This is a genomic window from Arthrobacter sp. HMSC08H08 (genome assembly GCF_001807575.1).
Lineage (GTDB): Bacteria > Actinomycetota > Actinomycetes > Actinomycetales > Micrococcaceae > Pseudoglutamicibacter > Pseudoglutamicibacter albus.
In genome coordinates this window covers 222458-280128 of record NZ_KV789376.1, presented here as the reverse complement: position 1 = coordinate 280128, position 57671 = coordinate 222458, and the positions used below count along the sequence as shown (strand labels likewise).

The 57671-nt window shown below is 59.4% G+C and carries 44 protein-coding genes and 1 pseudogene (1 of these 45 cut by a window edge); 33 read left to right on the top strand and 12 right to left on the bottom strand.

Features of this window, described 5'->3' with window-relative positions; genetic code table 11:
- Positions 1–172 carry the final stretch of an ABC transporter ATP-binding protein/permease gene (locus HMPREF3175_RS02510; protein WP_070490531.1) on the top strand. 1742 nt of this gene lie to the left of the window's left edge, so only the last 172 of its 1914 coding nucleotides appear in the window; the start codon falls outside the window, past its left edge; its stop codon occupies positions 170–172.
- 21 nt (positions 173–193) lie between these two features.
- Here HMPREF3175_RS02510 and HMPREF3175_RS02505 read toward each other — a convergent pair whose 3' ends face one another.
- The gene (locus HMPREF3175_RS02505) at positions 194–4042 is read right to left on the bottom strand and encodes a YPDG domain-containing protein (RefSeq protein WP_070490530.1); all 3849 of its coding nucleotides are present in this window, start codon (positions 4040–4042) and stop codon (positions 194–196) included.
- A gap of 508 nt (positions 4043–4550) precedes the next feature.
- Here HMPREF3175_RS02505 and mraZ point away from each other — a divergent pair.
- From mraZ to nrdR, 23 genes and pseudogenes are all read left to right on the top strand, one after another.
- Positions 4551–4982 (top strand): division/cell wall cluster transcriptional repressor MraZ, encoded by a 432-nt coding sequence (gene mraZ / locus HMPREF3175_RS02500; protein ID WP_035754472.1) that lies wholly within the window; start codon positions 4551–4553, stop codon positions 4980–4982.
- Between the two features lie 345 nt (positions 4983–5327).
- A complete protein-coding gene (gene rsmH, locus HMPREF3175_RS02495; protein WP_070490593.1) occupies positions 5328–6347 on the top strand; it encodes a 16S rRNA (cytosine(1402)-N(4))-methyltransferase RsmH in 1020 nt (339 codons plus the stop codon).
- Complete coding sequence (locus HMPREF3175_RS02490) at positions 6344–7180, top strand: cell division protein FtsL (protein WP_070490529.1); 837 nt, start codon at positions 6344–6346, stop codon at positions 7178–7180. The genes rsmH and HMPREF3175_RS02490 overlap by 4 nt, the downstream gene beginning before the upstream one ends.
- A gap of 27 nt (positions 7181–7207) precedes the next feature.
- Complete coding sequence (locus tag HMPREF3175_RS02485) at positions 7208–9010, top strand: peptidoglycan D,D-transpeptidase FtsI family protein (protein ID WP_052048215.1); 1803 nt, start codon at positions 7208–7210, stop codon at positions 9008–9010.
- An 8-nt stretch (positions 9011–9018) separates the two neighbouring features.
- Positions 9019–10665: a UDP-N-acetylmuramoyl-L-alanyl-D-glutamate--2,6-diaminopimelate ligase gene (locus HMPREF3175_RS02480; protein WP_256276240.1), complete on the top strand. Its 1647-nt coding sequence runs from the start codon at positions 9019–9021 to the stop codon at positions 10663–10665.
- Between the two features lie 17 nt (positions 10666–10682).
- Positions 10683–12173 carry a UDP-N-acetylmuramoyl-tripeptide--D-alanyl-D-alanine ligase gene (gene murF, locus HMPREF3175_RS02475; protein ID WP_070490526.1) on the top strand — a complete coding sequence of 497 codons (1491 nt, stop codon included), beginning with the start codon at positions 10683–10685 and terminating at the stop codon, positions 12171–12173.
- 3 nt (positions 12174–12176) lie between these two features.
- Positions 12177–13287, top strand: a pseudogene (mraY, locus tag HMPREF3175_RS02470) (phospho-N-acetylmuramoyl-pentapeptide-transferase).
- Between the two features lie 14 nt (positions 13288–13301).
- Positions 13302–14822 (top strand): UDP-N-acetylmuramoyl-L-alanine--D-glutamate ligase, encoded by a 1521-nt coding sequence (gene murD / locus HMPREF3175_RS02465; RefSeq protein ID WP_070490592.1) that lies wholly within the window; start codon positions 13302–13304, stop codon positions 14820–14822.
- A gap of 103 nt (positions 14823–14925) precedes the next feature.
- Positions 14926–16203: a putative lipid II flippase FtsW gene (gene ftsW, locus HMPREF3175_RS02460; RefSeq protein ID WP_070490524.1), complete on the top strand. Its 1278-nt coding sequence runs from the start codon at positions 14926–14928 to the stop codon at positions 16201–16203.
- A gap of 23 nt (positions 16204–16226) precedes the next feature.
- A complete protein-coding gene (murG, locus tag HMPREF3175_RS02455; protein WP_035754479.1) occupies positions 16227–17342 on the top strand; it encodes an undecaprenyldiphospho-muramoylpentapeptide beta-N-acetylglucosaminyltransferase in 1116 nt (371 codons plus the stop codon).
- A gap of 76 nt (positions 17343–17418) precedes the next feature.
- Positions 17419–18885 carry a UDP-N-acetylmuramate--L-alanine ligase gene (murC, locus tag HMPREF3175_RS02450; protein ID WP_083285391.1) on the top strand — a complete coding sequence of 489 codons (1467 nt, stop codon included), beginning with the start codon at positions 17419–17421 and terminating at the stop codon, positions 18883–18885.
- Positions 18882–19889, top strand: coding sequence for a cell division protein FtsQ/DivIB (locus HMPREF3175_RS02445; RefSeq protein ID WP_070490522.1), 1008 nt, complete (start codon positions 18882–18884; stop codon positions 19887–19889). Before murC ends, HMPREF3175_RS02445 begins: the two co-directional genes overlap by 4 nt.
- Before the next feature lie 276 nt (positions 19890–20165).
- Entirely contained in the window at positions 20166–21368 is a 1203-nt protein-coding gene (gene ftsZ / locus HMPREF3175_RS02440) for a cell division protein FtsZ (protein WP_035754483.1), read from the top strand.
- Between the two features lie 4 nt (positions 21369–21372).
- Positions 21373–22128, top strand: a complete 756-nt coding sequence (locus HMPREF3175_RS02435) for a purine nucleoside phosphorylase YfiH/LACC1 family protein (RefSeq protein WP_070490520.1) — start codon at positions 21373–21375, stop codon at positions 22126–22128.
- 19 nt (positions 22129–22147) lie between these two features.
- Entirely contained in the window at positions 22148–22921 is a 774-nt protein-coding gene (locus HMPREF3175_RS02430; RefSeq protein WP_239446418.1) for a YggS family pyridoxal phosphate-dependent enzyme, read from the top strand.
- 56 nt (positions 22922–22977) lie between these two features.
- Complete coding sequence (locus HMPREF3175_RS02425; RefSeq protein ID WP_035754487.1) at positions 22978–23538, top strand: cell division protein SepF; 561 nt, start codon at positions 22978–22980, stop codon at positions 23536–23538.
- Between the two features lie 148 nt (positions 23539–23686).
- Positions 23687–23980 (top strand): YggT family protein, encoded by a 294-nt coding sequence (locus HMPREF3175_RS02420; protein ID WP_052048220.1) that lies wholly within the window; start codon positions 23687–23689, stop codon positions 23978–23980.
- A gap of 167 nt (positions 23981–24147) precedes the next feature.
- Positions 24148–24786, top strand: coding sequence for a DivIVA domain-containing protein (locus tag HMPREF3175_RS02415; RefSeq protein ID WP_035754490.1), 639 nt, complete (start codon positions 24148–24150; stop codon positions 24784–24786).
- A 196-nt stretch (positions 24787–24982) separates the two neighbouring features.
- Positions 24983–25579, top strand: a complete 597-nt coding sequence (gene lspA, locus HMPREF3175_RS02410) for a signal peptidase II (RefSeq protein WP_070490518.1) — start codon at positions 24983–24985, stop codon at positions 25577–25579.
- Positions 25576–26493 (top strand): RluA family pseudouridine synthase, encoded by a 918-nt coding sequence (locus tag HMPREF3175_RS02405; RefSeq protein WP_370991808.1) that lies wholly within the window; start codon positions 25576–25578, stop codon positions 26491–26493. The genes lspA and HMPREF3175_RS02405 overlap by 4 nt, the downstream gene beginning before the upstream one ends.
- Positions 26494–26623: 130 nt before the next feature.
- Entirely contained in the window at positions 26624–30187 is a 3564-nt protein-coding gene (gene dnaE, locus HMPREF3175_RS02400; protein WP_141739809.1) for a DNA polymerase III subunit alpha, read from the top strand.
- 67 nt (positions 30188–30254) lie between these two features.
- Positions 30255–31601: a histidinol dehydrogenase gene (gene hisD, locus HMPREF3175_RS02395; RefSeq protein ID WP_070490516.1), complete on the top strand. Its 1347-nt coding sequence runs from the start codon at positions 30255–30257 to the stop codon at positions 31599–31601.
- A 242-nt stretch (positions 31602–31843) separates the two neighbouring features.
- Positions 31844–32332 (top strand): transcriptional regulator NrdR, encoded by a 489-nt coding sequence (gene nrdR / locus HMPREF3175_RS02390; RefSeq protein ID WP_035754495.1) that lies wholly within the window; start codon positions 31844–31846, stop codon positions 32330–32332.
- Positions 32333–32412: 80 nt separating this feature from the next.
- Here the strand turns inward: nrdR and map are convergent, their stop codons facing one another.
- Positions 32413–33330, bottom strand: coding sequence for a type I methionyl aminopeptidase (gene map, locus HMPREF3175_RS02385; RefSeq protein WP_083285389.1), 918 nt, complete (start codon positions 33328–33330; stop codon positions 32413–32415).
- 136 nt (positions 33331–33466) lie between these two features.
- Here map and HMPREF3175_RS02380 point away from each other — a divergent pair, with 136 nt between their 5' ends.
- From HMPREF3175_RS02380 to HMPREF3175_RS02370, 3 genes are all read left to right on the top strand, one after another.
- Entirely contained in the window at positions 33467–33649 is a 183-nt protein-coding gene (locus tag HMPREF3175_RS02380; RefSeq protein WP_035754496.1) for a hypothetical protein, read from the top strand.
- Between the two features lie 103 nt (positions 33650–33752).
- Positions 33753–35093 carry a type I glutamate--ammonia ligase gene (gene glnA / locus HMPREF3175_RS02375; protein ID WP_035754497.1) on the top strand — a complete coding sequence of 447 codons (1341 nt, stop codon included), beginning with the start codon at positions 33753–33755 and terminating at the stop codon, positions 35091–35093.
- Between the two features lie 8 nt (positions 35094–35101).
- On the top strand, positions 35102–38239 hold the full coding sequence (locus tag HMPREF3175_RS02370) for a bifunctional [glutamine synthetase] adenylyltransferase/[glutamine synthetase]-adenylyl-L-tyrosine phosphorylase (RefSeq protein WP_083285387.1): 3138 nt from the start codon (positions 35102–35104) through the stop codon (positions 38237–38239).
- Positions 38240–38340: 101 nt separating this feature from the next.
- On the opposite strand, the gene glnA (HMPREF3175_RS02365) is transcribed toward HMPREF3175_RS02370, so the two are convergent.
- Positions 38341–39765 carry a type I glutamate--ammonia ligase gene (gene glnA / locus HMPREF3175_RS02365; RefSeq protein WP_070490514.1) on the bottom strand — a complete coding sequence of 475 codons (1425 nt, stop codon included), beginning with the start codon at positions 39763–39765 and terminating at the stop codon, positions 38341–38343.
- A 200-nt stretch (positions 39766–39965) separates the two neighbouring features.
- Here glnA (HMPREF3175_RS02365) and HMPREF3175_RS02360 point away from each other — a divergent pair, with 200 nt between their 5' ends.
- On the top strand, positions 39966–40472 hold the full coding sequence (locus HMPREF3175_RS02360; protein ID WP_070490512.1) for an RDD family protein: 507 nt from the start codon (positions 39966–39968) through the stop codon (positions 40470–40472).
- 97 nt (positions 40473–40569) lie between these two features.
- Here the strand turns inward: HMPREF3175_RS02360 and HMPREF3175_RS02355 are convergent, their stop codons facing one another.
- From HMPREF3175_RS02355 to lipB, 4 genes are all read right to left on the bottom strand, one after another.
- Positions 40570–41355: a DUF4191 domain-containing protein gene (locus tag HMPREF3175_RS02355; RefSeq protein WP_035754499.1), complete on the bottom strand. Its 786-nt coding sequence runs from the start codon at positions 41353–41355 to the stop codon at positions 40570–40572.
- A gap of 57 nt (positions 41356–41412) precedes the next feature.
- Complete coding sequence (locus HMPREF3175_RS02350) at positions 41413–42168, bottom strand: hypothetical protein (protein WP_141739808.1); 756 nt, start codon at positions 42166–42168, stop codon at positions 41413–41415.
- A 70-nt stretch (positions 42169–42238) separates the two neighbouring features.
- Positions 42239–43237 carry a lipoyl synthase gene (gene lipA, locus HMPREF3175_RS02345; RefSeq protein ID WP_035754501.1) on the bottom strand — a complete coding sequence of 333 codons (999 nt, stop codon included), beginning with the start codon at positions 43235–43237 and terminating at the stop codon, positions 42239–42241.
- Positions 43234–43941: a lipoyl(octanoyl) transferase LipB gene (lipB, locus tag HMPREF3175_RS02340; protein ID WP_256173888.1), complete on the bottom strand. Its 708-nt coding sequence runs from the start codon at positions 43939–43941 to the stop codon at positions 43234–43236. Before lipB ends, lipA begins: the two co-directional genes overlap by 4 nt.
- 186 nt (positions 43942–44127) lie before the next feature.
- Between lipB and HMPREF3175_RS02335 the strand changes: the two genes are divergently transcribed.
- Positions 44128–45738 (top strand): protein kinase domain-containing protein, encoded by a 1611-nt coding sequence (locus HMPREF3175_RS02335; RefSeq protein WP_070490510.1) that lies wholly within the window; start codon positions 44128–44130, stop codon positions 45736–45738.
- Between the two features lie 4 nt (positions 45739–45742).
- Here the strand turns inward: HMPREF3175_RS02335 and HMPREF3175_RS02330 are convergent, their stop codons facing one another.
- From HMPREF3175_RS02330 to HMPREF3175_RS02315, 4 genes are all read right to left on the bottom strand, one after another.
- Positions 45743–46093, bottom strand: coding sequence for a hypothetical protein (locus HMPREF3175_RS02330; protein ID WP_035754502.1), 351 nt, complete (start codon positions 46091–46093; stop codon positions 45743–45745).
- 131 nt (positions 46094–46224) lie between these two features.
- Entirely contained in the window at positions 46225–48030 is a 1806-nt protein-coding gene (gene sucB, locus HMPREF3175_RS02325) for a 2-oxoglutarate dehydrogenase, E2 component, dihydrolipoamide succinyltransferase (protein ID WP_070490508.1), read from the bottom strand.
- Positions 48031–48236: 206 nt separating this feature from the next.
- Positions 48237–49613, bottom strand: a complete 1377-nt coding sequence (lpdA, locus tag HMPREF3175_RS02320) for a dihydrolipoyl dehydrogenase (protein ID WP_070490506.1) — start codon at positions 49611–49613, stop codon at positions 48237–48239.
- A 220-nt stretch (positions 49614–49833) separates the two neighbouring features.
- Positions 49834–51330 carry a leucyl aminopeptidase gene (locus HMPREF3175_RS02315; protein WP_070490504.1) on the bottom strand — a complete coding sequence of 499 codons (1497 nt, stop codon included), beginning with the start codon at positions 51328–51330 and terminating at the stop codon, positions 49834–49836.
- 202 nt (positions 51331–51532) lie between these two features.
- Here HMPREF3175_RS02315 and HMPREF3175_RS02310 point away from each other — a divergent pair, with 202 nt between their 5' ends.
- The 4 genes from HMPREF3175_RS02310 (at position 51533) to HMPREF3175_RS02295 (ending at position 57224) form a co-directional block, all read left to right on the top strand.
- Entirely contained in the window at positions 51533–52594 is a 1062-nt protein-coding gene (locus HMPREF3175_RS02310; RefSeq protein WP_070507092.1) for a PAC2 family protein, read from the top strand.
- The gene (locus HMPREF3175_RS02305; RefSeq protein ID WP_176744691.1) at positions 52584–53918 is read left to right on the top strand and encodes an MFS transporter; all 1335 of its coding nucleotides are present in this window, start codon (positions 52584–52586) and stop codon (positions 53916–53918) included. Before HMPREF3175_RS02310 ends, HMPREF3175_RS02305 begins: the two co-directional genes overlap by 11 nt.
- A gap of 187 nt (positions 53919–54105) precedes the next feature.
- Complete coding sequence (locus tag HMPREF3175_RS02300; RefSeq protein WP_070490498.1) at positions 54106–55287, top strand: hypothetical protein; 1182 nt, start codon at positions 54106–54108, stop codon at positions 55285–55287.
- 227 nt (positions 55288–55514) lie between these two features.
- Positions 55515–57224, top strand: coding sequence for an RNA polymerase sigma factor (locus tag HMPREF3175_RS02295; protein WP_070490496.1), 1710 nt, complete (start codon positions 55515–55517; stop codon positions 57222–57224).
- Positions 57225–57313: 89 nt separating this feature from the next.
- On the opposite strand, the gene HMPREF3175_RS02290 is transcribed toward HMPREF3175_RS02295, so the two are convergent.
- Positions 57314–57670, bottom strand: a complete 357-nt coding sequence (locus HMPREF3175_RS02290) for a DUF2218 domain-containing protein (protein WP_070490494.1) — start codon at positions 57668–57670, stop codon at positions 57314–57316.
- Between the last annotated feature and the right edge of the window lies 1 nt (position 57671).

Sequence of the window (57671 nt, the reverse complement as noted above, 5' to 3'; positions counted from 1 at the left end):
ACTCGCAGGCGTCCTCGGGGTAGTGGCGGTGTCTGCCGCGCAAGGCTGGAAACCACAAGTAGAGCCGTGGCTTGTACCCGTAGGCTTAGGCCTCGGGGTTGTAGCCGGACTCGTATCCTCCGTAGTCCCAGCCTTCATCGCGAGCAAACAGCCACCAAGCAACGCCCTCTAAGCGCGCCAGGGCATCTCACCGCTACGATGCGCGCCGGCGCAAAACCAGCAGGCTGACACCACCCAGCATCAGTAGAGCAACCGAAGCCAGCGCACCCTCAGCGCTGATACCCGTACGGGCCAACGACGAATCACCCGGCGCATTAGACTCACCCGGGTTCTCAGGCTGAGCGGGATTGTCTGGCTGAGCTGGGTTGTCTGGCTGGCCCGGCTTACCGCCGTCACCGCCGTCTCCACCGCCCGGGGCGCTAGGGCCTTCGCTTGGACCGTCGCTCGGAGTCTCGCTCGGCTTCTCAGAAGGAGATTCGCTTGGCGATTCGCTTGGCGATTCGCTCGGCGCCGCGCTTGGAGCCTCGCTTGGTTCCTCGGAAGGGGCCTCGCTTGGTTCCTCAGATGGCGTATCGCTCGGGCCCTCAGTCGGCTCCTCGGTTGGCTCGTCCGACGGGTCCTCGCTTGGTTCCTCAGTTGGCGTATCACTCGGCTTTTCACTCGGTTCTTCGGTTGGCCCGTCCGACGGGTCCTCGCAATCGCATTTGGTGCCTACACGGATGATCTGTTTGACCGGCTCCGCGGTGCGCTTGGTTTCAACAACAGGTTCACCGGATGGTTTACCGTCAACCAGCTTCTGCGTCGAGGTCACGGTGTCCTCGCCGAGCTTGCCTTCTTGCTCGACCAGTTGCTTGCCGGCTTCGAGGGTGTCATCGAGCACGACCTCCGTCTCGAACGGAACCGGCTTCTTCACCGTGGTGACCAACTCCTGGGTACCCAGGCGAGGCCCGTATTCGATAATGCGGGGGACAGGTTCCTTAGTGGTCTTCTCCTCGACCACCTCGGCCTGATCACCCTTAGCGGTGAACTTAGAGGTGAACGTCTTCTCGCCGTCCTCACCTTCCTGGACAACCTTGGTTTCGCCCGGCGCCAGGTCAGGGTTCTCACGAACCTCAGTAGGGAACGGGATCGGTACGGTCCACGTCACGTCCTTCGCGCTTTCGGCAGGCTTAGTGCCAACTCGAACAACCTCGTTGACAGGTTCTTCAATGCGCTCCCACGTGCCGTCCTTGTTCTGCTTCTCCTTACCCGGCTTGCCCTCGGTATCAACCTTGTACTCGCCAGCAGGCAGCGTGTCGTCGTACTTGTATTCGACCTTGAACGGAACCTCACGCGCCGGCACGTTCACAACCTTGACCACGGCAACCGCGGTGTCCTTCGAGCCATCCGCGTAGGTCACCGTGACGGGGATCTTCGCCTCGTCTCCGGCCTTCGCATCCTCCGGCGCGGTCGCGGTGATCGTGCCGTTGTCATCAACCGTGACAGTCCAGCCTGCAGGAACATCACCCACCGTGAACGGGTTCTCCTTGGCGACCTTCACATGATCCGGCTTATCAATCGTGACCGGCAACTTCGCGGTACCGCCCGGGTAGACCGTCTCCGCCGGATATGACGGTTCAGCTTCCCAGTTGTTGCTCAAATTGACCACCGTGGTGACTGGCACTTTCGGGGAAGAGCCGTCTGGGGCCTCAACGGTGACGTTGATGGTCTTCTGATCACCTGGCTTGGAATCGGCAGGAGGGGTCGCGGTGACCACTCCTGTGTCCGGGTTGATCGTGTACTTCCAGCCGTCAACTTCCTGTTCGAGGATCGGCTGGTCCCCGTCCTTACCGAAGGAGAACGTCGAGCCCTTCGGCGCGTTGCTGACCTGGTGGTCCACAGAGTTACCGGGGCCGGTGGATTCCACGGTGTAGGTCGGGATGTCATCACCCTTGATGACAAAGACCGTAGCGGTTGCTTCCTGAGGCTTAGCGCCCGATGCGTAGTGGGCCAGAACAGGGATGTCCAGCTGGTCGCCTGGCTCTGCGTCCCTCGGGACCTCGGTGCTGATCTCGCCCGTGTTCTCATCGATCGTGACGGTCCAACCGTTCTTGGAGAGCGTGGTTGTGCCGTCTTCGAAGGTGTAACGGCTTGGTGCCTCGTCGCTTTCCTTACCGCTTAGACCCTTCTCGGGCAGGGTTGGCTTCAAGCTGGCTTTCTCGCCAGGCTTCTTGGTTTCCGTGCCGTAGGTCGGGACCTTGATGTCGTTGACAACCTGGAACTGCACCTCGACCTCGTCGGTGGTGTGGTCCGGGTAGGTGGCCTTGACCTTCGGGGAGATCACGGTTCCCAGCGGGACGGTGTCGTCAGCTTTCGCAGTGACCTTGCCGTTCTTGTCCACGGTCACGGTCCAGCCCGAAGGCACAGAGGAATCGTCGACCTCGTACTTGGCCGGCGCCACAGCCTTGTGGCCCTTCATGATGGCCTTGGTCTTGATCTGGGAATCGATGTCCTGGTTCGGCTTACCTGGTGCAATAGCAGGCTTGACCAGGTCCGTTACCTGCGTGTTGTTCGGTTCAACAACTACCAGCAACGGAAGCTCGTCTTTCGAGCCGTTGGAGTAGGTGATCACAACCCGCGGCTGCGCGAACGTGCCCGGCATTGGATTCTTCGGTGCCGTGACGGTGACGTTATAGGTTTCCGGGTCCAGGGTTGCGTCCCAGCCTTCATAAACGTACTTCTCATCAAGCTCGACATCGGCTTCGAAACCGCCGTCTTCTTTCTTCTTCACCAGGTCCTTGATCAGGTCCGGTACCTGGGTGAAGGTCACTGACTGGCGATCTTTAGCCAGCGGGCCTTGAGGACTTTCAACACCAGAGATGATCGAGGCATCACGCTTGTCATATTTCGGGTCATGGAACTGGGTATCGTCGAGACTCCACTGGTGTGAGTCGATGACGTTGGCTTTGTTGTATCGGGGCAGAGCATTGGATTCCTGGAAAGCCTGCCCGTAACTATCCGCGTCCGCATCGATCGCAGCCTGCAGCTGTTCAACGGAGCGTGGCAGGGCGAGAACGCTGAAGCGGACACCCTGTTGGGCGTTGAGCTCCGTGCCCTTGTATTCAGGCATTGTGAAGTACACGTCTCCGTTATCTTCGACGCGCAAACGTGCTTGGCCACCGGAAGCTTCAGTGTTGCTGGTGCCGATAAACTTGCCCTGAGAGTCATAGGCTTCAACAACCATGCGCGGCATCGATGGGGCGTCGGCACTGATGCGGCCTACCTTGACCTTTTCACCCGGGGTGACCACAAGCTTTTCCCGGTTTTCCCAGGACACGGAAATAGGCGAGCAGTTGTCATTCTCGCTTGGCCACGGATTCACAACAGCCGTAAATCCAGCGTTTTGGCCCTGAGTCGCTTTGCGGCCGTCAATGTTATCTTTTGTGTACTTTCCTTGCCAGGCATAACGCACGGGGTTTCCAGCATCGGCCTGTGCATACTGCTTGACCTTATCCCCGGTCAGTTCTGAGCTGAGGATCAGATTCCTTTGGGAACGACTGGCTTTGATCTCGAGTTGTTCATCGGCCTTAGCAGTCACCGGTCCCTCAGCGCCAAAAAGAGTCTGGCCGACGTCCATAGAGGAAATGGTTCCGGGGTCCAGGACACCACTAAGGAGCCCAGAATTACTAAAACCCCAGGCTGCGAACGTTCGATCCTTCGAATTGTCGAACGCGAGGCTCAAGCCCCATATGGTCTTATCAGCGCTGTGCTGGCTTGGCTCTAGGGTCGTCCATGTGAAACCGGCCTGACTGCCAGATGAGCCGCCACCGAAAACTTCACACGAGCCGGCTAACAGGTCCGAGGGCTTCTGTTGCTCCTGCTCCACAGCGCCGGCTTTATCTCGGATTCCGCCCGAGAGTGCAGACGCTGTGGCGGCTGGCTCAGCGGAGAAGAAGCTAGGGGCAATCGCTAGCGAGCTACCTGTCAAAGCAATGACAGATAGCGCAGTTAACGACGAGCGCGCAGAACGTTTGAGCCCACGTGTGTTGTGTGGAGTACGCATCAATGAATCCTTATTGAAATCTTCTTCGGTGCTCGCGACACCCTCAAGCTGTGATTTAGCTATGAATCATCATATACGTTCACAAGGCGCATGTGGATATGAACACTTTCCGGAAAGTGACGCTATCTGCCGCGAGGTTAGTTGAGGTGTCACCCAACCCTCATGGAGGTTGGTTGAAGTGTCACCCAAGTCCCAAATGGGGCCTCCTCCACTTCCATCCACCGCCGCCCCCGCGATCGACCTTTAGCCGCTCTTTGTGCGTGAAACTGGGGGTTATCGCTTGCAGCGTAGATTGGGCGTCCTTTAATCCTCCACTTTCACCCCTGCCGCTAAAAACCGCGTAATCTCGCGGGAAAATAGGCATAGACAATTCACAGAAAATATATGAAACACCCAGAAACCACTTGACGGGGGAGGGATGTGGAGTAAAGTGGAGGGCGTTGGAGCGAGCTGGAGTTCAGGGAGTCAGACCCCCTGAACCTCACCACTTTCGGAAAGGGGTGGCGTTATGTTCCTTGGGACGTATACGCCACGTCTTGATGAGAAGGGGCGCATCATTCTTCCGGCCAAGTTTCGTGACGAGTTGGGCAAAGGGCTCGTCTTGACCCGAGGCCAAGAAAGATGCATCTACGTTTTCAGCGTGAAGGAATTCGAGGCGGTCCACGAGCAGTTGCGGGCCGCCCCGATGTCTTCCAAGCAAGCGCGGGACTACATTCGCGTGTTCCTCTCCGGTGCCTCTGATGAGGTGCCAGACAAGCAGGGCCGCGTGACCATCCCGCAACCGCTACGGACCTACGCAGGTCTCGATCGCGACGTGACCGTGATCGGCGCCGGTAGCCGCGCGGAGATCTGGGACACCGAGGCCTGGAACTCCTACCTCGCTGAGCAGGAAGATTCCTTCTCAGACACAAATGAAGAAGTGATACCCGGATTCTTCTGATCCACCTGCCGGCACGCCAGCCAGTCAACGCATCAGAAACACCGGAAAACCGAGGGGCGCGCTCTCCTCCCGCGAAACCCAGTGGATATCCCGACTCAACTTCCCCTGAGCCGGGCCAGCCGCCAGGGACGCGGTGGGGGAACGAGCCCCTCGGAGCATCTTCACCAACGAATGTTCACCAGCGAATTGCCAACACCAGGCCTTTAACACCAAGACTTCTACCTAAACCATCAGCACAAGCAACAGACCCCGTAGGGAGGTGGCAATACAGTGACAAAGAACAAGCGCGCGGCAGGAAGTCAGGCAGTTAATGCCCACGCTTTCGATGGCGCAGCATCAGGCCGCGTGCAGTCGGCAGCTGAGCGCCACGTCCCAGTGTTACTTGAGCGCTGCCTCGATCTGTTGCAACCCGGAATCGACGCCGCGCGTGACGCCGGCCGCACACCGTGGGTTATCGATGCAACTCTAGGCATGGGTGGCCACACCTACCAGTTGCTTGCACGCAACCCGGACGTCCACGTGATCGGTATCGACCGCGACACCAATGCGCTCGTCATGGCATCAGAGCGCCTCACCGAATACAGCGACCGGCTAGTGCCGTGCCACACCACCTACGACAACATCGACGAGGCACTCGAAACCGCTGGCATCGAAGCCGTCGATGGCATCCTGTTCGACCTCGGTGTCTCCTCGTATCAACTCGACGAACGTGAACGCGGATTCGCCTATTCTTACGACGCCCCGCTCGATATGCGCATGGACACCACCGCGGAACTCACCGCGGCCGAGGTCGTCAATACCTACACGCATCAGCAGCTAACCCGCGTGCTCAAGGCTTACGGCCAAGAACGCCATGCACGCCGCATCATCGACGCGATCCTGCGCACACGCGAAACTGAGCCGTTCACGACGACCGGGCAACTCGCCCAGCTCATCATCGACGCCTACCCGCGCGGAACCAAGGGCGGACACCCCGCCAAACGGACCTTCCAAGCGCTCCGCGTTGAAGTCAACAACGAACTGGCCGTCCTTGAATCCGCGCTACCTGCAGCCCTCGATGCCGTCGCTAACGGAGGCCGCATCGTGGTCATGAGCTATCAATCCCTCGAAGACCGGCTCGTTAAATACGCCTTCGCGCAAGCAACGACCTCATCCGCGCCGGTAGGGCTACCCATCGAACCCGAAGAACACAAAGCCCAATATCGGCTCATAACCCGCGGCAACGAGAAACCGACGGAAAGGGAAGTCGAAGAAAACTCCCGTGCCGCCGCAGCAAGACTACGAGCGGTCGAACGCATCCGCGAACCCCTCAGCCGCCACCACTACACAGACCGCTTTAGCCATCGCTCTAGGAGGAACTCATGAGCGCGCAACCACTGCTCAGGGCCGAACCCGCCCACGCGGAACCGCAAACCGAGGAATTCAGCGGAACCGCGAGTCAGCTTCGCGTAGCCGAAACCCCTCAGGGCGTTCGCACTGAAACGCGGAAACCGCTCTCGGTTATCGAGTACAAGCCCCGCAAGAAAGTGTTGAGCTTCATCCTGTTGTGCCTTGTGATCATGGCGGCGACGGTAGCGACGGCTCTGGGCATCAACGTCAAGGTAGCCAAAGGGCAATACGAACTCGTGCAGCTGCAAAAGCAGGAGCAGAAGCTCACGCAAGACAATGAAGCACGCAGCAGTGAACTGTTCAACAAGAAGTCCCCGCAGAACCTCGCGGCACGCGCGGCACAGCTGGGAATGACCGCATCCGGAAGTGCTGCCACGATCGATGTGGATAAAAAGGAGATCTACGGCAAAGCGACCGAAGCCAAGAAACAGGGCAACGATCTCGCCAAAGGCCCGCACGTCAAGGCCCCGCGCGAACCTGACTATAACGAGCGCGAACTCGCCCGCGCCCAACAAGAACTAAAGGCTAAACAGAACACCGCCCAGGGCGCACAGGCTCCCGCACCGACAAGCCCGGATGCGGCTGGCTCTGAGAAAGCGGATTCGCCTCAGAGCGGCGTGGCGGAGAAGGGCGCTCGTGATGATGCGAAAGGGGAGCGCGGCAAGGTCAGCGACACCCCTTCCAAGAAGGGGAAAGCCAAAGAAGCTGCCGGGGATAATAAAAAGAACACCAAGCCGTTTTCCGGTAAGGACCTCAATGGCGGAAGCATTCCAGGTCCGCAGACCAGCTCAGATAACGCTGGTGACTAGACACTAATCACACGAGGGGAGTCATCCATGGCACGCAGCACGGCCGAGGTTCGCTCCGTCTACCGCATGCGGACGCTGCTCATGCTTGTCCTCTTGCTCATGCTCGTGCTTGCTGGGCGCATGATCTGGGTTCAAGGGATCGACTCCAAACAGGCCGCAGCAGACGCGCTCTCCTCACGCACAACCACTGAGGAGTTGCACCCGGTCCGCGGCCGCATCCTCGACAGCAAGGGCGAAGTCCTCGCGATGTCCGTAGTGCGCTACGACCTGATCGTCAACCAGAACCTCGTCACCGAAGAGTTCACCCGCAAAGACCCAGAAACGGGGAAGAGGGAAACGATCACCGCGCAGCAGGCCGCGGAAGAAGTCGCATACGAGCTCGGCAAAGACCCCGATAAAGTTCGCGACCTCATGCTCGGTGTTGAGGGGCAACCCAAGAACGGGTACTCGGTCATCGCGAAAAATGTGACCCCTAAAGTCAGGGAAGCCGTCCTACGGGTCGGGTTCCCGTGGATGACCAGCGAACAACGCGCCCACCGCGAATACCCCAACGGGCCCATCGCAGGTCAAGTGCTTGGCTTCACCAACGCGGAAGGCGTAGGTGCCAGCGGCATCGAGCTTTCACAACAGAAATACCTCGAAGGCATCCCAGGGGAACGCGTCTATGAACGCTCCGCAGACGGGGTCCGCATCCCCGGTGCGGCACTAGCCGAAAAAGAGGCCGTTGACGGCCAAGACGTGCAGCTCTCAATCGACCAAGACATCCAGTGGGCCGCCCAAGAAGCCGTGATGGCCAAACGCAAGCAGTTCAACGCCCTCTGGGTCAACGCGATCGTGATGGACGTTAAAACCGGGCGCATTCTGGCGTTGGCTGACTCGACACCGATGGACCCCAACGATCCCGCCGACACCGAAGCCGACTACCGTACATCCACGGCGATCTCCCAAGCGATCGAGCCGGGATCCACGGGTAAAGTCCCGACGTTCGCGCTCGCTTATGAGCAAGGCAAACTCAAACCCGAGGAAAACTTCAAAGTGCCGAATAAGAAAAAGTTCGGTACCGAAGTCATCTCTGACTCGATGCCGCACGCAACCTTTAACATGACTGGAGCCGGCATCTTCGCTCGCTCCTATAACACCGGAACCGTCATGATCGGCGAACGGCTCACCGATCAGGATCGTTACGAGTTCATGAAGAACCTCGGCATCGGCTCTTCCCTCGACGTAGGCCTCGGCCCCGGCAACCCCGGGATCCTCCTGAACTCAGAGAACTGGGACCAACGTCAACGCCTCACCACAATGTTCGGGCAAGGCTATTCGCTCTCACCCATGAACACCGCATCCATGTTCCAAGGCATCGCCAACGGAGGCGAACAAATCACGCCGACCATCGTCGAAAATTACGTCGACGCGGAAGGTAATAAGACTAAAGCGCCGACCGGCGACAAACGCCGCGTTATCAGCCCGGAAACCTCGAAAACCATGATGCGGACCATGGAATCGGTGGTTGACAACGGCACCGCGTACGCAATGAAGATGCCGGGCTACCGGGTAGCCGGTAAAACCGGTACCGCACAGGCCCAGGGCCCCAGCGGAAAGTTCGATCAACACTCGCAAGCCTTCGGCGGGCTGGTACCAGCCGAAGACCCCCAGTACCTTGTACTCGTGACCATGCACCACCCGAAAGGTAATTGGAAAGACTGGTCGGTCGGGGACACATTCACGCGCATCATGGAAGCCACCGTACGTAGCCGAGGGCTCGCGCCAACGGAATCGAAGTCGCAAGCATATAAAGTATTCTCCGGCGAACGACAAAACTATCCATGGTAAGGAAACCCGTGTCTGAGACCCCCACCAGTGCGGCGCAAGCTGAACGAGCCTTCCGGCCAAACCACACAGCCGGTGTGACGCTTGCACAGCTCTTCCCACACGCCACCCTCGGCAGCACCGAAGCTGAAACCCTAGTCACCGGGATAACGCTTGACTCCCGTGCCGTCCAGGAGTCCGACCTCTATGCGGCTCTACCTGGGGCGAAAACCCACGGGGCACGCTTCGCAGCCCAAGCAATCGAGGCCGGTGCTGCCGCGATCGTGACCGACGCCGCCGGTGCAGACATCATTGCTTCGGGGCAGGCTGGCGCTGAACAGACAAGCGCGACGAGCACACCCGTTGTGGTGACCGAAAACTTGCGCACCCAGCTGGGGGATCTCGCCGCAAGCATCTACAGTTCATCCACCAACAGCTCAGGTGAGAGCCCAGCGCCGCTGCCAGCCCTCATCGGTGTTACCGGAACCAACGGCAAAACCACCACAACCTACATGGTGCGCTCCCTCCTCACCGCACTTGGGCACCACACCGGGCTCATCGGGACCATCGAAATCCAGTCCGGAACCGAGACCATCGAGGCTAAACTCACCACTCCAGAAGCGACCCAGCTGCATTCTTTGCGGGCCCGTATGGGCGAATCCGGTGTGGACACCATCGCGATGGAGGTCTCTTCCCACGCGATCGAATTTCACCGCATCAGTGGGCTGCTCTACGACGTTGTGGGGTTCACCAACCTCACCCAAGACCACCTGGACTTACACGGCTCCATGGAGGAATACTTCAACGTCAAAGCCGAGCTGTTCACCCCCCAACACGCGCGTCGCGGGGTTGTGCTCGTAGACGATGAGTGGGGTAAGAAACTCGCTGAAACCGCGAGCATCCCGGTGCAAACCCTCTCGGTGAACGCTACTGAAACCAAGGACGGTGCGGAAGCCGACTGGAACGTGACAAATATCCGCCGTGAGCACCTCGGCTACCGTTTCACGCTCACAGGCCCAGCCGACAGCGCCGGTGTGTCCCAAACCCTGGACGCCCACGTGGACATGCCAGGTGAATTCAACGTCGCCAACGCAGCGCTCGCGTTGGTTATGGTTATCGCCTCTGGCGTTCCGGCGGCCAAGCTACAAGAAGCAATAGCTGCCGAGCCATCCCCGCTGACCCCGAGCGTCCCTGGGCGCATGGAGGTCGTATCAACTCGCCCCGCTGTAATCGTCGATTTCGCTCACAACCCTGACGCGCTTGAACGAGCGCTCGCATCCGTGCGTACGCAAGAAGGCCGAGTGATCGTAATCTTCGGTGCAACCGGGGAACGCGATCAACTCAAACGCCCCATCATGGGCCGCATCGCAGCAGAAAACGCTGACATCGTGGTCGTCAGCGATGACGATCCGCACGATGAAGACCCGGCAACCATCCGCGCCGCCGTCATCGAAGGAGCGCAACAAGCGGCCGCACGCACCGGCGCGACGGTCATTGAAGCCGCGCCACGTGCCACAGCCATTCACCAGGCCATCCAGATGGCCCACGAAAACGACGTTGTGTTGCTTGCCGGCCGCGGGCATGAAACCGCCCAGGAAGTCAGCGGAATCATGGTCCCCATCGACGACCGTGAAGAGGCAAGAGCCGCACTCGTGCAACAAACCAGCAAGACCGAGTAGAGTCAGTCCACAGAACAATGATCACTCTCACCATTTCCCAACTTGCCGAAGTCACTGGAGGCCGCCTGTACGGCCCGGTGAATACTGACGCGCACGTCAGTTCAGTCACCACCGATTCCCGCGAGGTCACCCCCGGCGCGCTGTTCGTAGCGAAGCCAGGGGAGAGGACCGACGGACACGAATTCGCTGCAAGCGCCATCGGCGACGGCGCGGTAGCGGTCCTCGGGGAACGCGAAGTCACCGACGCCGCAGGTCAGCCGCTGCCGATGGTCATCGTCAACAACGTTGTTGACGCGATGGGTGTGCTTGCCCGCCACGTGGTTGAAACGGTCCGCGATCACGGTGAGCTCACCGTGATCGGTATCACCGGCTCCGCAGGCAAAACCACCACTAAAGACCTCCTAGGCGCTATTTTGAGCCATAAAGGACCCACCGTGGTTCCGCAAGGCTCCTATAACGGCGAGGTAGGTTTGCCGCTCACCGTCTTCGAGATGACGGAAGATACCCGGTACCTGGTCGCCGAAATGGGGGCCACCCAGCGCGGGAACATCGCCTACCTCGCCGACATCGTCAAACCAGATATCGGCGTGGTCCTCATGGTCGGCACCGCCCACGTGGGCGAGTTCGGCGGCATCGAAAACATCGCTCTCACCAAACGTGAGCTCGTTGAAGCGGTCGGCCCTGAGGGCGCTGTGGTGCTCAATAAGGACGATTCCACGGTGTGGAACATGCGCGAAGCCGCACACGCACCCGTCTGGGCTTTCACCGAAAGCGACCCAGCAACCGCATCCCTCGGCGCTGCTGGAGACAGCGAGGACAACATCGCTGGTGCCGTCTACGGAACCAACGTGCACCTGGATGGGAGCGGCCACCCCGTCGTCGCCCTCACGTTCCCAGACGGCTCCGTCCGGCAAGTCACCTCTGGCCTAGTTGGCCGCCACCACGTAGCCAACGTTTTGGCCGCGGCGACCGCGGCCAGCGCAGCCGGGATCGAATCCGGGCTGATCGCAGACACTCTCTCCGGACTCGGGGCAATCTCACGGCACCGGATGGAACGCACTGACCGCGCAGACGGCGTCACCGTCATCAACGACGCCTACAACGCCAACCCGGAATCCATGATGGCAGCCCTCCAGCTGCTCGCTGAGATCGAACGTGGAAACCCGCACAGCGAGCCCCGCCGCACATGGGCCGTGCTGGGGGAGATGCTCGAACTCGGCGAAGACTCCATCACCGAACACGACCGGCTCGGCCGCATGGCGGTACGCCTCAACATCTCTAAAACGGTGGTTGTGGGCCGCGGCGCTAAACCGATCCACTCCGCAGCGGTCCAGGAAGGCTCGTGGGGTGAAGAGGCATACTGGTTCGAAACCACTGAGGAAGCCGAAACTTTCCTCAACGATAACGTCCAGCCAGGCGACGTCGTGCTCTTCAAATCCTCGAACGGGGCAGGACTACGCTGGTTCGGTGAAAAATTCGCTAACGCTGAGCAGACACGGGAGGGCTGATACATGCTCGGACTCGTACTCGGTGGCGTCATAGCCCTCATCATTTCCTTCGCAGGCACCCCGCTGTTCATCCGTTTGCTGACTCGCCGCGGCTATGGGCAGTTCGTGCGCGAAGACGGCCCGCAAAGCCACATGTCCAAACGCGGAACCCCCACGATGGGCGGCGCCGTGTTCGTGACGGCCGCGATCCTCGCGTACTTCCTGACTCACCTGATTCTGGCGCTGTTGGGTTCGCCGACCGCGGGACCAACCGCATCGGGCCTCTTGCTGCTGTTGCTTATGGCCGGGATGGGCATGGTCGGTTTCTTTGACGATTACGCGAAGATCCGGCAGGAACGTTCGCTCGGGCTAACCCCGTGGCAGAAGATCCTCGGCCAGGGCATCGTGGGCGTGTCTTTCGCGGTGCTTGCGCTCATGTTCCCGGATGAGCAGGGCCGCACGCCTGGCTCCATGATGATCTCCGCGGCACGCGATATCCCGTGGCTTGATTTGAGCTTTTGCAGGCCCTATCTTCGGCGGGGTCCTGTTCGTGATCTGGGCTAACTTGATCGCAACCGCAACCACCAACGGCGTAAACCTGACTGATGGCCTCGACGGCTTGGCGACAGGTATTTCGATCTTCGTGTTCTCAGCGTACGCCCTCATCGGGTTGTGGCAGGAAACCCAAAGCTGCGGCACGCATCGTGCCATGGCGGGGGGATGCTACGAAGTCCGCGACCCTATGGATCTTGCGATCTGGGCTGTGATCCTGATCGGTGCGCTCGTTGGTTTCTTGTGGTGGAACACCAAACCCGCACGCATCTTCATGGGCGACACCGGCTCGCTCGCGCTCGGTGGCGCTGTAGCGGCGTTCGCGATCCTGGGCCGCACCCAGTTGCTACTGATCGTGATTGCGGGCATGTTCGTGCTGATCTCACTGTCCGTGATCATCCAGGTCGGCTACTTCAAACTCTCCGGTGGCAAACGCGTGTTCCTCATGGCTCCACTCCAGCACCACTTTGAGCTCAAGGGGTGGCAAGAGGTCACCGTTGTGGTGCGTTTCTGGATCTTGGGCGGCCTGTTCGTGATCGCGGGCTTGTGCTTGTTCTATCTGGACTGGCTGGTGAGAGTATGACCAAGCAGCTACCCATGCTGGGAGGACTTGAACACCTCGATTCGTGGGGTGCCGATTGGGGCGGGCTGCGTGTTGTTGTAGCCGGCATCGGCGCGAGTGGTTTCGCAGCCGCTGACACTTTGGTTGAGCTCGGCGCGAAGGTCGCTGTCGTCGATGGTGTTGATAACGAATACAACCGCGAACGCAAACAGACCTTGGAAATTGTTGGTGCGGTATCGGTTGAACTCGGTACCGAGCACGTCGAGGCCATGCCTGCGGTCGATGGTGAACAACCTGATCTTGTGATTGTTTCCCCAGGTTGGCGGCCGAGCCACCCGTTGCTGGTTCAGGCGCGCGAAGCCGGGGTTCCTGTGTGGAGCGAGATTGAGCTTGCGTGGCGTGTACGCGATGGCCGCGAGTTGGCCGAACCAGCGGAATGGTTGTGCGTGACCGGCACCAACGGTAAGACCACGACCGTGACGATGGCAGCGGAGATGCTACGTCAGGACGGCTTCCGTGCGATCGCGGTCGGCAACGTTGGAACGCCGGTCTTGGATGCAATCCGGGACCCGCAAGGCTATGACGTTTTGGTGGTTGAGCTTTCCAGCTTCCAGCTACACCATACGTATTCGATCTCTCCGCTGGCATCCACGGTGCTCAACATCGCTGAGGATCACGTCGATTGGCACGGCGGTTTTGAACAGTACAAGGCCGATAAAGCCAAAATCTATGAGCGCACCAAGATCGCGGCGATCTTCAACGCGGAAGATCCGGTCACGCTTGCGATGGTTGAAGAAGCCGATGTGGTTGAAGGGTGCCGGGGGATTGGCTTCACAACTCAGAGCCCGGCCGTTTCGATGCTTGGTGTGGTTGAGGACCTGCTGGTGGACCGCGCCTATATCGCGGAGCGCCGCACGCAGGCCCAAGAGCTTGCGCAGCTATCTGATCTGGGGCCGCGTCCAGCCCATCACACTGTCGCGAACGCGTTGGCTGCCGCGGCACTGACGCGTGCTGCCGGTATCAACGCCGAAGGTGTTGCCGCTGGCTTGAGGGCCTATGACCGTGGTGAGCACCGCATCCAGACGATCGCCGAAGCTGATGGTGTCACGTGGATCGATGACTCTAAAGCAACCAATCCGCATGCAGCTCACGCGGCACTGGCTGCGTATCCGAGCGTGGTGTGGGTAGCTGGCGGATTAGCCAAGGGCGTTGAGTACCACGAACTTGTTCAGCAGCACAGCCACCACCTTCGGGCAGTGGTGTTGATCGGCACTGATACGAGCGCACTTGAGGAAGCTCTCACTCAACACGCGCCCAACGTCCCCGTTCTTCGGACCCAGGTGGGAGAAACTGGTAAGCCTAATAAGGTCACACCAGAACTTGGTGAGGCCGTCATGAAGCAAGCTGTCAGCCACGCGCTCAGCGTTGCACAGGAAGGCGACACCGTCCTGCTCGCGCCAGCATCGGCGTCCATGGATCAGTTCGCCTCCTATGCGGCCCGCGGCCACGCGTTCGCGAAGGCTGTCGCTGAGGCACTCGGTAAATCACCCGAATAAACCGCCGAGCGCTGACACACAGGCAACCAGCTGAGCAAGGCCACCGGCCGTGCACAGCAACCATCGGATGAGGCACCATACCGGAGAACTGCAGGAGGTACCCATGGCCACCGCTAAGCCACGTAGAGGGTTCCTTCGCCGCCAGATGCGCCGCATCGAACTCACAGACGCCGCGGGCCTGCGCACCACGGTCTATGTCTTGATCGCTTCCACACTGTTGCTGACGGCGTTCGGTTTCGTGATGGTGCTGTCCTCCTCGGCCGTCGAGTTCGTGTCCGCTGACCGCGACCCGTATTCGCTGTTCATCAAACAGGCGACCTTCGGTGTGATGGGCATCGTGGGCATGTTCGTGATGATGGCGATGCCGACCGCGTGGCTGAAGCGTCTGGCGTGGATTGCGATGATCGGGATGCTCGGGTTGCTGGCGTTGGTTCTGGTGATCGGTGTCAATGTCAACGGTAATAAGAACTGGCTCCAGTTTGGTCCGGTGACCTTGCAACCGTCTGAGATGCTCAAACCTGTCATGGTTCTGTTCGCCGGCACGATGTTTGAGCGTAAACGTCGTGTGATGGATCAGCCGATGCATGCACTGGTTCCGGTTGCTGTGGTGGTGGGCATGGCGATTGCTTTGGTGCTGCTGGGGCGGGACCTCGGGCAGGTACTGGTGCTCGCCGGGATCCTCGCGGTGATGTACCTGGTTTCGGGCGCTCCGTGGCGTGTCATGGGTTTGCTTGGGGCTGCGGGGCTTGCGATGACGGTGGTCGCTGTTTTTGCTAGCCCAAACCGTATGATGCGCATCTTGTCTTTCGCGGGTCAGGGCGCAGAGGACGATGCGCAGGGGATTGGGTTCCAGGCGTTGCAGGGCCGTTTCGCGTTGGCTTCTGGCGGCTGGACGGGCGTGGGCTTAGGCCAGTCGCGTTTGAAGTGGAGCTACATCCCGGAAGCGCAGAATGACTTCATTGTGGCGATCATCGGTGAAGAGATCGGTTTGTGGGGCACGCTCACGATTATCGCGGCGTTCATGGTGATGATCGTGTGTATCTACCGGATCGGTTTCCGGGGGGATTCGCTGTTTTCGCGGGTTGTGTGTGGCGGCGTGATGGCGTGGATCGGCTTCCAGGCTTTCGTGAATATCGGGATGGTTTCTGGGATGCTTCCGGTGATCGGTGTCCCGTTGCCGTTTATTTCTTATGGTGGTTCGGCACTTTTGTCTACGTTGATTGGCGTGGGATTGGTGTTGAACATTGCACGGACTGAGATTATGGCTTCTCAGCGTGCAAAGTTTGTAGCTGCCTCAGCGGCTGAGGAAGACGCTGACGGTAGTGAGGCTGTTGTACATAGCGTTGCTGTAACTGACGCTAGTGAGAAGGACGGAGTTTAGCGTTGGGCGAGAAGGGGTCAGGCGTGAGTTCTGAGCTTTCTATTGTGTTTGCGGGTGGCGGTTCTGCCGGCCATGTTTCGCCGTTGTTGGCGATGGCTCGTGCGGTTCGCCGGATGCACCCTGATGCACGGATCACGGTAGTGGGTACCGAGGAGGGGCTCGAGAGCCGCTTGGTTCCCGATGCGGGTTTCGAATTGGAGTTGATCCCTAAGGCTCCGATGCCGCGGCGGCTGAATAAGGCGGCACTGCAGTTTCCGCGTAAGTATCTTGATGCTGGCCGCCGTGCCGCGGAGATTCTGCGTCGCGTTGATGCCGATGTGGTGGTCGGTGTGGGTGGGTATGTGTGCCCGCCGATGTATAAGGCTGCGTTCAAGGCTAAGGTTCCGGTGGTGATCCACGAGGCGAATATTCGTGCGGGGATGGCCAATAAGATGGGCGCGAAGAAGGCCGCGTTTGTTGGTACGGCTTTCGCTGAGACGAAGATCGCTGACGCTAGGCATGTGGGGATGCCGATGCGGGAGGCGATCGCGAATCTGGACCGTGCAGGGGGCGCGGCTGAGGCTCGGCGTGGTTTCGGTTTGGATCCGGAGGCGCCAACGCTGTTGGTTACCGGCGGGTCTTTGGGGGCTGTGAATCTCAATAGGGCTTTGGCTGGTGCTGTTGAGGAGCTGACGCGCCGTGGGGTGCAGGTTCTGCACATCACTGGTGTGGGTAAGGGTATTGAGGCTCAAGGCGCCACTGATGGTGCCGCGTACGTTCAGCTCGCTTACGTGGATGCGATGGAGCGGGCGTATGAGGCCGCGGATGTGATCGTGTGCCGTGCCGGCGCTGGCACGGTGAGTGAGGTCGCGGCCGCGGGATTGCCGGGTATTTTGGTTCCGTTGCCGGTGGGTAACGGTGAGCAGGCGCTCAACGGTAAAGTTCTAGTTGATGCCCATGCGGCTCTCATGGTTGAGGATGCCGAGCTCACTAGCGGCTGGCTGATTGAGAACGTGATGGCTCTGTTCGATGATCCGGTGCGTCTTGAGCGGATGGGTATCGCGGCGGCTACCGTTGGTATTACTGACGCGGCGCAGACGATGGCGAGAACCATTGTCGATATTGCTTCACAGCACGCTTCCCAGCGTTCTTCTCAGTGAAGTTAGGCATCTCAAAATTGTTTCGAGGCCTCTTAGCCATTGTGGATTGAGGGGCCGTGAGTGGAGGAACCACACCATGAATGCTTCGGGTTCTGATACCCGTTCCACACAGCGAACTGTTGACGAGCTGAATCTGTCTGATTTGGGTCGGGTTCACTTCTTGGGCATTGGAGGTGTGGGGGTTTCTGCGGTTGCGCGGCTGTATCTTGCTGCGGGCGTGGAGGTTTCCGGGACGGATGCGAAGGATCTGCCGGTTCTGGATGAGCTTGAGGCCGCCGGTGCACGTACGTTCGTTGGTTTCAAGCCCAAGCACGTTGATGGTGTGGACACGATCGTGATGTCCTCTGCGATTCGTGAGGATAACCCTGAGCTGGTTGCCGCGCGTGAGGCTGGCGTGCGCGTTCTGCATCGTTCCGAGGGGCTCGCGTTGGTTATGAAGGGCCGCAGGTCGGTCACGGTTGCCGGTACGCACGGTAAGACCACCACGAGCTCGATGATCACGACGATGCTGTCCACGTTGGGCGCTGACCCTTCTTTTGCGGTGGGTGCCACGGTGGGTGGTTTGGGAACGAACGCGGCCGCCGGAGGCAGCGATATTTTCGTTGCTGAGGCTGATGAGTCGGATGGCTCTTTCTTGAACTATGAGCCGCGCATCGCTGTGGTGACAAATATTGAGCCGGATCACCTGGACCATTATGGGACCGCTGAGGCTGTTGCGGAGGCTTTCGAAAAGCATGTTCAGCGCGTTCCGGAAGGCGGCGCTGTGGTGGTGTGCCTGGATGACGCTGGCGGCGCCGAGCTTGCGGCTAAGGTTTCGGCTTCTGGACATGGCCCGAAAGTGGTTGGCTACGGTTTCACCTCTGACGCCGATGTGCGTGTTTCCCGCATGCAACCTCACGGGATTGGTGCCACGGCTAAGGTCACAACGCCAAGTGGTGTGGCCCAGCTGGATCTACCGTTTCCTGGTGCGCACAATGTTTTGAATGCGGTGGCCGCGATCTCGGTGGGTGTTCTGCTCGGCTTCGAACCGCAGGCGTGCGCGGATGCGCTTTCAGAGTTCCAGGGGGCCTCTCGCCGTTTCGATTACAAGGGACAGGCGCGAGGCGTTCGCGTGTATGACGATTACGCGCATCACCCAACGGAGGTGACCGCGGCCCTTGGCGCGGCCCGCGATGTTGCAGGCGAGGGGCGCGTGCACGCTGTGTTCCAGCCGCATCTATTCTCCCGGACGCGAGATTTCGCGCACGGCTTCGCTGATGCGGTCTCCCTTGCTGACACGGTCACGTTGCTTCCCATCTATCCTGCCCGTGAAGACCCCATCCCGGGGGTAACCACCCAGTTGATCGCTGACCACGTGGGTGTTGAGTATGCGCTGGTTGATCCCGAGGATGTTGCCGAACGGCTTGCGGAGCTTGCCCGTCCAGGGGACGTGGTTCTAACGCTCGGTGCCGGTGATGTCACAGCTCTTGGCACACAGATCGTGGAAGCCATCGAGGAGGACGGCTACGAAGATTCCGAGGGCGGTGAAACATACACAGGATGAAATCCGATGACGAGCTTGAGTTCAGCGCGGTAGCCCGTCCCAAGGAAACAGGCAGCGCTGAGCAAGACAGCGCTGAACAAGACAGCGCTGAGCAGCCCGGAGCTAGGCAAGACAGCACGGAGCAAGAAAGCACAGCGCAAGACAGCACGGCGGCAGACGGCGTTGCTCCGGTGTCCCAGTTTGAACCGCCGCCACCTGAACCGCAGCCAGAGGCGGACTCTCAGCCTGATGTGGACTCTGAGCTCGTTCCAGAGTCTCAGAGCGAGGCGCCGTTACCTGCTCCGACGCCGATTCGGCCTCATAAGAAGGATCAGGCTCGCAAACGGAAGAAGTGGCGCCGGATGGCTGGTGTTGGGGCGTGCTTGCTGTTTGTGGGCGGCATGGTTGCGTTGTCGTTCAGCCCGCTAGCCAAGGTTGAAAAGGTCAGCGTTTCCGGTTCGAAACTTGCCGATAGCGCCAAGATCGTTGAGGCGCTTAAGCCGCTGGAGGGGAAACCGGTCGGCAGTCTTAACAACCGGGAGATCACGGGTCTTCTGAAGAAGTTCCCCGCTATTCAGGATGTCCGTATCCAGCTGGATGGTCCGCATGATCTGCGCGTTGAGGTTGTTGAGCATCGACAGGTTGCTGTCATGGAACGTGACGGTAAGAAGATGATCGTTGGCGATAACGGCGTGGCGCTCAAGGAAGTATCTGGTGATGAGGCCGATAAGCTGCCTCTGGTGAGTGTTCCGGAGAAAGACCCTGGGCATCAGATTTTCGACGGTGTAGTCCAGGCGCTTGCGGAACTTCCCGGTGGCGTTTTGGCTACGTTGAAGCAGGCAGAAGCGAAATCAGTGGACACCGTGACGTTCAAGTTGCGTGACGGGCGTAAGATTGTGTGGGGCGGACCTGAGGACGGGCCTATGAAGGCCGCGTTGGTTGAAACGTTCCTCAACCAAAAAGACGTCAAAGACAAGGTCATTGATGTCTCAACGCCTCAGCGACCCGTCACGAGCAATGAATAATCGCACGAGTGGCGTAGCCTGGCGAGAACCAAGAGCTTCAACCAACGGTTGAAAGATATGGAATGAAAAGCGGCCAAAATGGACGCTTGAGGGATGAATTCCCCTCCGGCATAACGACACGCCGCACGCAAGGTTTGAAGCGGCCTAGCGTGGGCGGTTTACTCGATATATAGGCTCGGAGATCGCTTCAGCACCATGCAATACACATGGACCGCATGATGCTCCGGCGTCAGCTTATTTTTACGAGCACATACCTACGAGCAAGGGACCCAAAACGTGGCAGTTGGACAAGAAAACATCGCCGTCATCAAGGTGGTCGGTGTTGGCGGCGGTGGCGTCAACGCAGTCAACCGTATGATCGAGGAAGGCCTCCGTGGCGTCGAATTCATTGCCATCAACACTGACCTTCAGGCGCTCATGCTCTCTGAAGCGGATGTGACCCTTGAAATTGGTCGCGAACTGACCCGCGGCCTCGGCGCCGGCGCTAATCCGGATGTTGGCCGTCAGGCTGCAGAAGATCACGAAGAAGAAATCAACGATCTTCTCACTGGCGCTGACATGGTTTTCGTGACCGCAGGTGAAGGCGGCGGCACCGGCACGGGCGCGGCCCCTGTCGTCGCTCGCATCGCTCGCTCGCTGGGTGCTTTGACTATCGGTGTTGTGACCCGCCCGTTCACGTTCGAAGGCCGCCGCCGTGCGAACTCGGCAGAAGCTGGCATCGACGCGTTGCGTGATGAGGTTGACACCCTCATCGTGATTCCGAACGACCGCCTGCTTGCCATCTCTGACGAACGCATCACCATGCTGGATGCGTTCAAGGCCGCAGACCAGGTTTTGCTCTCAGGAGTGCAGGGCATCACGGACCTCATCACAACCCCAGGCGTGATCAACCTCGACTTTGCAGACGTCAAGACTGTCATGGAAGGCGCGGGCTCCGCGCTCATGGGTATCGGTGCCGCAAGCGGGGAGAACCGTGCACTCGAGGCAGCCGAGCAGGCTATTGCCTCCCCACTTTTGGAAGCAAGCATCGAAGGCGCGCAGGGCGTTCTGTTGTCCTTCCAGGGCGGCTCGGATCTGGGCCTGTTCGAGATCAACGATGCGGCACGCTTGGTCCAGGAAGTCGTTCACCCAGAAGCCAACATCATCGTTGGCTCCGCAATCGACGAATCGATGGGCGACCAGGTGCGCATCACCGTCATCGCTGCCGGATTCGACCAGGTTGATAAGACCTCCCGCCCGGCTCAGCCTAGCCAGGTGAGCCAGTCGAACCAACAGCCTGTTCCACCTCGCGTTGATGAACAGGCATCGGGAACACCGACGCTCGCTGCGGTGCCTCATCCGGTCCCAACACAGGAACAGGACCTGCCGGTTCCTGCCAGCATCGAAGAAGAAGACGAAGAGAACGACGTTCCAGAGGTTGTGGAACCGGTCATGCCACCGGGGCGCGACGCACTGGATGTCCCGGATTTCTTGAAGTAAACCAATGCGCTGCGAAACGTTCACACTTCACCCGGACGTTGCCGTAGCGTTCACAGGCCGCACGGAGGGGAACCTCGCCGTACATACGGTAGAGGGCCCCTCCGTTGCGCTTGTGTTGCACGCGCGGACACGTGTTGAACAGCGTCTTGGTGTGAAGCCGGGTTCGCTGGCTTTCATGTCGCAAGTGCATAGCCCGTTCGTAGCGGTCATTGATTCCGATGGTGCTTGGGCTGACACGTGCCAGCGAGAGCACAATGTGCCAACAGCTGATGCGTTGGTCGATGTCAGTGCACGGTATGCCCCCGCCGTGTTGACAGCAGACTGCATACCGATTGCGATCGCGGCGAGCCTCCCGGCAGGCCGCACCGCTACGGCAGTAGTTCACGCCGGGCGTACAGGTCTTATCGACGGAGTTATTCAGAACACCCTGAAAGCGTTGACCGACCAACATGCAGCCGAGCTTGAAGCGTGGATCGGGCCGGCGATCTGTGGGCGGTGCTATGAAGTGCCCCAAACGATGGTTACCGATGCGGTCGCCGCACTGCCAGGGGCCGCATCGGAAGTTATCGCTTCCACCACCAGCTGGGGAACACCATCTTTAGATCTGCCGCGAGCAAGCCGCGCCATCTTAGAAGAATACGGAGTCTTGGTGCATGAGGCAGACGAATGCACACTCGAGAACTCCGCTTGGTACTCCTACCGCGGAGAAAACAAGCACGAGCGCAACGCGACCATCATCTATCAGCGAAACATTCAATAGGAATAAAAAGAGGTAGACAGTGAGCAACACCCACGGGCAACCCCAGGACCTGCAGACACCAAGCCTCAACGCAACCGATTCCCGCCGCGAAGAACTTGCAACCCGCCTCAGCGCAGTCAAAGAGCGCATCACGCGAGCAACCAAGGAGGCGGGGCGAACCGAGGAACCCACGCTCATTGTGGTCACAAAGTTCTTCCCACCATCGGATGTCGCTGCCCTGTATGACCTCGGGGTACGCAACGTGGGGGAGAACCGCGAGCAAGAAGCTACACCTAAAGCCGCAGCACTAGCCGAATATGCACCGGATTTGCGTTGGCACTTCATCGGCCAGTTGCAAAGCAACAAAGTTAATCGTGTGGTCCGGTATGCACAGGAAATTCATTCGGTTGATCGTGCCTCACTTGTGAAGGCGCTGGCTAGGGCTGGGCAACGTCGGGTGGACGAAGGTTTCGAACCGCTTGGTTGCTACGTTCAGGTCGATGTGCGGAAGGACCAACCCGATGATGGCCGCGGCGGCGTAAGTATTAATAATGCGCCCGAATTGGCCGACAGTATCGCTGAAAATCCGGGTCTTCAGTTGCGTGGTGTTATGACTGTTGCACCCCTAGATGAGGCGCCAGAGATAGCTTTTCAGCGGATAGGTGAACTGGCCCATCGAATTCAAGAAACACACCCGGATGCGAGTGGAATCTCGGCCGGTATGAGTCATGATCTAGAGCAAGCAATTTTTGCAGGGGCGACACACCTACGCATCGGGTCGGATGTGCTGGGTTCTCGCTCACCTGTGCGTTAGCTTTGAAAGGTGCCTGAATTTCATAGGCACCTACGCATCTACTTAAGGAGAATCCGATGGCAGGAGCCCTCCGCAAAACCATGATCTACCTAGGCCTGGCTGAGGCGGAGGATGAAGACCTCAAGCGCCCTGAGCCGGCGAAGACCGTTAAGCCCGCCGTTTCGGAGCAGGTGCGCCAAGAGGTAAAATCCAAGCCAGTAGAGGTGAAGCCAGAACCGGCTAAACCGCAACTGGTAGAAGTTGCACAGCCCGAGACGGCGCCGAAAGCTGCGGAAGAATTCCGCGCTCCGGTGACGCCCATCAAGCGCGCGGCGTCCGCGCCGGAGGAGGACACTGAGTTGCGTCAGATTACGACTGTTCACCCGCGCTCTTACAACGATGCCAAGACGATCGGTGAGAGCTTCCGTGATGGTATTCCGGTGATCATGAACGTCACTGACATGGGGGAGTCTGAGGCCAAGCGTCTTGTTGATTTCTCGGCTGGACTCGTGTTCGCTCTACGCGGCAATATTGAGCGTGTAACCAATAAGGTCTTCTTGCTCACTCCGCATGGCGTTGAAATTTTGGGTGAAGAACTCACTGGGGATAGCCAGTCAGCGTTTTTCAACCAAAGCTAAGTTTCACCTTTCTCGGTAGCTACTGACTTGTTCGGTAGCTACCGATTTTGTCAGTAGCCGCCGAATCGCTCGGTGGCTACGCAGTGGCGCTTGTGGGGCGATACGGCTCGCAAGGGACGAGATCGAAAGATAATCGGAGGCAATCGGCGTGATCTTTGGCGTGATTTATCTGGCGTTGAGCGTGTTTATGTATCTGCTAATGGCGCGCATTGTCGTGAGTTTCATCGACTCTTTTGTTCGTGACTGGCGCCCGCGGGGCGCCGCTCTTGTATTCGCGAGCACTGTCAACCGCACCACAGAACCCCTGCTCGGGTGGGTTCGCAAGGCGATGCCTCCGGTGAATTTCGGCGGCGTCCAGCTGGACCTTTCGTTCATTCTCGTGTTCTTCGTGGTGTCCATTGTGAAGGGACTTGTGTTCCAAATGGGTGTAGGATTTGTGTAGGCTGTGACGCTAATAGCGGTCAACATCGCAAAAAAGCGAAAATCGTTATATAGTTGTTATCAAGCAAGCGTCGAGCTGATCCGCAGCACAGGCGTTTCTAAGTCTTTATTCATCGTGACTGGCGAAAGTATCGCTGGTGACCGTACCCGAGTAATCGAGGAGATCAGATGGCCCTCACGCCGGATGATGTAGTCAACAAACGCTTCCAGCCAACGAAGTTCCGTGAAGGCTACGACCAGGACGAAGTCGATGACTTCCTGGATGAGGTTGTAGAAGAACTTCGTCGCCTGAATGATGAGAACGCCGAGCTGCGCCGCCAGCTGGCTGAATGCCAGGAAGGAAACGTTGTTCCTGCACCAGTCTCCGCAACCTCGGAGACCGCAGACCACGATGTTCCAGAGCCTGTCATGCCAGTCTCTGCGGCAACCGAGGCAACGTTCCCGGTATCTACGTCTGGCGGTGGCACCGCAGACGAGGCCGCAGGCGTTCTGCAGATGGCCCAGCGCCTCCACGACGAATACGTCAACCAGGGCGCTCAGGAACGCGATCGCATCGTTTCCGAGGCACAGGCTCAGGCGCAGTCGCTTGTCTCTGACGCTGAAGCAGCAGCTAAGAAGACCACCGACGACGCCGAAGAAACCAAGCGTCGCACGCTCGATGATCTTGCACAGAAGAAGAGCATGCTCGAAGACGAGATCGAAGACCTCAAGGCCTTCGAAGCCGATTACCGCGGCCGTCTGCGTAACTACATCGCAGACCAGCTATCTGATCTTGACGGCCAGACCCCAATCTCGGCACAGATCTAAACATCGGCACGACAGTTCTCAGCATCGGCACAGTTCTAAGGACACTGTTCTGATCTAGTTCTAAGCCAGCTTCAAGGCGGTGACCCTGATCAGGGTCACCGCCTTGAACTGTATCTGTAGCCTTATACCTGTGGCTGTAGCTCCATAACTATCGAGCTTTTGAATCCATTTGATTGCCGGCACCAGAAGGGTACCTATGACAACGTCGAAGAGCACCGCATCCCGTGGAGGTCTCGCGATCATCGCGGGCATCATTCTGGTGATCGGTTACGGCTTTGATCAGCTGACCAAGTATTGGGTTGAAACGCAGATGAGAATCGGCGAGATCCGTTGGGTCATCGAGCCGTGGTTTAAGTGGTATTCGATCCGGAACCCGGGTGCGGCGTTTTCGATGGGTGAGGACTTCACATGGGTCTTCACCGTCTTCATGGCGGTGGTTTCCGTGGCGGTAGTGATCACGTTGTTCAAGACACGCTCGCGTTTGTGGACCATCGCTCTTGCTTCGTTGCTCGCCGGAACGCTCGGTAACCTGACGGACCGGCTTTTCCGCCCACCAGCTTTCGGACACGGCCACGTGGTGGACTTCATTTCGGTTGGCAATTTCGCGATCTTCAACATCGCAGACTCCCTGATCACATGCAGCGTGGTCGCGATCGTGTTGTTGATCTGGTGCAACGTGCCGTTGAAGGAGCTGAAAGAACAGAGCTTGAGCGAAAGCAGCTCTAGCGGGGGAAGCTCCAGCGGAGCAAGCCCCAGCGAACGCGGCGAAACAGTCGCTCAGGAGGACGCGTGAGTTACGAATCTGATGCGCGCATCATCACGGTGGCAGGTACGGGACAACGGCTCGATGTGGTGGTCGCTAAAGCCGCAGACGTCTCGCGAACGCTCGCGGCTCAGATGATCCAAGACGGACAGGTGAGCGTGGATGGGCAGCGTGGCTTGAAGTCGATGCGCCCGGACGCCGGTTCTGAGATTACGGTGAGGATCGAAGCGGCTGAAGAAGTGGAGGAACCCGTGCAGGACATCCCGATTGTGTATCAAGACGCCGACCTTGTGGTGATCAACAAACCGGTCGGGGTCGCCGCGCACCCCTCCCCGGGATGGGCGGGGCCGACTGTCACGGGACAGCTGGCACGCCAGGGTATTGCGATCGCAACTTCAGGAGCGCAAGAGCGTGCCGGTATCGTACAGCGCCTCGATGTGGGCACATCGGGGCTCATGGTTGTTGCGAAATCCGAACCCGCCTATGCCGGGCTCAAGCAAGCGTTCAAAGACCGCACGCCGACCAAGATCTATCACGCCGTGGTCCAAGGGCTACCTGATCCGATGGAAGGCACCATCGATGCACCGATTGGCCGGCACCCGAACGCGACGTGGCGTTTCGCTGTAGTCACGGATGGCCGCAACGCCGTGACCCATTACAAGCTTGAAGAGGCATTCGGGATCGCCTCGCTGATGCGGGTCAAACTTGAGACTGGGCGCACCCACCAGATCCGTGTGCATTTCTCCGCGATGGGCCACCCACTCGTGGGGGATCAGCAGTACGGAGCTGACCCGACCGTGGCGGCAAAACTGGGCCTGACGCGCCAGTGGCTGCACGCTAAAGAGTTAGGTTTCACACATCCAGTCACCGGGGAAGAGATGTACCTGGATGCCCCGTATCCGCAGGATCTTGTGGATGCACTCGAGCTTCTGCGTGAAGAGTGAACGCCGCGTAGAAGAAACAGAGCGTAGAAGGAACAGCGCTAGGGGAGCCGCGCCACACTGTTCGGTGATACTTGTGGGTTGATGCCGAGCCGTCCCCGGTAAGGGCCGTAGTGCTGGCTACCATGGTGGTGTGGCTGGAAGTCTTGACGATGGTTTTGTTCACCTGCACACCCACACCGAATATTCGATGTTGGATGGTGCGGCCCGTGTTACTGATCTTTTCGAAGAAGCCCAACGGTTGGGCATGGATTCGATGGCGATCACCGATCACGGCTATCTTTTCGGTGCCTACGATTTCTATCGGAAGGCTAAAGACAAAGGCATCAACCCCATCTTGGGTGTTGAAGCGTATGTGACTCCAGGTACTGCACGTAGCGACCGCACGCGTGTGCAGTGGGGTACGCGTGATCAAAAGGGCGATGACGTCTCCGGTGGTGGCGCTTATACCCACATGACGCTGTGGGCGGAGAATAACGAAGGCTGGTACAACCTCAACAAGGCGGTGTCGAAGGCGTCGCTGGATCAGGTTTTCTCGCGTTGGCCGCGCCTGGACCGTGAACTGATCTCCCAATACTCCAAGGGTGTTATCGCAACAACGGGTTGCCCATCGGGTGAGATTCAGACTCGCTTGCGGCTGGGTCAATACGATGAGGCGCTGCGTGCGGCCGGGGAGTACAAAGACATTTTCGGTGAGGGGAATTATTTCCTCGAGCTCATGGACCACGAGCTCGAAATCGAGCACCGCGTGCGTGGCGATCTGATGCGTCTAGCTAAAGACCTCAACCTGCCGCTGGTTGCGACTAACGACCTTCACTACACGCATGAAGAAGACGCGAAAGCACACGAAGCGCTCTTGGCGATCCAGTCAGGTTCAACCCTGTTGGAGCCCTCGTATGATCAGGGCGGTAAACGTTTCGCGTTCAACGGTTCCAGCTACTACTTGAAGTCACCGCGTGAAATGCGTGAGCTTTTCAGCGAGCTGCCTGAAGCGTGCGATAACACGTTGATGATCGCTGAACGGTGCAAGGTCGATTTTGAGCCATCGATCGGCAAATACATGCCACAGTTCCCGGTCCCGGAAGGGGAGACGGAGCACACGTGGCTGGTCAAGGAGGTTCAGCGCGGCCTGCACTACCGTTATCCGGATGGAGTTCCGGAAGAATCCCAGAAGCAGGCCGAATACGAGCTCGGGATTATCGAGCGTATGGGTTTCCCTGGCTACTTCCTGGTGGTCGCGGACTTCATCAACTGGTCCAAGGACCACGACATCCGTGTGGGGCCTGGGCGTGGGTCGGGTGCGGGCTCGATGGTCGCTTACGCGTTGCGTATTACTGACCTGGACCCGCTTGAGCACGGCTTGATCTTTGAGCGTTTCCTCAACCCGGAACGTGTCTCGATGCCGGACTTCGACGTCGACTTTGACGATCGCCGCCGCGGCGAAACTATCCAGTATGTGATCGAAAAATACGGTGCCGATAAGGTCTCGATGATCGTGACCTACGGTTCGATCAAAACAAAGCAGGCACTCAAGGATGCCTCCCGCGTGCTGGGTCACCCGTTCGCGATGGGCGAGACCCTGACTAAGGCTTTGCCGCCAGCGGTGATGGCTAAAGACATTTCGCTGTGGGACGTAGAGAACCCAGATGCCGCGCGCTACGGCGAGGCCGGCGAATTCCGCGAACTGCTCGAATCTGACCCGGAAGCCCGCAAGGTTTTCGAAACCGCGAAAGGCTTGGAAGGCCTCAAACGCCAGTGGGGTGTGCACGCGGCCGGGGTCATCATGTCTTCGGAACCGATCATCGATGTTGTGCCGATCATGCGTCGCCTCCAAGACGGACAGGTCATCACGCAGTGGGACTACCCGATTTGTGAATCCCTCGGCCTGATCAAGATGGACTTCTTGGGTCTGCGTAACCTCACGATCATCTCTGATGCGATGGAGAACATCCGCCTCAACGGGGGAGAGGTTCCGGACCTTGAACGGCTCGACACCCACAACAAGGCGGCCTATGAGCTGCTGGCTCGAGGCGACACACTCGGTGTTTTCCAGCTCGATGGCGGGCCGATGCGCTCTCTGCTGCGCCTCATGCGTCCAGACAACTTCGAAGACATTTCCGCGGTCATCGCGCTGTACCGTCCAGGCCCGATGGGCGCTAACTCCCACACGAATTATGCGTTGCGTAAAAACGGGCAGCAGGAGATCACCCCGATCCACCCGGAACTGGCTGAACCGCTCGCAGAAATCCTGGATACCACCTACGGTTTGATCGTCTACCAGGAACAGGTTATGGCGATCGCGCAGAAAGTCGCAGGCTATTCGCTGGGCCAGGCAGACCTCTTGCGGCGTGCGATGGGTAAAAAGAAGAAAGAAGAGTTGGATCGCCAGTATCAGGGATTCCATGACGGCATGGTCGAACGTGGCTTCTCCGAGGAGGCGATCACCTCGCTGTGGAACATCCTGCTCCCGTTCTCTGACTATGCGTTCAACAAAGCGCACTCCGCCGCCTACGGACTCGTGTCCTATTGGACCGCCTACTTCAAAGCCAACTATCCGGCCGAATACATGGCCGCGCTGTTGACCTCGGTCGGTACAGATAAAGACAAGATGGCGCTCTACCTCAACGAATGCCACCGGATGGGCATCAAGGTTCTGCAGCCTGACGTCAATGAATCCCAAAACAACTTCGCCCCAGTCGGAAGTGACATCCGCTTCGGGCTCGGTGCGGTCCGTAACGTCGGTAGCCACGTTGTGGAAGCCATCGTGGAGGCCCGCGAAGAAAAGGGACGTTTCGAGTCCTTCTCCGATTTCCTCAACAAAGTCGGCCCGCAAGCGCTCAACAAGCGCACCATCGAATCCCTCATCAAAGCAGGCGCTTTTGACGACCTCGGCCACCATCGCCGTGCATTGACCGCTATCCACGAAGATGCTGTGGATCAAGCGATGGCGCTCAAACGCCACGAGGCCGCACATCAATTCGACTTATTCAGCATGTCCGGGGATGAGAGCCTGGCGAACGCGCTCGATGTTGAAATCCCTGACATTCCTGAATGGGATAAGAAGGAAAAGCTCAGCCTCGAGCGTGAAATGTTGGGCCTCTACGTATCCGACCACCCGCTGCAGGGGCTGGGGGATGCGCTCGGCAGGCTCGCTGACATGCCGATCGCAACCGTGGTCTCCGACCGTGGCCCGCAAGACGGGCACACCATCACGATCGCCGGGATGATCACCAACCTTGAGCGGCGTGTTGCGAAGAACTCGGGCAACCCGTACGCCAAATGTGAGATTGAAGACCTCTCGGGTTCGATCGAGGTCATGTTCTTTGGGCAGGCGTACCAGCCGATCGCGACCTTGTTGGCAGAGGACCTCATCGTGACCGTCAAGGGCCGCTTCCAGCGCCGCGATGACGGGGCGATCTCGATCTCTGCGCAAGAGCTCAAGATCCCAGACATCACCGCTGACGGCGGCTCAGGCCCTTTGCTGGTTCAGATCCCAACACACCAGGCCACCGAGCCGGTGATCCGCCAACTCGGTGACGTCTTGCGAACCCACCCCGGTAAATCCGAAGTGCGGGTCAAACTCATCGGTAGCGCCACGATTGAAACGATGCGGTTGGGTTCCCAATACAAGGTCACCCCGAACGCAGCACTGTTCGGCGACCTCAAGGTGCTCCTAGGGCCGGACTGTCTCATCTAGCTCAGCGGCAGTGTCACACGGTGTGACACATGGGCGCACCGCATGCTTCGGCTCCTAGACTGGGAGGGTGAGCAACGTAGAAGAAACTGATGTCCTCCCACTGATCGATCTGCGTGGAGCCGATGATGCCGGCATCCGCGCTGGCCTGCCCCGTTTGGAGGCCAGCACGAGCATGGAGCATCAGAGCGTTGTCGAAAACATCCTCAAGATGGTGCGCGAAGGCGGCGCTACAGCTGTCACGGCACTGACCGAACAGTTCGATGGGGTCGCCGTTCCTTCCCTTCGCGTTCCGGCTGAGGCGATGGCAAACGCGTTGGCTGGACTCGATGAGAAAGTCCGCCGCGGTCTCGAGGTCGCGATCGAGCGCGCCCGCACGTTCGCCGCTGATCACAAGCCGGGCCCGACCACAACCAACTTTGGCCCTGGCGCGAGTGTCACGATGCGGTGGGAGCCAGTGCGGCGCGTCGGGCTCTATGTCCCGGGTGGTTTGGCGGTCTATCCGTCCTCGGTTGTCATGAATGTGGTGCCTGCGCAAGAGGCAGGTGTTGGTTCGATCGCGCTCGTGAGCCCGCCGGCTAAAGACGGAACGGGGTTGCCGCACCCCACGATTCTTGCTGCCGCGCAGCTTCTGGGGATCCAGGAAGTGTATGCGGTGGGTGGCGCGCAAGCGGTCGGCGCGTTGGCCTATGGTCTAGAAGCTGACGCCGACGCCGGTCTGGATGCCCCGCTCGAGCCGGTCGATTTGATCACCGGGCCGGGCAATGTTTTCGTCGCGACTGCGAAAGCGATGGTCAAAGGCGAAGTCGGTATCGATTCTGAGGCCGGCCCGACCGAGATCGCGATCGTCGCGGACGCCTCCGCCGATCCGAAGATCGTTGCAGCTGATGCGATCTCCCAGGCTGAGCATGATCCGAACGCGGCCAGCGTTATCATCACGTGGGATCCGCAGCTGGTGGATGTGTTCCGCGCCGAGACGCGAGAACGAGCGCAAAAAACAAAGCACGCTGAGCGTGTGTTGACGGCGCTCTCCGGCCCACAGTCCGGCATCGTGCTTGTGGATGACCACGATGCGGCGATCGCTGCCGCGAATCACTATGCCGCCGAGCACCTTGAGCTGCTTACAGAAGACCCAGAAGCAGACGCCGCACTCATCACTCAGGCTGGTGCGGTGTTCTTGGGAACCTATTCGCCGGTGAGCCTCGGGGATTACGCGGCCGGTTCCAACCACGTTCTACCAACCATGGGGACGGCTCGTCACGCGTCCGGGCTGAACGTCACGACCTTCCTCAAGGCCATTCAAGAGATTCGCTATGACCGTGCAGGACTTGCTGAAGTGGCCGAGCATGTTCTGGCGCTCTCTTCCGCAGAAGATCTACCGGCACACGGCGAAGCTGTCACGGCCCGCGAGCTCTGAGTAGCGATAGAGAAGCGCTGGGCCCGCGGTGGAGCTCAGTGACCCCCAACAGCTTCGCTATGAGAACCCTAAGTCCCGTGGGTGTGTTTGTAGCGGATTACTAGATGTAGTAATTACATGTTGGTGATTCACGTAATGCCGGTTATGATTGTGATGCACGTTGCGTGTGTGAAACGAGTGTCTGGACTGTGCAGACCGTTGAGGTGACAGCCTGAGCACTGTTGTGAAGGGAGGTCAGCCGCGTGTTTTGTCCGTTCTGCAGGCATGCTGAATCGCGTGTTGTTGACTCCCGCGCAACCGAAGACGGCTATTCGATTCGTCGTCGCCGCCAATGCAGTTCGTGTGGGCGCCGCTTCACCACGGTAGAGACCGCGAGCCTTTCGGTTGTGAAACGCTCAGGTGTCGCTGAACCTTTCAGCCGCGCCAAGATCGTCTCTGGTGTTTCGAAAGCCTGCCAAGGCCGGCCAGTATCGGAAGACGACCTGGCGATGCTCGCCCAAGAAGTCGAAGAGACAATACGTGCGGAAGGCCGGGCGGAAGTCGATGCGCACCATGTAGGTCTTGCGATCCTTCGCCCGCTACGCCGGCTCGATCAGGTCGCCTACCTGCGGTTTGCATCCGTGTATCAAGGCTTTGAAACCCTCGAAGATTTTGAAGACGCGATCAAAGCGTTGCGGGAAAACCCAGAGACAACGTTGCCTCCACATCAACGTACGCTCTCCGCCACATAAATCTCCGGCGGTGGTTCGGGAGGGGAAGCCCGAACCGCCGCCGGCTCTCTTAAAACACGGCTCCCTAAAACACGGCCGAACTACGGCGTCGGTAGCGTGAGGATATCGGCGCCGTCTTCGGTAACAACCAGCGTGTGTTCAAACTGGGCTGTGCGTTTACGGTCGGCTGTCACCACGGTCCAGCCGTCATCCCATTGTTGCCAGCGGTGCGTACCGAGCGCCAGCATCGGCTCGATCGTGATAACCATGCCAGGCACCATCTCCGTGTCATAAGCGGGTGCGGCATCGTAATGCGGAACAATCAGTCCGGAGTGGAACGCGCCACCTACACCGTGGCCGGTGAAGTCCCGGATCACAGCTAACCCGAACCGCTTGGCATAGACCTCGATGGTCCGGCCGATCACATTGATCTGGCGCCCCGGCTTGACCGCGCGAATACCGCGCATCATGGCCTCGCGTGTGCGCTCAACGAGGTCGCGGGATTCCTGATCCACATCTCCCACAAGGAATGTCGCGTTGGTGTCGCCGTGCATGCCGTCTTTATATGCGGTGATGTCCACGTTGATGATGTCACCGTCCTGGATGACCGTGTCATCAGGGATGCCGTGACAAATAACCTCGTTGAGCGAGGTGCACGTGGACTTAGGGAAGCCCTGATATTCAAGCGTTGAAGGGTACGCGCCGTTCTTGATGAGGAACTCGTGACCGATCGCATCGACCTCATCCGTGGTCATGCCAGGCTTGACCGTCTCACCGATCAGTTGCAGGGCATCAGCGGCAATACGGCCCGCCGCGCGAATCCGTTCGACTTCCTCCGGGGAATAAACATCTCCGCCGTCCCAGGTTTCAGGCCCCGGCTTACCCACGTAGGGAGGGCGCTGAATGTTCCCTGGGACCTTTCGGAGCGCAGAAACCCGGCCTTTCGTCAGATTCCCGATGGGCGCGGTTGCGCGCGAGGAGGAAGCGGACGAAGACGGTGCAGCAGAAGAATCAGTCATGTCACCAGTTTAGGACCCACCTGTGGGGCAGAACCGCGTAATGTGAAGAGGGAAGGTCAAGGCCGCGGCATCAACCATGTTGCGGTGAAGTGGTCCCGGAAGGGGCCGCGCGGCTCATAAGAGAAGGGGGAAGATCATGACACAGAACGCACCGGAAGGCGAATACTGGTTCAACACCTCAACCGGTGAGGTGGAGAAAGGCCCGCAGTCCATCGGGTCCCAGCGGATGGGCCCCTACCGTAGCGCGGAAGAAGCATCACGCGCCTACGAGATCGCGGCAGAACGCACTCGCGAATGGGACGAAGAAGACGAAGACTAGTAATGGGGAGCCAGACCCGCGAAATAGCCCGCTAGGTCCGCGAAGCCCGGGAAGACCCTAGAAAGCCAGCCACGGCAGCAGGCATGCAATGAAGGAGCATTGAGTGAACCGTCAGCAAGACTTCGTCCTCAGAACCATTGAGGAGCGCGATGTCCGATTCGTCAGGTTGTGGTTTACCGACGTTGTGGGCTCGCTTAAATCTGTAGCGCTCGCCCCAGCGGAGGTCGAAGGCGCGTTTCGTGAAGGGCTGGGTTTCGACGGTTCTTCGATCGAAGGGCTTTCCCGGATTTTTGAGTCCGATATGCTCCTGCAACCGGACGCTACAACGTTTCAATTGTTGCCGTGGAGAGGCAACATCGAGCCGACCTCCCGCATGTTCTGTGACATCTTGACCCCCGATGGCGAGCCATCGTTGGCGGATCCGCGCCACGTCTTGAAGCGACAGGTTGAAGAGGCCGCAGACATGGGGTTCACGTGCTATACGCATCCGGAAGTCGAGTTCTACCTGCTGCGCAGCGATGAGATGGACGCCAACGGGCACCCTCAACCGGTCGATTCGGCGAGCTACTTCGACCACGTTGCCGGCGGCATCGCACAAGACTTCCGCCGCAAGGCCGTGACCACGCTCGAAGAAGTCGGTATTTCCGTTGAGTTCTCCCACCACGAATCGGGGCCGGGACAAAACGAGATCGACCTGCGCTACACCGATGTGCTGACCACCGCGGATAACCTCATGACCTTCCGCACCATCATTAAAGAAGTCGCGCTACTGCAAGGTATCTATGCGACGTTCATGCCTAAACCGTTCTCACAACACCCCGGTTCCGGTATGCACACCCATTTTTCGTTGTTTGAGGGTGAACGTAACGCATTCTTTGAAGGTGGCCGGGAATATCAACTCTCCACCACGGCACGCCAGTTCATCGCCGGCGTATTAACTCACGCGCCGGAATTCACTGCGGTCACCAACCAGTTTGTGAACTCCTATAAACGCTTGTGGGGCGGGGGAGAAGCGCCAAGCCACATCTCGTGGGGCCACAACAACCGCTCCGCCCTCGTGCGCGTCCCGCTGTATAAGCCAGACAAGGGCCAATCCGCCCGCGTCGAGTACCGCGGCATCGATTCGGCCGCGAACCCGTATCTGGCCTACGCATGCATCCTGGGTGCTGGACTCAAAGGTATCCGCGATCGATACGACCTCGGCGACCCAACCGAGGAAGACATTTTCTCGCTCACAAGCCGAGAACGCCGCGTGCTTGGCTTGGATCCGTTGCCCTCCACGCTGCATGAAGCGATCCACGTGATGGAGAATTCCGAGCTGGTTGCTGACATCCTGGGCGAGTGGGTTTTCGATGCGCTGCTGCGCAATAAACGAGCCGAATGGGACGAATACCGCCAAGACATTTCCCCGTTTGAACTGCGCCGTTACTTGGGGATGCTGTAGAAGAATCCATGACCCATCCACAAGAGGATAAACATCCATCCACCGTCGAGGCATCCAGCGTTGCCTCTCCCGCGATTGGCTCGTCGACCGTTGACTCTCCCGGCATTGACTCTTCTACCATTGACCGCGCGGTTCGCGCCGCCGGATTCAACGATTCGAAGCGTGCGCGGGCACTGTTGAGGTCTAAAGAGCTCACGAATATCGATCACGTGAGGGTGCTTGAAGCGCTACGGGCTACCGCTGACCCGGACATGGCCTTGCTGAACGTGATCCGGTTACTTGAGCGGGTGCCCTCGCTGGCAGAGACAGTGGAAGATCCGCAACGGAATCAGCCTCTGTTCATGCTCGCTGGCGCCTCAGAGGCACTCATCGACTTCGTGCTGCGCCACCCCGACCAAGCCGAAGCGTTCAGTATTGCCCGGCCAAGTGAATACGAGCCATCGGATCCCAGTGGGTTGCGCGCCAAGATGCTCACCGCCGTCGGCGCTGACCCGCAATCCGATGTTCCGATCGCCGCTGTAGCCGACGACGCCACCGTCGCAGCACTGCGCGTGGCGTATCGAGCGGAGCTTCTGGACACCGCGATGAAAGACGTGTGCGCCGATGACGCCGCAGAGTCGGTGCGGATGGTTGCGGCTGAACTTGCAGACCTCGCGGCCGCGGCCGTTGACGGGGCGCTTGCGATCGCCTACCGGCACGTGGCTGACACGTATCCGGACACCGATGTGACCCAGGTGCGGTTGGCCGTGATCGGGATGGGTAAATGCGGCGCGAGAGAATTGAACTACGTCTCTGACGTTGATGTCATCTATGTGCATTCGGTAGAGGAAGGCGCTGAGACGCAGGCCGTTGAACGCGCCGAGGACATCGCGGCTAACCTCACGAAGGCGATGGGACACATCGTGGGTTCCACCGGCAAGGAACCTGCGTTATGGGAGCTGGATGCCAACCTTCGGCCTGAGGGTCAAGACGGCGCGATGTCACGCACGCTGGCCTCGCACCTGAACTACTACAAGCGCTGGGCGGAGCACTGGGAGTTCCAGGCGCTGCTGAAAGCCAGGCCGATTGCAGGCGATACCGCGCTCGGAGACGAGTACATCGAGGCGATCTGGCCGATGGTGTGGGAAGCCTCTCGCCGCGACGGCTTTGTTGAAGCAGTGCAGAAGATGCGCCAGCGAGTCACAGATAACATTCCGCAAGCCGAGGTTGAGAGGCAGATCAAGCTCGGACCGGGCGGGCTGCGTGACGTCGAGTTCACGGTGCAGCTGCTGCAGCTTGTGCATGGCCGCGTGGACGAGGGGTTACGGGTGCGTGGCACGTTGGAGGCGCTCGATGCGTTAGCAAGCGCTGCCTATATCTCGCGCGATGATGCCCGCCAGTTCAGCGCGGACTACAGGTATTTGCGTAGCTTGGAGCACCGGATTCAGCTGGTTCGGTTGCGGCGTACACACGCGATGCCGAAATCGGAGGCCGAGCAGAGAGCGCTAGCCCGCGGTGTCGCCTCGCCTGATGAGCGGCAGGTTGTGACTGCCGAGAACATGCTGACGGCGTGGCGGAAGATCAAAGCCCGTGTCCGTGGCCTGCATCAGAAGATTTTCTTCAGGCCATTGCTGGCCGCAGCCGCCGGCCTACAGGATGATGAAGTGCGGCTCACCCCGGGGGCCGCTCAAGCGCGTCTGAAGGTTTTGGGCTATGCGGATCCGAAGCAGGCGATGCGCCACATCGAAGCGTTGACCGGCGGGATCTCGCGTACCGCAGCCCTGCAACGGCACTTGCTGCCGGTCATGCTGGAATGGTTTGCCGATGGCGTGAGCCCGGATGCTGGCCTGCTTGGTTTCCGGCGGCTTTCTGACGCGTTGGGTTCAACCCCGTGGTTCATGTCTATGCTGCGTGACTCCCCGGCGGGTGCGGAGCGGTTGTGCCGCATCTTGTCGACGTCGCGGATGGTTGTGGATCTGCTGGAGGTATCGCCGGAGGCGACCGCGTGGCTCGGCAACGACTCTGATTTGCAACCGCGTAGCTGGGAGCGGTTGTGGAAGCAGGTTTCAGCCAAGCTGGATAGGCATGAGGACGCCGCCGATGGCGGTATGCAGTTGGTGAGGACTGCGCGGCGGCGGGAGTTGTTGCGTGTTGCTTTGGCTCATGGTTCTGGGCTGATCGATGTAGAAGAATTAGGCAGGGCGCTGTCAAACGTGGATCAGGCCGCCGTGATGGGGGCTTGGCATGTTGCTCGGCGGCAAGAGGTAGCCGAGCATGGCGAGCTCGCTCAGTTCGCAGTGATTGCGATGGGCCGGCAAGGTGGCGCGGAGATCGGTTACGGCTCTGACCTGGATGCGATGTACGTGTACGAGCCTGTCGAGGGGGGTGACCCTGAGGCGGCTAAACAACAGGCCAACCGTATGGCTTCAGCTTTGGGGCATCTGCTTTCGGGTTCGTTGACGCCACCGATCCTGGCAGAGCACCGGCTGAAGATCGACGTCGATCTACGCCCTGAAGGTAAAAACGGTCCGCTCGTGCGCTCGCTGGACTCCTATGCCGACTATTACGAGAAGTGGGCAGAAACCTGGGAACGGCAGGCTTTGTTGCGTGCCCGCCCGTTCGCAGGCGATGAGGAAGTTGGAGCTAAGTTCGTTGAACTGATCGACCCGGTGCGGTATCAGCACGGCCTCTCAGAAAAGGAACTCCAGGAGATCCGGCGAGTCAAAGCACGTGTTGAGGGAGAGCGGTTGCCGCGCGGAGTGAATCCACGCCGGCACGTGAAGTTGGGGCCAGGCGGTTTGAGCGATGTCGAGTGGCTGGTTCAGTCGATGCAGCTACGTTTCGCTAAACGCTACCCGGGCTTACAGACCACGAACACGTTGGAGGCGTTGCGTGCAGGCCATCACGCCGGGCTCATCAGCCAAGAGGACGCCGAGAGCCTCGAGACCGCCTGGAAGTTAGCGACTGACGTGCGTGCTGCCAACATGGCATGCACGGGCCGGGCCTCGGACTCTTTCCCCTCGAGCCGCTCGGAGATCTCTGCAGTAGCGACGTGGATCGGCTGGGGCAAAGACGCCGGGCCTGAACTGGAAGAAGCGTGGCTACGTGTTGCGCGGCGGGCCCGGCAAGTCTTCGAGGAGCTGTTCTACGGCGAACAGCCACGGTGAAAGCCATGGTAAACAGCGCCGCGGCGAGCAGCGCCGAGCACAGCGGTTAACTGTTGAGGGGCTAGGAACCACATGGTTCCTAGCCCCTCAACATGCCTGGTTTAGAGCGAGTAGTAGAGCTCGTATTCCAGTGCCGTGATGGCAGCCATCATCGGGCGTACGTCGTTTTCGTATTTATCCTCGATCCAGGTTTCGATGAGGTCTTCGGTGAAGACGTCGCCTGCGAGCAAGAATTCGTGGTCTTCACGCAACGCTTCGAGCGCCTCGGAGAGGGTCTCTGGTGCCTTCTGGATGTCTGCGGCTTCCTCTGGTGGGAGCTCGTAGAGGTCCTTATCGATCGGGTCTGCCGGTTCGATGCGGTTACGGATACCGTCCAAGCCCGCCATGAGCTGGGCCGCGAAAGCGAGGTATGGGTTGGAGGAGGCATCCGGTGCACGGAACTCGAGGCGCTTGGCCTTCGGGTTGGATCCGGTGATCGGGATGCGGATACCGGCGGAGCGGTTGCCTTGCGAGTACACCATGTTCACTGGCGCTTCGAAGCCTTTGACGAGGCGTCGGTAGGAGTTCACGGTCGGGTTCGTGAACGCCATGACCGCCGATGCGTGGTGCAGCAGACCGCCGATGTACCAGCGGGCCGTGTCGGAGAGGTTCGCGTAGCCGAGCTCATCGTAGAACAGCGGCTTGCCGTCACTCCAGAGGGACTGGTGGCAGTGCATACCGGAACCGTTGTCGTTCTGCAGCGGCTTCGGCATGAACGTTGCGGTCTTACCCCACTCTTCAGCGACGTTTTTGACCACGTATTTGAACTTCATGAGGTCATCTGCCGCATGCACGAGCGTGTTGAACTCGTAGTTGATCTCTGCCTGGCCTGCCGCACCGACTTCGTGGTGTGCACGCTCAACCTTGAGACCCACATCGGTGAGCTTGAGCGAGATGTCATCCCGCAGGTCAGCTTGCTTATCGTTAGGGGAGACCGGGAAGTAGCCGCCCTTGGTGCGCATCTTGTGGCCAAGGTTTCCGCCTTCTTCCAAAGCGGAGGTGTTCCAAGCAGCTTCTACGGAGTCGACGCTGAACCCGGTGTTGTGCGGTTCAGTCGAGTAGGTGACGTCATCGAAGATGAAGAATTCGGCTTCGGATGCGAAGAAAGCAGTGTCAGCGATACCGGTCGATGCGAGGTAGGCTTCAGCCCGTTCCGCGACGCCGCGTGGATCACGGCCGTACGGCTCGCCCGTGCGTGGATTGACCACCGAGAAGGTCATGACGAGGGTCTTTGCCGCACGGAACGGGTCAACGAACGCGGTCTTGATGTCCGGGATCAGCTGCATGTCCGAATTCGCGATCCCTTCGAAACCGCGGATCGAGGACGCATCGAACAGCTGGCCGTTGACGAAGAAGTCTTCGTCAACCGTCGAGGCCGGCACGTTGAAGTGGTGCTGCATGCCAGGCAGGTCTGTAAACCGAATATCGACGAACTGCACCTCCTCTTGTTCGATGAAGGTCAGTACTTCTTCGGTTGACGTGAACACGTCTGTAGCCTCCTAGGCATGGTGTGTGGTCCGTTGAGAATGAGCGGTCCTCACATCCCAGTTTAGTCAATAACTCGTTCGCCTTGGTGGTTTTGCCGGGGCGGGGGCTTGGTTTTGTGAGATGAACAGGTTTTCACCCATGCAGAAGCCAGGGCGGTTAGGCACAGTGGGCGGTGGGCTCGCCACGTAGAATGAGGCCTATGGCCAAGAAACCCGAGAATGAACGCGAGACCCGCGTCACGCGAGCCGATATCGGTTCGTGGATTAGTGGACCCCCACAAACCCATAACAGCGAATATCCCGGTGCGGGGCTTGGCCGCCCAGAATCTGGCCCTGGCGCGGTGGGGCGCATGGGCCCACGCATCCTGGCTTTGTTGATCGACTGGGGGCTTGCGATGGGCGTGTCTTGGCTCATCAGCCGCGACCAGCTGCCGTGGCTGAACCTTGTGGTGTTCGTGGTCATGACGTTGGTCATGCTCACGATCTTTGGGCGCACCATAGGCCACTGGATTCTAGGCATGCAGGTCCAGCGCCTCGACGGTACCCCAATCTCACCGCTGGACGCCCTGATCCGCACTGTCTTGCTGCTTCTGGTCATCCCTGCCGTGGTGATGGACGCGGACCAGCGAGGTGTTCACGACCGCGTCCGCGGCCTCGTGCTCACTGTGGTTCGCGGCGGGGAGCGCGGCCGCATCGTCCGCAAATAAGCCGATGGCGGTGGAGAGGAAAACTCCACCGCCATCGGCTTATTAGAGGGCAGGACTCCACGCTAGGAGACCAACTGGTTGGCTTCCGAGCTAGCCGTTAATTGCCGCGCAATGCACGGCGGGACATGCGTGGTGGACGGTTAGGGTCCATACCTTTAGGGATAGGTGGCTTGGACAAACGCAAGGTTGAGAGCCGCTGATCAACAGCACGGACTTCCTGACGGGAGATCGATTTAGGCAGGCTCTTCATCGTCTTGGAAACCTCAGGCAACGGAGTCTGGTTCTTACCGGAGCCTGAGTTGATGATCGTTACAGGAACGCCGCGGACCGCGCGCTCAACGTCGCGGCGAACACCCTCAACGAGGGAACGGACCCGGCCGTTAGGGCCTTCCGTGACCAGGACAACACCAGGGCGGCCAATAGCCATGAACACGAGGTCCTGGGTACGAGGAGAGACCGCGACCGGTTCTTCCTTCAAAACCCATCCTCGGCGCAGAACAGACATCGCCGCACCGGCGGCACCGGGGCGGCCTTCGATCTTCTGGAACGCGACCTTCTCACCGCTGCGCGACATGTACAACATCGCGAGCATGAGGCCAATCACGAGGCCGAGGATCAGGAACGTGATCCAGTTCTTCAGCAACCAGCCGATACCGAAACCGATCGCACCGGAACCCAACACGATAGCCAGCATGATCCACGGGAGGGCTGGCTTCGCTTCGCGGGTCATCCGGAAGATTTCACGGATCTGACCGCCGCGTCCCGATTCTTTCTTTTCAGCGCGGGCACGCTTCTTGGCGTCTTTAAGCGCCTGCTTCTCCGCTTTTTGTTGTTCACGCAGCTTCGCGATCTGCTCGCGAGCGTTCTGATCAAGTCTGGCCATAATGCACCATTCTAGACGGTCACGCCGGTAATGCTTGAGCTAACGCGGGACTGTGCTCTATTCTTTAGCGCCGGCTGTCGATTCATGTGTCTGGAAACGGATCCGGGAAGATTCGACGTATTCAGGGTAGCTCTGGTTCCCCGGGTCCTTCATGGCAGGGCGGCGCACATGCATCCACAACTGCGTGCCATCCACGGTGGAAGGCTTGTCAGATTTCTTAGATTTATCGGATGCAGCTTTTTTCGAGTTGAGGTCCTTGACCTGATACAAGCACCAACCCGTGACTGGAGCCCCAGATTCAGGCGCGGACAACGGGGTGATATCGAAATCTTCGTATGCATCGACCTTGTTGAGATCTTCAGCATAGGCCGCAATGACCTGATGCGATACCCCCGGTACGTAGCTCGATGCGCGCGAGACCTGGATCCACGAACAGCTCGGTTCGTTCATCGTGGTCTCGCCTGGTGTCACCTCAACCTGCGCCAGGAGCCATCCCGTGCCTTTCGGCGGATCAGGTAGCCCTTGTGGGTTCACGAGAACCTGTTTGATAGTGAACGCGTGTTCAAGAACCGGGTCCTTGAGTGTATGCGCGCTCACGGGGGTGAGGTCTTTCGGCCACGCATCGAGCTCCTCGGAGGGTTCTTCGCTCGGTGTAGGGCTTGCCGATGTACTCGCAGACGTGGTCGGTGTCGGTTCAGCCGGTGCCGGGTTTTCCTGGGATCCGCACGCACCCAGGGCTGCCAAGGCAAGCAAACCCACCACGGTAGCGGTAGCTATCCGCGGTATGGGTTGGCTGGTGGGCGTTTCAAACATTGATGGCAGACCCCGTCGCTCTGGATTCCGTTGCCTTAGACCTTCGCGTTCAGCTTCGGCGGTTGCTGAGTTAGACGAGCGAAGCGGCTTCTTGACGTGCCGAACCGGTGTCGTCGATGTGGCTGAGGTGGGACGGGATCTCCCTGCCGGTGTTCTTCATGGCGCGAGCCCACAAACGCCCAGAACGGTAGGAGGAACGGACCAACGGCCCAGCCATGACGGCACCGAAACCGATCTCTTCTGCTTCTTCGCTGAGCTCAACGAACTCAGCAGGGGTGACCCACCGGTCTACCGGTAGGTGCAGCTGTGTTGGGCGCAGGTACTGGGTCAACGTGATGATGTCGGTGCCGGCCTCGTGCAGATCACGGAGGGCCTCAGAGATCTCTTCGCGGGTTTCACCCATACCGAGGATCAAGTTGGATTTGGTGATGAGCCCGCGGTCCTTGCCGTAACGGATCACGTCCATGGAACGCTCGTAGCGGAATGCGGGGCGGATGCGTTTGAAGATACGCGGCACGGTTTCTACATTGTGCGCATACACCTCAGGGCCGGATTCCACGATCTGATCGAGGGCGGCCGGCTCGCCGTTGAAGTCGGGGATAAGCAGTTCGATGCCGGTGTTCGGGTTCAGCTCATGAACCTTACGTACGGTTTCCGCATACAGCCATGCCCCGCCATCGTCGAGGTCGTCACGTGCCACACCGGTTACGGTCGCGTAGCGTAGCTGCATCTCACGGATCGACTCAGCGACTTTGAGCGGTTCGGTTGGGTCGAGCGGCTGTGGTTTGCCGGTGTCAATCTGGCAGAAATCACAACGCCGGGTACACTGCGAGCCGCCGATCAAAAACGATGCTTCGCGGTCTTCCCAGCATTCAAAAATATTAGGGCAACCGGCTTCCTCGCACACGGTGTGCAGGCCTTTAGCATGGACGTCTTTCTTGAGGCTCACGTATTCAGGGCCGATGTTGAGCTCGGCGCGGATCCACTCAGGCTTCCGGTCCACAGGGACAGCCGCGTTGCGTGCTTCGACGCGCAAAAGACGGCGGCCTTCTGGTGCTGGGGTGCTCATGCTTGAGTGTTCTCCTTGATGTTTTGCTGCTCAGATTCGTTCTCGGGTGTGGTAACCACGGGGGCAAGCTCCTCCAAGAGGTGCCCGCTTAAGGACTCAACCACATCGGCCACTTCGATGTTCCTGCCTGCCTGCAACGCCATCGTGGTGACTCCGGAATCCTGGATACCGCACGGAACAATCACATCGTAGGGGGCGAGGCTGTTGTTGACGTTGAGGGAGAGCCCATGCATCGAAACACCGTTATCGATGTGGAGGCCGATCGCGGCGATCTTCTCATCCTGTACGCCCTCTTTCAGCACCCAGACGCCCGCGCGTTGCTCGACGCGCTGGGCGGTGATCCCGAAATCAGCGACAGTCTTGATGATCGCTTCTTCCAACGCCCACACGAAGGATTTGATCGCGGCACGATCCCGTAGAGGAACGATCGGGTAGGCCACCAGCTGGCCGGGGCCATGCCACGTAATGAGACCGCCGCGGTCAACATCGACTACCGGGGTTCCGTCAGTGGGGCGATCGGAATCTTGTGTGCGGCGGCCCGCTGTGTACGTTGGCGGATGCTCCAGCATGATCACGGTCGGCTGAACATTCCCGGAAACTACCTCGTCATGGATCCGCTGCTGCAGACTCCACGCCTTCATATACTCCACGGCGTCTTTGCCATAACCGGGTTCCAACACGTTGATGCTCATGCTCTCCAGCATAATCCCCACGACCGCGCACACCGGAGTTAGGGGATAACGCCGGGGACTACGTGGCCTGTGAATAACGGAAAATCTGTGTCTAGACGCCCTACCTGTGGACAACCGAGCAGGGAAGGCGGGAAATGCTGCACACTGAATCCAGAACGTCCACGGATTGAGTTTTATGACGCGGAGAGTGAGGGCACCATGGCATACGAGCCCCAAGACCCAGACGCTCACGGTAGCGATCCCGAAGGCTGTGAGCCTGAAGCCACTGATTTTGAAGACTCAGAGCATGAGGATGCTCCACTGAGCCGGGATGACCCGTTCATGCGAGTCATTACAGGTTCTGATACCTCGCCGGATTTGAGCCGTGACATCCGCCAGTACCTTCGCTCAGGTGGGGAAGCGGATGTGCATTTTGAAAACTATGACGGCCTGACGGCTGCCGTACGGAGGGGCAGAGCAACCGCCCAGCACGATATGCCGAGCCCTCCGGCGGCGTGGGATCACCCGCACCTGGTCAAGATTCTTTCCGACGCCGAAGATGTTTATCGTGAGGAGGCGCCAGCTGGGACGGCTGCTGAAGACACGCGGCGGCTCGTGATGGAAGCTGTCCCTGGAGGGTCAGCGGCTGATCTGATCGAGGCGCGAGGCTCGCTTCCGGTAGGGGAGGCGGTGACGTTGCTCGTGCCGATCGCCCAAGCCTTGACACACCTTCACGCGCACGGCGCGGTGCACGGAGATGTGAGCCCGCAGAACGTGATGTTCCGGGCCGACGGAGCCCCGGTTTTGATCGATCCGGGTAATGCACGTTCCCTCGGGGCGGCGCCTGCCAAAAGTTTCACTGAAGGGTTCGCACCAGCAGAGGAAGTAGCGGATCAAGCCCGCGACGTGTGGGGTTGGGGAGCTCTCGCCTGGTTCGTTGTGACAGGGGAGCCACCAGCTGCAGCCGAACACCGTGTTCCGTTGCCTCTCACGGTCAAGGGCATCGACGAACGCTTCGCGCAACTGATCGATGATTGCTTATCAGTTGATCCGCGCGAACGCCCAGCCGCAGAGGAACTTGCCCCGGAGGTTTTGGCTGTTCAAGAACCAGAGCCGTTGAACATTGACGAGGCTGTACGTGCCGAGGGGCGGGCCTTGATGCTGACTCAACACAGGCCTGGCAAACGCGCAGCTGGCGCCAGGCTTGGTTCGCGTTTACGTGGAGCGAAGATCACGCCAACCACGGCGATCATCGGGGTCGCAGCACTCGGAATGCTCACAGTTGCCGGACTCATGGTTTTCGCTGGCCCGCGTTCGCAGGATGCCGCGCAAGCTACGCAGACTACCGTAGCGAAGCCTGTAGCGAGCGCATCCAGCACCGAGGACGCGCCAGGCAAACAAGCCGGATCGAGTCAGCGTGCATCAGAGGATGAACGACTCACACGGGCCGATGTCGAAAAACAGCTTAAAGCACGGATGGCTGCGCTCAAGCAGCGTGACGTAGCGGCTTTAGACAAGGTCTATACCGTCAAGGCCGCCGGTTTGAAGAGTGATCGGCAGATGCTTGAGAAGATGCAAGCAGAGAAGCAGCGGTTTGCAGGTGTCGAGATGAAGCTGGAACGCGTGAGCATCGATACCAAGCAGAAGAAAGGCAAGCTTGCTTCAGCGGTTGTTGAAGTGAAGCTGAAGGCTCACTCGATAGAAACGGAGACTGGCCGCGTTGTTTCTCGCGAAGCAGGCCGTACGGATGTTCTTGATGTGGGCTTTAAACGCGTTGGCCGCAGCTGGAAGATAGAAACCATCGCAGCTGCGGCCAAGCCTAAAGGATAGCGGTTTAGCGGCCCAAGATAGCGAAGAAGATGGTGAGGAAGCCGAGGCCACCCACACCGTGGGCGAGCCCAGTTGGGACTTCCTGGCCCTTCTTTGCCTTGCCGTAGCCGATGAGTGCGCACACCAGGATGATTAGACCCAACAGGAACTTGATGCCGAACCACATGTGGTTGATCTGGCCGCCGATGGCCATTGTGGTGCCGAACATGCCAAGGCCGGTGACTACCTGGATGATCGCGCCGTAAACCTGCCACACGGTCACGGTTGCTGGCTTGAAATGAGTGAGCCAGCTACCAACAATCGCGGCCAGGCCAACCATGTGCAGCGCCAGGAGAATATCTTGCAGTACGTGCATGAAAAGGTCCTTGTCCAAGCGGGAGCTTAGGTAGAAATCTAGGAATGTGGGATCCGCGGTACATGGCTCCGGGGCCGCTACCTGACGGTTGCGGCCCCGGGATCATGTCAATACGCGGACGGCTAGCAGTCTTAGAGGCCGAGCTCTGACGCGAACTCTGCGTTCTCAAGCTGCGCCTTGACGGTCTGCAGGAAGCGACCCGCGTCAGCGCCGTCAACGAGTCGGTGATCGTAGGTCAACGACAAGTACATCATGTGGCGAATAGCGATCGCGTCATTGCCGTATTCGTCGGTGACAACGCGTGGACGCTTCTCGATAACACCGGTACCCAGGATTCCGACGTTTGGCTGGTTGATGATCGGGGTATCGAACAGCGCACCGACCGAACCGATGTTGGTGATCGAGAAGGTCGAACCAGCCAGGTCAGACGGGCTGAGCTTGTTGGTGCGTGCCTTCTCAGCGGATTCGGCGATCTTCTTAGCCACGCCGGCCAGCGACAAGTCGCCGGCGTCTGCGATGACCGGAACCAACAGGCCACGTTCGGTGTCCACAGCCATGCCGATGTGCTCGGCGTCGTGGTAGGTGATCTCCTGCTTCTCCTCGTCGTAGGAGGCGTTGAACGCAGGGATCTGGGTCAGAGCGTGCGTGACGGCCTTCGTGATGAACGGCAGGTAGGTCAGGTTGACGCCGTGGGTCTGCTGGAAGGAAGCCTTAGCCTGCTTGCGCAACTGCACGATACGGGTCATGTCGACTTCCTGGACCTGGGTCAGCTGGGTCGAGATGTCCAGCGACTCACGCATGCGGGAAGCGATGACCTGACGGATACGTGGCGCCTTGACGGTGGTGCCACGAACCTTGAGCGCCTCAGGCGAAGGAACATTCGAAGGTGCTTTCGCTGCAGAGCCGGAAGATGCCGAGCCAGCGGATGCAGCCGCCGAAGCTGCTGGCTGCGAAGCGGAGGCGGACTTCTGCTTCTCAATCGCTGCTTCAACATCCTGCTTGCGGATGCGGCCGCCAACGCCGGTACCTTCGATTGAGTTCAAGTCAACGCCGTTGTCGTTGGCGAGCTTGCGGACGATCGGGGTCACGTAGCCGGCAGCGGACTTATTAGCTGGTGCCGATGACGTTTCTTCCTTCGAAGCAGGCTCAGGCTGAGCCTCTTCCTGAGGTTCGTCTTTGGCCTCTGGCTTGGACTCTTCAGCTGCTTCTTCAGTAGCCTCGTCTGCCGAGGATTCTTCCTCAGCTGGTTCCTCGGAAGCTTCTTCCTTCGAATCATCGGAGGAGGAAGCGGAGCCGGAACCGACGACCGCCAGGACCTGGCCAACCTCGACGTCCTCGTCTTCTTCGACCTTGATCTCAAGCAAGGTGCCTGCCACAGGGGAAGGGACCTCGGTATCGACCTTGTCGGTGGAGACCTCGATGAGTGGCTCGTCAACGTCGACGGAGTCGCCGACTTCCTTGAGCCAACGGGTCACGGTGCCTTCGGTCACGGATTCGCCAAGCTCAGGGAGCTTGATCTCGGTCTTCTCGCCAGAATCCTCAGCCCCGGAATCCTTGGAACCAGAATCCTCAGCCCCGGAATCCTCGTTGTCTTCAGCAGCGGAGTCTTCTTCAGCGGACTCTTCCTCTGCCGTGGATTCTTCGGCCTCCTCGGCGGAGTCTTCACCGGAATCGTCGGAGTCGCTATCGGAGCTACCTTCGCCATCGCCGATCACGACCAGCGGGGCGCCTACCTCGATGTCTTCGTCTTCATCAACGAGGATCTCCTGGATAACGCCAGCTACTGGCGATGGGATTTCGGTGTCGACCTTATCGGTGGAGACCTCCACCAACGGTTCGTCTACTTCGATGGAATCGCCGACGGATTTCAGCCAGCGGGTCACGGTTCCTTCGGTAACTGATTCGCCCAGTTCGGGCAGGTTCACGGTCTCAGACATCGGAACTCACTCCTGTTCTATGCCCCGCGAATTCTGCAACCGGCGGAGCTGTCTTGATCACGTTACCCAAGAAACTGTGATGTCCCCGGGCCGTCAATGGTTGTGGTGATAACGCTATACGTATAAGCCTAAGCCGCCGGTGAGCCCGAAAGCACGTGCGATGTCCTCTTGTGTTCGAGCTCACCGGCAACTATAGAGCGTAAGAGCTAGCCGTGGAGAGGCTTTCCGGCCAATGCCAGGGCAACCTCGCCCAGGGACTCGTTCTGGGTTGGGTGGGCGTGGACGAGGTGAGCGACGTCTTCTGGGTATGCTTCCCAGTTCACAATCAGCTGTGCCTCACCGATCTGTTCACCGAAGCGGCCACCGATGCCGGTCACACCCACGATAGGTCCTTCCTTGACGCGGATCATCTTCACGATGCCGCCGGTGCCGAGGATCGAGGACTTACCGTTGCCGGCGAGGTTGTATTCGGAAACCTCGATGCTGTCCTTACCGAACTTCTCTTCAGCCTTTGGCTGCGAGTAGCCAACAGACATGATCTGTGGCTCGCAGAAGGTGACCTTCGGGATGTTGATGTCTTCAACGATGATCGGGTTCTGGCCGGCGATCTCTTCGGCAACGAAGATGCCGTGCTGGTAGCCGCGGTGTGCCAGCTGGACGCCTGGGACGATGTCACCGATCGCGTAGATGTTACCGACCCCGGTGTGGAGGCGCTCGTTGGTGATCACGAAACCGCGGTCGACCTCGATGCCCTGTTCTTCGTAGCCGAAGCCTTCGGTGACAGGTGCGCGGCCAACAGCAACCAAAACGAGCTCTGCTTCGAGCGAGGTGCCGTCAGCGAGCTTGACGGTCGCCTTCTCGTCATCCTGGGTGACTTCTTCGAAGAAGACGCCGGTCTTGGACTTGATGCCCTTCTTCTTGAACTCGCGTTCAAGGACCTTGATGATCGCCGGGTCTTCGTTCGGTACCAGCGATGGCAGGCCCTCAACAACGGTCACGTCAACGCCGAAGGAGTTCCACATGGATGCGAACTCGACGCCGATCACGCCGCCGCCGAGTACGATCGCGGACTCCGGAAGGTAATCCATCTCGAGTGCCTCGGTGGAGGTGATGACGCGGCCGGTGATGTCAATGCCCATGGTCTTGGTTTTGGAACCGGTAGCCAGGACGATGTTCTTGCCCTTGTATTCGGTACCGTCCACAGTCACGGTGTCAGGGCCGGTGAGCTTACCTTCACCTTCGATGACCTCGATCTTGCGCATCTTGATCAGGCCGGACAAGCCACGGAACTTGCCCTGGACGATACCGTCCTTGTTCTTCTTGACGGTAGCCATGTCGATGGAGTCAAGAGTCGTGTTGACGCCGTACTTGGATGAGGTGCGGGCTTCGTCTGCGAGCTCTGCGGAGTGCAGGTACGCCTTGGTTGGGATACAGCCGGTGTGCAGGCAGGTGCCGCCCAGCTTGCTGCGCTCAACCAGGCCAACCTTCATGCCCAGCTGTGCTGAGCGAAGAGCTGCTGAGTAGCCGGCGGAACCTCCGCCGAGGACCAACACGTCAAATTCTGTCGTTGCCGATTCGGCCACGGAATGCTCCCTTAGGTCGGTGTTGAGATGCTTCTATTATGTTAGCCCCTGCGGCGATGTTTGTGGACAGAAGAGGGCCTGGCGGCCGGTGAAATAAGCCACGAGCCAATTTCGTGCCCTCACCTGGCCTTTCTCTGGCTAGGGGATGGCTGGGTGGGCCGCCAGGCCTCTCGTGTCCGTTGTTGGATTGCCCCAGCCGTGTGGGCTGCGGCGCTACGGGTTAGTTGTTGCCGAGGTTGGCCGCTACTTCAACAAGGGTGCGCAGCGCGTAGCCGGTTCCTTCCTTAGGCGTATGACCCCACGGTGCCTTGTTGTTGAAGGATGGACCGGCGATGTCGATGTGGCCCCAGGTTGGCTTGGAATCATCATCGTCCTTGGCGCCCACGAATTCGCGCAGGAACGCAGCTGCCTTGAGCATTCCGCCGTTGCGGTCCCCTGAGTTGCGCAGGTCTGCGGTGACTGAGTCGAGGTCCTTGCGGATCTCTTCTGGGATCGGCATGGTCCACAGCAGTTCGCCGGTGGACTCAGCAGCTGCCTCGATCGCGGAGGTCGCTTCCTCATCGCCCATGATGCCCGCGGTACGCTGCCCCAGAGCGACCAGCTGCGCGCCGGTCAAGGTAGCGATGTCCAGCAGCAGGTCTGGGTTTTCTTCCGAGGCCTTGGTCAGGCCATCGCCCAAGACAAGGCGGCCCTCGGCATCGGTGTTTGTGACCTCGACGGTGGTGCCTTTGTACATGGTCAGCACGTCACCTGGGCGGGTAGCGGAACCGGAAGGCATGTTCTCTGCCAGGCACAGCCAGCCGGTCACACGGGTTTCCAGGCCGAGCTCAGCAGCAGCCAAGACCGCATGCAGGGTAGTGGCCGCACCGGTCATGTCAGACTTCATCTCTTCCATACCTGGTGCTGGCTTGAGGGAGATGCCGCCGGTATCGAACGTGATGCCCTTACCCACGATCGCCAGGTGCTTAGCCTTCTTGGACGGCGTGTAGGAAACCTTGACCAGGCGCGGGCCACGCTCGGAGCCGCGGCCAACACCGATGATGCCTCCGAAACCCTCCTGGGCGAGGCGTTTCTCATCCCACACCTCAACCTTGACCTTGGTGCCGGAGGCCTGCTCCTGAGCGTATTCGGCGAAAGTCTCCGGGAACAGGTCAGCGGGGGAGGTGTTGACGAGAGCACGGACCTGCTTGGCGTGGCGAGTCACGATAGCAGCACGCTCAACGATCTTCTTGACAGACTTATCGTTGGCCAGGCTCGTTGCGACAACAGCCTGCTCGAGCGGGTTGCCTTTAGCCGGTTTGGAAGACTTGTAGGCGCGGAAAGCCCACGAACCCAACGAGGCACCCTCAAGGGCGGCTGCCAGCAACTCCGGCTCTTCAGCAGGGAAACGCAACAGCGCCGTCTCACGCCCGGAAAGAGCGCGGGCCGCAACACCAGCTGCACGGCGCAGGTCCTCCGGTGTTGGGTCCGTCACAGAACCCAAACCAACAACAACCGCGAGCGAACCGTTATCGCCAGCACCTGGAACCTGGGCTACCTTGCCAGCATCAGCACTGAAAGCCAGCTCCTCAAGGGCCTGATCCAGACCCTCTGGAGCATCCCCCAGAACCACTGCCGCATCATTCTCGGCGCGAGCAACCCACACGGTCGCATCAGGTTTGAGGCCGGACTCGTCCGGGGCAATGACTGAAAGCGTGAAATCATCAATGGCGTGCACTGGTGTGAAATCTCCTTGTATGAATCGAGGAGGCCGAGAGATCTCGGCCACGAGTAGTAGCACGTGAATTGGGCCACTATCTCCAGCATATGCGCACCATGCACGCAGGTCGCGGGAACAAATGATGTTCCCGCTGTGTTATAGAAGCAGTAACGAATACCTCTCACGCGAGGGCACGGCACGGAAGGAGCGTCTCACCAAGGTGTTAGGAGATGACATCATCGATGTGCACGGCAGGGCACAACAACAGATAGCAGGGGCCAACCTGCCTGTTGTCGTCCTGGTAGATGGTGCCTTCGATGCCGGCTCCGGGGTGCGCATGATGCGCCGGACAATCCGTAGTGAAATGGATGTGACACCTCTAGCCGAATTCGACTCCGACCTCCTGATCGACCACCGCGCCCGCCGCCCCCACATCACCTTCGAAAACGGCACGTTCAAGGACTACCGGGCACCACGCCTCGGCGTCGACATCGTCACCGATGAACTCGGCAACCAAGCGATCCTGCTCTGCGGCTCCGAACCGGTGATCGCATGGGAACGCGTCGTGATGGCGGTGACCGACCTGCTGGAATCAGTCGGATCCAACGAAGTATCCGTCGTGCACTCGATGCCGCTACCAGTCCCACACACACGCCCAGTTGTGGTGCGCGAACACGGTGACTCAGGCGGGCTAGAAAGCGGGCCATTCAGGCTTCCCGCATCGTTTTCACACCTGCTTGAAACCCGGCTGACCGAACACGGCTTCAACGTCAAAGGCATGACCATCCAGGTCCCGCATTACATCGCTGAATCCGACTATCCGGCCGCCGCAGTAGCCGGCCTGGACGCCATCGCGGCCCACGCCGGGATCTCCGCGCCCAGCGAACAACTACGCGAACTAGGGCGCGCCGTAGACGCCCAAATCGAAGAACAACTACACAACAACACCGAGGCGACCACCATGATCGAAGGCCTCGAGAAACGCTACGACATGGAAACCCCACTGCTGCGTTCCTCCACCGCGCTCGCCGAAGACGAATCCGAACTACCGGATGGCGACCAGATCGCGGCTGCGGCGCAAAAGTATCTGAGCAACGTATCTGACGCTTTCGTTGAAGACGCAGAAACCCTGGATCAACTCGAAGCCGCGCCACAAACATCAGAAGCCGGGCCACACACCTCAGGCGAGCACTCGGACGTTGGAGGCCAGCACACGGCTGCTGCAGACGAGCACACGGATGTTACAGACCAGCAGGCGGGCGAGCAGGCTGATGATGAATAAGACGAGCCGTGGCGCATGGCTCGTGTGGGGCGTTGCTGTTTTCGCCTACATGGTTTCTGTCACGCAACGCACGTCTTTCGGTGTTGCGGGTTTGGACGCAACCGAGCGTTTCAACGCAACGGCTGCGGTGTTGGGTACGTTCGGCGTCGTGCAGTTGGTTGTGTACGCCGCGCTACAGATCCCGGTCGGCACGCTGGTGGACCGGTTCGGTTCGCGGTGGATGATCGCGATCGGCGCGGTACTCATGGCGGCTGGTCAGTTTGTTCTGGCGTTAGCCAACGATGTTGTGCAGGGCTATGTGGGGCGCGTTTTAGTGGGTGCCGGGGACGCGATGACATTTGTGTCCGTGATGCGTTTGGTGCCGGCCTGGTTTGCGCCACGTATGAACCCTGTGATGTCTCAACTGACGGGTACGTTGGGGCAAGTTGGTCAGCTGGTTTCCCTCTTTCCGGTCGCATTCCTTTTGGGTTGGCGTGGCTGGAGCACAACATTCGTTTCCCTGGCAGCGATGAGTGTTTTGGCGTGTGCGCTTACGGTCATCGCGGTGAGGGACTTTCCGGGAGGTAAGCGGCCGAGCCATTCCGGTGGGCAACGGTTGTCGCTTCTGAGCCAGATCAAGGCGGTAGCCGTGAGCCCGGGGACGTGGCTTGGGTTCTGGACACACTGGTTGGGCGCGTTTTCGATCAACGTGTTTCTGCTCGTATGGGGTTATCCATACTTGGTTTCCGGGATGGGGTATTCACCGGCGCAGGCGAGCACTGTGATGAGTATGTTCGTGTTTGTCGCGATGGTGTTCGGTCCTATCCTCGGTGTTCTGGTTGCCCGCTTCCTGTACCGGCGTTCGCTCATGGTCATCCTGATATCGATGGCAGGGTTGGCGTGCTGGGTCGCGTTGATTGTGTGGCCTGGCGGGGCGCCGCTGTGGATGAACTTCCTTGCCGCTTTCGTTTTGGCCTGCGGTGGCCCGGCATCGATGATCGCGTTCGACTTCACGCGCACGGAGAACCCTGCCCACGTTGCAGGAACGGCGACCGGCGTTGCGAACGTGGGCTCTTTCTCCGGTGGTCTTATCGCGATCGGCGGCGTGGGTTTTGTGCTCGATGCGGTGGCTGGCCACCCCGATGCCGCGGGGGCGGATGCCGGCGGTGCCCTCTATACGTTGGAAGGTTTCCAACTCGCGTTCACCGTGGTGCTGGCCATCTTTGTGATCGGGTATATCGGGTTCTTCATCTCTTTGCGCCTGGTACGGCGCCGCTACCCGGACTATGCGTCGCTGAGGCGAGTGTTCATGCAGCAAATACGCGCGCGCCGCCGGGTTAAATAACGTAAGGCTAGACGGCTCAGAGCTAGAGGCCACAGGTCTACCTAGCGGTGGCAAGGCTGAGATAGAAAGCCTCGCACCGGCTGGTTGCCGGGGGTTCGGGAATCCACACCCTCTTAATCCTCGGCTCGATATCCACTGTTTTATCGTGAGTTCACCACGGGTTTCGTAGACCGGCTGGAATCGGTCTATGAGTATTTCTGATCTTTCCCCAGAAGCACATGAAGGCGCAGGGCCACGTGAAGACAGCAGCGCTGGCCGCAGGCGCATCGGGCATTTCTGTCACCTGATACGCGGCGTTGAACAGCGCTGTGAGCAACAGCCGCATCACGCAGTGGTTTTGATCCTGACTGATGAACATGACGTCTGGACTTCAACCGTTCGGTGTGATGCGTGGACATTGCAAGACCTCGAACGGTGCGAACGCGTTGTGCAACAAAGCGCCTCCCAAGCCCACCGCATCATCATAGGGCTCTATGACACGGCAGCAGCGGGGCGCAGATGGGCTGAAGCCTGTGCACAGAGGTGGCCGAACATCGTGATGGCCTACGCGGTCGAAGAATCCCGGTGGTTCTCAAACAGCGCTCTTCAGGAAGGCGGACACTGGGCACCGCACTACGCGGCGGTGCGTTCCACGGAACCGGTCAACCATGCCACGGCACATTATTCAACCGCCGCCCGCGCCGCCCGCGCCGCCCGCGCCGTCAGCGTTGGCGGCGTGAAAGAGGCGTACGAGGTGCCTGAATGTGCGAAAGAGCTTTTCCGCGAGGCGTACCCGTGTGCGCAGCGGGAACGGGACCGCGCGCTCATGACCGGCATATGGCACATGGTGGATGTGTGGGAGTGGGTGCTCAAACAACATGAGATCCGCGAAACACAACCTGGGCCACACTCACACACGAGCGATCAATACGTTGGGGTGTGGACCCATTCACTCGTGCACGTGGTCGCCGCCGTATGCGCGCAGCTTGAAGTCACAACAGAGCGTGAACGCATGATCCAGCAGATCACGGTGCCGTGCAAACACGTATCCGAGGTCGAATACAGGGAGGTCTTCACGGGGCAGTGGGGCGGCCCGATGTCAGCTGATGGGCTTCGTGCCCACCGCTCCATCATCGAGTACGCATGCACGATGATCACGGCTACTGGCCGGGGCCCTCTAGCGATAGCACTCGCGATGCTGGCATGGATCGAATGGGCACTCGGGAACAGAAACAAAGCCATGCGAAACATCGAGGAGGCCCTTCGGTACGAAAGCCAGTTCACGAGCTTAGAAGAAACTCCGGAGCTGAGTACGTTTGTCCGCCACGTCAAAGAGGTGCTGGAAGCTAGGGCTTATCCGCGATGGATAGAAAGACCTCCAGGCGGGTGAGCGGGGCTCTCTTCCCGGTGCGAGGCGGGGCAGCGGCGAGTTGTGCAAAAATCTTTCGGGTCACGGGAACAAAAACGGTATAGCCGTGGTTGAACCTTAACGACCCTTCAGTTTCAGGGGCTATAACGCGGCTGAGCGTGCGCCAACTTACCTGGGACTTGACAGGGTCTTAGTAGCGTGAGCACCCCTTAGCCACGCACGAATCTTGCTGACCAGAAAGGGAACTCGTGCCAGCGAAGACCTCCTCGAAGTCAACGGACACCGCAACGGCGGAGCCAAAAGCCACTACGTCGAGCACGGCGAAGAAGACGCCAACTAAGAAGGCTGCTTCAACAAAGTCGACTGCGACGAAGGCGAGCGCAACCAAGACCGCAGCGACAAAGGCTTCTACCGCTAAGTCCGGTTCGTCCAAGACTGCAACGAAGAAGACGGCCGCAGCTAAGAGCACCGCGGCTAAGTCGAGCGCGGCAACGAAGACCACGGCAACAAAAAAGACGACGGCTACCAAGAAGACCGCCGCCAAGAGCACGGCTGCGAAGGCTACCGCTGCGGCTAAGAAGACCTCGACCGCCGCCAAGACCAAGGCCGCGGCAGCGAAAGCCGCCGAGGAAGCGGAAGAGACCGAAGAAGAAACGGCTAGCACCGCTAAGAAGACCACTGCCAAGAAAGCCACGGCCAAGAAGACTGCTACCCGTAAGCCGGCGGCTAAGAAGACGGCCGCCGCATCGGCTGCAAAGAAGTCCAAAGCTAAAGTTGAAGACGAAGAAGAACCGGACGAGTTCGTAGACGAAGACCTCGAAGATGAGGACGATGCCGTCGATGAGGATCACGACCTCGAAGACGACGTCGATGAGGAAGACGAGGACGCCGAGAAGGACGAGGCCGAGCAGCGTCACGGCCAGGAAAAGCAAGGCGAATCCAAGTCCGGGAAAAAAGAAAACGAAGAGTCTAAGGGCTTCACCCTCACCACCAGCGACGAAGACGACGCACCGCAACAGCAGGTTACCGTCGCCGGCGCGACCGCTGACCCGGTCAAGGACTACCTCAAACAGATCGGTAAAGTCGCGCTGCTGACCGCGGCGGAAGAAGTCGATCTCGCGTTGCGTATCGAGGCGGGCCTGTTTGCCCAACACAAGCTCGACGAAGCGAAAGAAAAAGGCAAGCGCATGGATAAGCGCCTGCGCTACGACTACGAACAGATTGTTCACGACGGCCGCATCGCCAAGAACCACCTGTTGGAGGCGAACCTGCGTCTCGTCGTATCGTTGGCCAAACGCTACACCGGCCGCGGCATGCTGTTCTTGGACCTCATCCAGGAAGGCAACCTCGGCTTGATCCGCGCAGTCGAGAAGTTCGACTACACCAAGGGCTTTAAGTTCTCGACTTACGCAACCTGGTGGATCCGTCAGGCGATCACCCGCGCTATGGCAGACCAGGCCCGCACCATCCGTATCCCCGTGCACATGGTTGAAGTCATCAACAAGCTCGCACGCGTGCAACGCCAGATGTTGCAGGACCTCGGCCGCGAACCGACCCCGGAAGAGCTCGCTAAAGAGCTCGACATGACCCCGGAACGCGTCGTTGAGGTTCAAAAATACGGTCGCGAACCGATCTCGCTACACACCCCGCTCGGCGAAGACGGCGATTCCGAATTCGGTGACCTCATCGAAGACTCCGAGGCGATCGTCCCAGCTGACGCCGTGTCGTTCACCCTCCTGCAGGAGCAGCTGCACACTGTGCTCGATACGTTGTCCGAGCGCGAAGCAGGGGTTGTGGCCATGCGCTTCGGCTTGACCGACGGCCAGCCGAAGACCCTTGATGAGATCGGCAAGGTCTATGGCGTGACCCGCGAACGCATCCGCCAGATCGAATCCAAGACGATGTCTAAGCTGCGCCACCCATCCCGCTCCCAGGTGCTACGCGACTACCTCGACTAGACACCAGAGGCAACGGGCGCAATAGACGCATCGGGGCGGGCATCCAACAGGATGCCCGCCCCGAAGCGTTAACCAAAGAACTAAAACAGTTACATATCTGCGCGCTGATGCTCAGGGTAGTGCGCTTCACGCCCGTGAATGAAACGCCACAAATGACCCGTCACGACTTTCTCCAAGCGTTCAAGGGACTCCTCGTTTGAAGCGTGGTGCGTCACCGCAACGCCACGTTCCGGCTCGCACACCAGCAACGTGTAGTTCGACTCATCGGGCGTTGTGCCGTCATCAGTGAAAGCCAGCCTTGTGCCAGCCTCAGCATCGGAACTTACGAAACGTGCACGGTCAGGCCCGCCATCCGGGTCAGGCTTGACCCGGGTCAAGTGGGACAGCAGCTGCTTTACGTAGCGTTCGGGCCGCTCGGTCTCAACGAAGAGGGAGGACGTCAGCACG

Excerpts from the sequence above, each read along its gene's own strand:
- HMPREF3175_RS02425 (WP_035754487.1), top strand. The coding sequence starts at position 22,978 with ATGGCAGGAGCCCTCCGCAAAACCATGATCTACCTAGGCCTGGCTGAG.
- HMPREF3175_RS02490 (WP_070490529.1), top strand. The coding sequence starts at position 6,344 with ATGAGCGCGCAACCACTGCTCAGGGCCGAACCCGCCCACGCGGAACCG.
- murF (WP_070490526.1), top strand. The coding sequence starts at position 10,683 with ATGATCACTCTCACCATTTCCCAACTTGCCGAAGTCACTGGAGGCCGC.
- sucB (WP_070490508.1), bottom strand. The coding sequence starts at position 48,030 with ATGTCTGAGACCGTGAACCTGCCCGAACTGGGCGAATCAGTTACCGAA.
- map (WP_083285389.1), bottom strand. The coding sequence starts at position 33,330 with ATGACTGATTCTTCTGCTGCACCGTCTTCGTCCGCTTCCTCCTCGCGC.
- HMPREF3175_RS02330 (WP_035754502.1), bottom strand. The coding sequence starts at position 46,093 with ATGCACGTACTGCAAGATATTCTCCTGGCGCTGCACATGGTTGGCCTG.
- HMPREF3175_RS02305 (WP_176744691.1), top strand. The coding sequence starts at position 52,584 with ATGATGAATAAGACGAGCCGTGGCGCATGGCTCGTGTGGGGCGTTGCT.
- HMPREF3175_RS02485 (WP_052048215.1), top strand. The coding sequence starts at position 7,208 with ATGGCACGCAGCACGGCCGAGGTTCGCTCCGTCTACCGCATGCGGACG.
- mraZ (WP_035754472.1), top strand. The coding sequence starts at position 4,551 with ATGTTCCTTGGGACGTATACGCCACGTCTTGATGAGAAGGGGCGCATC.
- lipB (WP_256173888.1), bottom strand. The coding sequence starts at position 43,941 with ATGCTGGAGAGCATGAGCATCAACGTGTTGGAACCCGGTTATGGCAAA.
- HMPREF3175_RS02355 (WP_035754499.1), bottom strand. The coding sequence starts at position 41,355 with ATGGCCAGACTTGATCAGAACGCTCGCGAGCAGATCGCGAAGCTGCGT.
- HMPREF3175_RS02360 (WP_070490512.1), top strand. The coding sequence starts at position 39,966 with ATGGCCAAGAAACCCGAGAATGAACGCGAGACCCGCGTCACGCGAGCC.
- lipA (WP_035754501.1), bottom strand. The coding sequence starts at position 43,237 with ATGAGCACCCCAGCACCAGAAGGCCGCCGTCTTTTGCGCGTCGAAGCA.
- HMPREF3175_RS02350 (WP_141739808.1), bottom strand. The coding sequence starts at position 42,168 with ATGTTTGAAACGCCCACCAGCCAACCCATACCGCGGATAGCTACCGCT.
- HMPREF3175_RS02370 (WP_083285387.1), top strand. The coding sequence starts at position 35,102 with ATGACCCATCCACAAGAGGATAAACATCCATCCACCGTCGAGGCATCC.
- HMPREF3175_RS02300 (WP_070490498.1), top strand. The coding sequence starts at position 54,106 with ATGAGTATTTCTGATCTTTCCCCAGAAGCACATGAAGGCGCAGGGCCA.
- lspA (WP_070490518.1), top strand. The coding sequence starts at position 24,983 with ATGACAACGTCGAAGAGCACCGCATCCCGTGGAGGTCTCGCGATCATC.
- murC (WP_083285391.1), top strand. The coding sequence starts at position 17,419 with ATGAATGCTTCGGGTTCTGATACCCGTTCCACACAGCGAACTGTTGAC.
- HMPREF3175_RS02415 (WP_035754490.1), top strand. The coding sequence starts at position 24,148 with ATGGCCCTCACGCCGGATGATGTAGTCAACAAACGCTTCCAGCCAACG.
- ftsW (WP_070490524.1), top strand. The coding sequence starts at position 14,926 with ATGGCCACCGCTAAGCCACGTAGAGGGTTCCTTCGCCGCCAGATGCGC.
- HMPREF3175_RS02435 (WP_070490520.1), top strand. The coding sequence starts at position 21,373 with ATGCGCTGCGAAACGTTCACACTTCACCCGGACGTTGCCGTAGCGTTC.
- murD (WP_070490592.1), top strand. The coding sequence starts at position 13,302 with ATGCTGGGAGGACTTGAACACCTCGATTCGTGGGGTGCCGATTGGGGC.
- HMPREF3175_RS02335 (WP_070490510.1), top strand. The coding sequence starts at position 44,128 with ATGGCATACGAGCCCCAAGACCCAGACGCTCACGGTAGCGATCCCGAA.
- HMPREF3175_RS02380 (WP_035754496.1), top strand. The coding sequence starts at position 33,467 with ATGACACAGAACGCACCGGAAGGCGAATACTGGTTCAACACCTCAACC.
- HMPREF3175_RS02505 (WP_070490530.1), bottom strand. The coding sequence starts at position 4,042 with ATGCGTACTCCACACAACACACGTGGGCTCAAACGTTCTGCGCGCTCG.
- HMPREF3175_RS02445 (WP_070490522.1), top strand. The coding sequence starts at position 18,882 with ATGAAATCCGATGACGAGCTTGAGTTCAGCGCGGTAGCCCGTCCCAAG.